The following is a 56064-nucleotide window of genomic DNA, read 5'->3' on the forward strand; positions in this document are numbered from 1 at the left end:
CGCGGCGACCGGCTACCGGCGGGCGCTCGAAGGGCTGGTCGGACACCTCGACGTACTGGACGCACGCGGCAGGCCGGTCGTGCACGGCGGCCGCACGCCGAAGCATGCGTCCGGTCTCCACTTCACCGGGTTCACCAACCCGATCAGCGGCATGTTCCGCGAAATGGCCCTGGACGCGGAGAAGATCGCCAAGCGGCTGGCGAAGCGGGCCTGCTGACCCCGGGGACCGCGACCCGGGACTTCGCGTCCCGGAGGCCCGCGTGCCCGGCGCTCCCCCGCCTCGTCGTCACGGACGCCGCCGAGGGCGTCCTCTCCGGCCCGGAAAAGAAATTCTGGGGGCCGGTCACATCCGCGCGACACGTTCCGTCATTGCTGTGAAGGACGAAAACGAGCGGGTGTCACCACAGGCCCCGAAGATCCGGAGGAGCAGCATCATGGAAGCAAGGATGAAGAACCCGGCCGCCCTCATCCCCGAGGCCCTGCCCGCCATCCAGGAACTCCTGAAGGCCACCCGGAACCGTGGCGTCCCGGACTCGACGCTGGAACTCGTCCACCTGCGGGGGAGCCAGATCAACGGATGCAGCTACTGCGTCGACTACGGGGTCCGCAGCGCCCGGAAGGCGGGCGTGGCCGACGAGAAGCTGTTCGCCGTGGCGGCCTGGCGCGAGGCGCCGTACTTCTCCGACGAGGAGCGCGCGGCGCTGGCGCTCGCCGAGGCGGCGACCCGTCTGAGCGACCGGGGCGACGCGGTGCCGGACGACATCTGGGACGCGGCGACCGACCACTTCGACGAGCAGGGGCTCGCCGCCCTGACTCTCATGATCGGCATCACCAACCTCTTCAACCGCATCAACGTCACCACCAGGCAGCCAGCGGGCGCGCCGACCTGGTAGGCGGCACACCGGGAAGGGCCTCCGCAGCCGCGGAGGCCCTTCCCGCTTTCTCCCGGCCCTACTTGGTGAAGTGGAAGGACTTCCAGGCGCCGTGCGTGGTCGAGTTCACGGTGTCGCCGGAGGAGCCGCGTACGAGATCGATCCGATCCTCGCCGTCCGGTAGCGCTCGGCGACCGACGTGGAGATCCTCACCCTGGCGCACGCGGTCGACTTCACGGACGTCGGCGCGTACCGGGCATCGGCCCGGCAGCCCCGTCCAGCCTTTGCCTGCACAGGCATTCCTGACGGGGCGTCAGTTCAGTAACCTGACAGAGTGTCAGCTCATGGCTGACCCGGCACAGGCACCCCGACGGACTTCTGGCAGGAGTGGGCGGAACGATGCTTGGATCGACGCACGGCACCCTCACCACACACTTCCGCGCCCGGGTGGTGGCCTGCGGAGAAGAGCCGCACGCCGCCGTCCACAGCATGGCGGTCGCCGCCGCGGAAGGCGATCTCGATGTCAGCGGCCGCCCGCTGCACGCCCCCGTGCCGGACCTGGACCGGTTCTTCCGGCCCGAGTCCGTGGCCGTCATCGGGGCGTCCGACACCGAGGGCAGGCCCAACACCGGCATCACCCGGCAGCTCGTCGCCTGGGCCGAGCGGGTCGGGGCGCGGCTGCATCCGGTCCACCCCACACGGGAGTCCGTCTTCGGCCGGACCTGTTCCCGTTCCGTCGCGGATCTGCCGGAGCAGGTCGATCTGGCGGTACTGCTGGTCGGCGACCCGCTTCCGGTGATCGAGGAACTCGGGCAGGCCAAGGTGAAGTTCGCGGTCGCCTTCGCCTCCGGGTTCGCCGAGACCGGCGAGGAGGGCGCCGCCGCCCAGGCGCGGCTGGCGGCCGCTGTGGAGCGGTCGGGGCTGCGGCTGCTCGGGCCGAACACCAACCTCAACGCCTTCGAGGCGTTCCGGGACGACCTCGACGGGCCGGCGATCGCCCTGATCACCCAGTCCGGTCACCAGGGCCGTCCCGTCTACACCCTCCAGGAGCTGGGCGTACGGCTGTCGCACTGGGCGCCCACGGGCAACGAGGCGGATCTGGAGACCGCCGACTTCATCTCGTACTTCGCCGAGCGCCCCGAGGTCGGGGCCATCGCCGCCTATGTCGAGGGGCTCAAGGACGGCCGCTCCTTTCTGCTCGCCGCCGACCGGGCGGCGCGGGCCGGGGTGCCGGTCGTGGCGGTCAAGGTGGGGCGTACGGAGACGGGGGCCAGGATGGCCGCGTCACACACCGGCAAGCTGACCGGCGCCGACCAGGTGGTGGATGCGGCGATGCGGCAGTTCGGCGTGATCCGGGTGGACGGACTCGACGAGCTCCAGGACACCGCGGCCCTGCTGGCCCGGGCGCGGAAGCCGCAGGCCGACGGGGTCGTCGTGTATTCGATCTCGGGCGGCACGGGCGCGCACTTCTCGGACCTGGCGACCGGGGCGGGGCTGAAGCTCCCCACCCTGTCCGAGGAGAAGCAGCGCGAACTGCACGCATGGATTCCCGGCTATCTGAACGTGGCGAACCCCGTCGACAACGGCGGGCACCCGGTCGGCGACTGGCGCGGCCGGAAGATCATCGACGCGATCCTCGCCGACCCGGACGTGGGGGTGCTGATCTGTCCGATCACCGGCCCGTTCCCCCCGATGAGCGACCGGCTCGCGCAGGACCTGGTGGACGCGGCGGAGACCACGGACAAGCTGGTGTGTGTGGTGTGGGGCTCGCCGGTCGGCACGGAGGACGCGTACCGCACGACGCTGCTCGGCTCGTCGCGCGTCGCCACCTTCCGCACCTTCGGCAACTGCATCACCGCCGTGAAGGCCTATCTGGACCACCACCGGTTCGCCGGCTCGTACCGCTCGCCCTTCGACGAGGCGCCGCGCACGCCGTCGCCCTCGTTCCGCAAGGCGCAGGCCCTGATGCGCCCGGGCCACCAGCTGAGCGAGCACGCGGCGAAGCAGCTGCTGCGGGCGTACGGCATCCGTGTCCCGCGCGAGCAGCTGGTCACCAGCGCGGCCGCGTCCGTCCGCGCCGCGGGTCTGGTCGGCTACCCGGTCGTGATGAAGGCGTCGGGCGCACGGCTCGCCCACAAGACGGAGCTCGGCCTGGTCAAGGTCGGGCTCACCTCCGCGAGCCAGGTCCGCGACGCGTACCGCGAACTGACCGACATCGCCCGCTACGAAGGTGTCGAGCTGGACGGCGTCCTGGTCTGCCAGATGATCGAGCGGGGCGTCGAAATGATGGTCGGCGTCACGCACGACGCCCTGTTCGGACCGACGGTCACGGTCGGACTCGGCGGCGTGCTCGTGGAGGTGCTGCACGATGCGGCGGTGCGGGTACCACCGTTCGGCGAGGACCAGGCGCGGGCGATGCTCGGCGAACTGCGCGGCCGGGCCCTGCTGGAAGGCGTACGCGGCGGACCGCCGGTGGACGTCGACGCGCTCGTCGAGGTGGTGCTCCGTGTCCAGCGGATGGCGCTGGAACTGGGCGACGACCTCTCCGAGCTGGACATCAACCCGCTGATGGTGCTGGGGCGCGGGCAGGGCGCGGTGGCGCTCGACGCACTCGCCGTCTGCCGCTGACCGCACCCGCCACCGAGTAGGAGGAGCTGCCTCATGCCGTCCCCCGAAGACACCACCGAGCACACCGGCTCGGTCGAACCGGTTGATCCATGGGTACTCCACGCCACTGACAACGGCGTCTCATGGATCACGCTGAACCGCCCCGAGGCGATGAACGCCGTCACCTGGGACCAGCGGGAACGCATCATCGCTCTCCTCGCCGACGCGTCCGCGGACCCGTCGGTCCGGGCCGTCGTTCTCACCGCCACCGGCCGCGGCTTCTGCGCGGGCGCCGACCTGCGTGGCGCCCCGTCGACGGGCGACCGGATCCCCGGCGACGTGGCCCGCACCATCCGGCTCGGCGCGCAGCGCCTGATCGCCGCGGTCCTGGATTGCGAGAAGCCGGTGATCGCGGCTGTCAACGGCACCGCGGCCGGCATCGGCGCGCACCTCGCGTTCGCCTGCGACCTGGTCCTGGCCGCCGACTCGGCGACGTTCATCGAGGTCTTCGCACGCCGCGGTCTCGTCCCGGACGGCGGCGGGGCCTACCTGCTGCCCCGCCTGATCGGCCCGCAGCGCGCCAAGGAGCTGATGTTCTTCGGAGACGCGCTCCCCGCAGCGGAGGCGGAACGCCTGGGCCTCGTCAACCGGGTGGTCGCGGCAGAGGAGTTGGCGGCGACGGCCCGGGAGTGGTCCCAGCGCCTGGCGGACGGCCCGACCCGCGCCCTCGCCCTCACCAAACAGCTGGTCAACGCGTCCCTGGACGCCGGCCGCGCAACGGCGTTCGCCGCCGAGGCGATGGCCCAGGAGATCAACATGACGACGCAGGACGCCAGCGAGGGCGTGGCGAGCTTCGTGGAACGCCGTAAGCCGAAGTACCGGGGTATGTGACCGTCCAGGCACAGCCCTTCTCATCTGACGAACAGTCAATTTCAATGGGAGACATGATGGGACACGCAGGCATGGCCGCCACCGCCGTCCGGTACCTCAGGTCCGTCGGCGCCGCCACGAGCGCCGGCCCGGCGCCGGTCGATCCGCTGCCGCGCCCCGATCTGCGGGCCGTCGCCGACGACGAGCGGCTGCCGGTCGATCCGGGCGAATTCCGCCGCGTGCTGGGCCACTTCGCCAGCGGCGTCACCGTCATCACCGCCCACGATCCGGCCGACGCGGACGGCCCTGCGGGGTTCGCCTGCCAGTCGTTCGCCTCGCTCTCCCTCGACCCGCCGCTGGTCACCTTCATGGTCGCCCGTACGTCGACGACCTGGCCCCGCATCGCCCGCGCCGGGGCCTTCTGCGTCAACATCCTGGGCGCGGACCAGGGTGCGCTGTGCCGGAGCTTCGCGGTCAGCGGTGCCGACAAGTTCGCGGGAGTGCCGTACGAGGCGGCTCCCGCGACAGGGTCACCGCTGCTGGACTCCGTACCGGCCTGGATCGACTGCCGCATCCAGGCCGTCCACCCGGGCGGCGACCATCTGATCGTGGTCGGTCGGGTGGAGGCACTGGGGGCCTCGGACGGGGACGGTCCACTGCTGTTCCACCGGGGGGCGTTCGGGCGCTTCAGCGGGTGAGCATGTACCAGTGCGGTGCGTCGATGTCGCCGTACTCCTGGTGCCCCTCCCGGCAGGCTTTGCCCCGTCGCACACGCCGGCCCCGCCCGGTGAACCGCACACTCGCCCAGCGAGCGGCGGTTACCGGCACCACTTTTTCGCGCCCGGGTCGGCGACCGCCTCAGCCCGTGCCGGTCGGCACCACCGGTTCCGGGGTTTCCGCCTTCCGCCGGATCACCAGCGCCATCAGCGCCGCCGTCGCGCACAGCGCCCCCGACGCGTACCAGACCATGTCGTACGAGCCGAACACATCACGCGCCACACCGCCGAGGAACGCCACCAGTGCCGCGCCCACCTGGTGGGAGGCGAGGACCCAGCCGAAGACGATCGCGCTGTCCTCGCCGTACTGCTCACGGCAGAGCGCCAGCGTCGGCGGGACCGTGGCCACCCAGTCCAGGCCGTAGAACACGATGAAGAAGACCATCGGCGGGTGCACCGTCGGCGCCATCAGCATCGGCAGGAAGAGCAGCGAGATGCCGCGCAACGCGTAGTAGACGGCGAGGAGTCGGCGCGCGTCGAAGCGGTCGGTGAGCCAGCCGGAGAAGACCGTGCCGATGATGTCGAAGACCCCGATGACGGCGAGCAGCGAGGCGGCTGCCGTGATGGGCATGCCGTGGTCGTGGGCCGACGGCACGAAGTGCGTACGGATCAGACCGTTGGTCGAGGCGCCGCAGATCGCGAACGTGCCCGCGAGCAGCCAGAACGGTCCGGTGCGGGCGGCGTCGACCAGGACACGTACGGTACGGGCCGCCGCACCCCGGGCGGGCGCCGGCTTCTCGACGTACCCGCCGCCGTAGGGGGCCAGGCCCACATCGGCCGGGTGGTCACGCATCAGGAGCCAGACGAACGGGACGACGACGAGCGCGGCCAGCGCGACGGTGACCGAGGCCGGGCGCCAGCCGTGCTCCTCGACGATCCATGCGCACAGCGGCAGGAAGATCAGCTGGCCGGAGGCGCCGGCCGCGGTGAGGATGCCGGTGACCAGGCCGCGTCTGGCGACGAACCAGCGGTTGGTGACCGTGGCCGAGAAGGCCAACGCCATCGAGCCGGTGCCGAGGCCGACGAGCAGCCCCCAATAGATCATCAGCTGCCAGGAGGCCGTCATCCAGACACTGGCGAACGCCCCCGCCGCGACCGTGGTCAGGGCCACGACGACGACCCGGCGGATACCGAACCGGTCCATCAGCGCGGCGGCGAACGGCGCGGTCAGCCCGTACAGCGCCATGTCGATCGAGACGGCCAGCCCGATCTCCCCGCGCGACCAGCCGAACTCCGTGTGCAGCGGGTCGATGAGGAGGCCGGGCAGGGAGTTGAACGCGGCGCCGCCGATGATCGTCACGAACGTGACGACGGCGACGATCCAGGCGCGGTGGATGCGCAGGCGGGAGGGCCCGCGGGACGGTGTGCGGTCGGCCGGGCGGTCCTCGTTCCGGGCGGCCGCGCTCTCGGTTGTCTGGGTCACGTCACCGAGCATCCGGCCTCGGGGCGCGCTCTCACGAGTGGCCGGAGGGACATGGTTCGCAGGAATCGGGCCATGGGCGGAAGCGTACGATCACCCGTCGGCCGGGGCGTACGCGCATCCGGCCGGATGAGACGGACGAACCGATCGAACCGGGGGATCTCATGCAATGGGTCGCGCGCCAGCAGTTCCATCACCGTTCCGCACTGATGCAGGCGTGGGGCGCCGGGCTGCTTCTCGTGGCCGTCGGGCTGTGGATCTGGCTGGCGTTCCTGCTGGTGGATCAGGCGGACGCGTACTGCTACCGCGTCACGATGCAGTGCACGGTGGTGTCGGAGCTGCCCAAGCAGCTCACCGTCCTGGCGATCGCCGGGCCGCTGTCCGTCCTCGGTTCCGCATTGCTCGTCGGTGGCAGTGTGCGCAGGCAGACCAGTGCGCATGTCTTCCAGGTCATCGAGATGCAGAAGTCCGAGGAGCGGGAGCGGCAGAAGCGCTGACGGTCGGGACGCGGACGCCCGGCTCACCCGATCCGCTCCAGGCGGCGGATCGGGCGGGCCGCCAGCAGCACACCCACCACCAGTGCGTTGATCACCGCTCCGGCCAGCAGCACCTCGGGGGCGCCCACCGCGTCCGCGACCGGTCCCGCCAGTGCCCGGCCCGCGGCCAGCATCAGCAGGGAGCCCGCCACGTCGTACGCGTGCAGCCGGTTCAGGGCCTCCGGCGGGACGTGTGTCTGGACCGTCGTCGACCACATCACCAGCCAGAACGCGAACACCCCGCCCGCCACGAACTGCCCGACCCCCAAAGCGGACACCGGAAGCCCGAGCCCCAGCACCACCAGGTTCACGCACACCCCGGTCAGCGCGATCGCACCCGCCGCGAGCGGACGGCGCGGTCTCAGCCGCAGGGCCAGCAGTCCGCCGACCACGCTGCCCGCGCCATTCACCGCCATCATCACGCCGTACGTCCCCGAGCCGTGCGCCTCGGTGACCTCGACCGCGGTCAGCGGGAGCATCGGGCCGATCACGGTGAATCCGTACACGGTCCAGATCGCGATCACCCCCCACAGCCAGCTGCGGGCCTTGAACTCCCGCCACCCGTCGACCAGTTCGGCGACGAACGTGCCGCGCTGCGTCGCGTCGGACGGCATCGGGGCGAGCCGCAGCAGGAAGAGGCAGACGCCGGAGACCGCGAACGTCGCCGCGTTCGCCGCATACACCGCTCCGGCGCTCGCCAGTCCGACCAGCAGTCCCGCGAAGGCCGGGCCCGCCATCGTCATCAGCGCCTCGGAGACCCGGAGCACCGCGTTGCCGCGCTGCACGTCCAGCGACACCCGGGGCACGGTCGATGCGACGCCGGGCTGGAAGAGCGCGGCACCGACGCCGGCCACCGCGCTCAGCGCGTACACCACCCACAGCGGCGGGTTGCCGGTCGCGAAGGAGACGGCGAGCACCGACGCCCCGACCAGCCGCAGCGCATCAGCGATGATCATCATTCGACGCGGGGTGAAACGATCCGCCAGCACGCCGCCGAAGAGCACGAAGAGCGCCAGCGGGCCCATCCAGGCGGCCAGCGCGAAGCCGACGGATGCGTGTGGGCGACCGGCTCCCAGCAGACCCGCGGTGAGCGCCACCGGGATCATGCCGTCGCCGAAGAGTGCGGCGGTCCGGGCGATGAAGAAGAGCCGGAAGTTACGGTTCCAGAGCTCGCTTCCCGGTCGTTCGCCGTCCCGGCGCGCATCCAGGGGCGGCAGTGCGGCCGACGAATCCAAGGGGGACAACTGCGAGGGTGCGTTCGCGCGGGCCGTGCCGGGAATGCACTCGTGGTCTGCTGACTTTTCCTTCACGTCGGTGACATGTATCAGTTTATGGTCTATACCACTAGAGGTGAAGGGAGCCCTGTTGTGAAGCACAGAGTCGTCGTCCTCGCCCTCGACGGGCTGCTCCCGTTCGAACTCGGCATCCCCCAAAGGATCTTCGGCCTGGCATTCAGTTCCGAGCCCCACGACAAGGGCCGGAAACTCTACGAAGTCGTCACCTGTTCCGTCCGCCCACCGGGACCGGTCTCCACCGACGCGGACTTCACGATCACGGTCGAGCACGGACCCGAAGCACTGGCCACCGCCGACACGGTCGTCATCCCCGCCTCGTACGAACTCGGCCCCGTCTACGAAGAGGGCAGGCTGTCGGGCGAGCTCGCCGCGGCGTTCGCGTACATCAGGCCGGGCACCCGGCTCGTGTCGATCTGCACCGGCAGTTACGTCCTCGCCGCCGCCGGGTTCCTCGACGGGCGCCCCGCCACCACGCACTGGTCCTCCGCCGACCACTTCCAGCGGCTGTTCCCGCAGGTCCAGGTCGACCCGGACGTCCTGTTCATCGACGACGGGGACGTCCTCACATCCGCCGGGGTCGCCGCCGGTATCGACCTGTGTCTGCACATCGTGCGCCGCGACCACGGCACGGCCGTCGCCAACGACGTCGCCCGCCGCGCGGTCGTGCCACCGCATCGCGACGGCGGGCAGGCGCAGTACATCCGGCGCCCCGTCCCCGAGGCACAGTCCGCGACCACGACAGGTGCGCGGGCCTGGGCGCTCGGCCGGCTGGACCGGCCGATCCTGCTGCGCGACATGGCGCAGCAGGAGTCGATGAGCGTACGGACGTTCACACGCCGGTTCCGTGAGGAGGTCGGGATCAGCCCCGGGCAGTGGCTGACCCAGCAGCGGGTGGAGCGGGCGCGGGGGCTGCTGGAGTCCACGGACCTGTCGATCGACCAGGTGGCGCGCGCGGCGGGGTTCGGCACGGCGACATCACTGCGGCAGCACATCCAGGCGGCGCTGGGGGTGTCGCCGACGGTGTACCGGCGGACGTTCCGGGCGACGGTCGGGGGCCGGTGAACCTTTCCGACACACGCCCTAGAAGATCAGCACCCCGCGCGCCACCCTTCCGTGGTGCGCGTCGTCCGCCGCCCTCGCGAAGTCCTCCACCGGGTACGTCTCCGTGACCAGTTCGTCGAGCATGAGGCGGCCGGTCCGGTACAGCTCCGCGTAGAGCGCGATGTCGCGCTGCGGGCGCGAGGAACCGTACCGGCAGCCGAGGATCGACTTGTCCAGGTACATCGACGAGACCAGGAACGACGCCTCCGCCGTCGCCGCCGGGACGCCCAGCAGGATCGCCTGGCCGCGCCGGTCCAGCAGGTCGATCGCCTGGCGGATCAGTTCCGTACGGCCCACGCACTCGAAGGCGTGGTCGGCGCCGGTGGGCAGGATCTCGCGTACGCCCTCCGTCGACGTCAGGAAGTGTGTCGCGCCGAACTGCCGCGCCACCGCCTCCTTCGCCGGGTTGGTGTCCACAGCGACGATCGTCAGCGCGCCCGCGATCCGGGCGCCCTGGATCACATTGAGCCCGATGCCACCGGTGCCGATCACGACGACCGTGTCGCCGCGGTCGACCTTCGCCCGGTTGAGTACGGCTCCGACGCCCGTCAGCACGCCGCAGCCCATCAGGGCCGCGGAGGCCGGCGGGATGTCCGCCGGTATCCTCACCGCCTGCACGGCCTTGACCAGAGTCCGTTCGGCGAACGCGGAGTTGGACGCGAACTGGTACAGCGGCGTGCCGCCCCGGGAGAACGGCTGCCCCGGCATCCCGATCGCCTTGCGGCACATCGTCGGCCGGCCCCGGTCGCACTGGGCGCACGCGCCACAGCTGGCCAGGGTGGAGAGCGCGACGTGGTCGCCGGGCACGACATGGACGACACCCGCGCCGACCGCCTCCACCACCCCTGCGCCCTCGTGTCCGAGGACCACCGGAAGCGGGAACGGAATGGTTCCGTCGACGACCGACAGATCGCTGTGGCACAGGCCCGCGGCGGCCACCGCGACCAGCACCTCGCCCGGGCCCGGGTCGCGTATCTCCAGGTCGTCGACGACCTCGGTCTGCTTGCCGTCGAAGACGACGCCTCTCATCTCGGCTCCCTCGGTAGGCCGAGCACCCGCTCGGCGATGATGTTCCGCTGGATCTCGTCCGAGCCGCCGTAGATGGTGTCGGACCGGGTGAACAGGAACAGGCGCTGCGCTTCGTCGAGTTCGTACGGGGTGGTGGGCGACCAGTCGTCCGGACCCACGGCTCCGGCGGCGCCCCTGATCTCCACGGCGAGTTCACCGAGACGTCGGTGCCGGCCGCCCTCGGTGGCGCAGGGCCGTGTGAGGTGCGCCTGCAGCCAGGACCGGACCTCCTGGCGGACGGCGTCGTCCGTTGTCTCGAACGCGAAGTCCACGCCCACTCCTCGGGGTCGGGCGGAAATTCAGCCGCTCCCCCGATTGAGGAGCGGGGTCCGGGGCGGAGCCCCGGTGGGAGGTCACGCGTTGGGCCTCGCCTTCGCCGCCGCGGCGGCCGCCATCGCCTCCAGCTGCGCCAGCATCGGCATCGGGTCCACCCCCACCGTCCCCGGCAGGAAGTCGGCGATTCTCTCCGGGGTCCACGCCCCCTCCGCGTACCCGGCCCGCAACTCCCTCGGCTGGGCCCAGACAGCGATCTTGGGGCCCGCGATCGTGTACACCTGGCCGGTGATCCTCTCCTCGCGGGCCCGCTCACTGAGCAGGTAGACGACGAGTGCGGCAACGTCCTCCGGCTCTCCGATCTCCTTGAGTTCCATCGGGACGTTCGCGGACATCCGGGTCCGGGCCACCGGGGCGACCGCGTTCGCCGTGACGCCGTACTTGTGCAGGCCGAGCGCCGCGCTGCGGACCAGGGAGATGATGCCGCCCTTCGCGGCGCTGTAGTTCGCCTGGGCGACGCTGCCCTGGTGGTTGCCGCTGGTGAAGCCGATCAGTGTGCCGCCCCCCTCCTGCTTCCGCATCACCGCCGAGGCCGCGCGGAAGACGGTGAAGGTGCCCTTGAGGTGGGTGGCGACAACCGGGTCCCACTCCTCCTCGGACATGTTGAACAGCATCCGTTCGCGGAGGATCCCGGCCACGCACACGACCCCGTCGATCCGCCCGAACCGCGCCAGCGCCGTGTCCACGACGCGCCGGCCGCCCTCCATCGTGGAGATGTCGTCGGCGACCGCGACCGCCTCGCCACCCGCCGTCTCGATCTCCTTGACGACGGTCTCGGCTATCGCACTGGTCGGCTCGCCGCCCCCGACGGAGACGCCGTAGTCGTTGACGACGACCCTGGCCCCCTCCGCCGCCGCGGCCATCGCGACGGCCCGTCCGATGCCACGGCCGGCACCGGTCACGGCCACCACCTTGCCTGCCAAGAAGTTCCCCATGCCCGGCCCCTTCCCGCGGTTTCTGACGGACCGTTAGATTTTATGGGCAGTCGGCTCCGTCAGCACAAGACCCGGCGCCCCACCGATTCGAGGAGGCCCTCATGTCCCTGCCCGCCGAGTTCCACGAGATCGCGAAGCGCGTGAACAACTGGGGGCGCTGGGGCGCGGACGACGAGATCGGGACGCTCAACCTGATCACCGACGCGGTGGTGCGGGACGCGGCGGCCACCGTCCGCACGGGGCAGCGGATCCCTCTCGCGCTCCCGCTCCAGCAGGACGGTGTGCAGAGCGGACTGATTCCGGGACGGGTCAACCCCCTGCACGCCATGGTCCAGATCAACCAGGAGCTCTTCGGCCCGGGTACGGTCGCGACCAGCGACGACGTCGTGACACTCGGCCTGCAGGCGGCCACCCACTGGGACGCGCTCACGCACGCCTCGCACTCGGGGAAGATCTACAACGGCCGTCCCGCCACCACGGTCACCGCGCACGCCGGCGCCCAGTTCAGCGGGATGGACAAGCCCTTGCACCTCGTCTCGCGCGGCGTCCTGCTGGATGTGGCACGCGCCCACGGTGTCGACCGGCTGCCCGGCGACCACGCCGTCACCCCGGAAGACCTCGACGCGGCGGAGGAGTTCGCCGGGATCCGGGTCCGGGCCGGGGACATCGTGCTCGTACGCACCGGGCAGGTCCAGGTGTATCTGGCCGGCGACAAGCACGCGTACGCCTATCCGTCACCCGGCCTGTCGATCCGGACGCCCGAGTGGTTCCATGCCCGCGATGTCGCCGCGGTCGCCAACGACACGCTGACCTTCGAGATCTTCCCCGCGGAGATCGAGGACCTGTGGCTGGGAGTGCACGCGCTCGACCTGGTCGAGATGGGCATGCTGCAGGGCCAGAACTGGAACCTGGAGACGTTGTCCACAGCCTGTGCGGAGGAGAAGCGCTACGGCTTCCTGCTCTCCGCGATGCCGGAACCGTTCGTCGGCGCCACCGGCACGCCGGTCGCCCCGGTCGTCCTTCTCTGACCGGCCACCGCCAGGAACGTTCCAGGACGTTCCGGCTGCTAAGGGCTGTCCCGTAATCCCTGGTGGATCAGCGCGCGGCGTCAGATGCGGTGCATCGCAAGGCGGAGGGACGTCCTCATACTGGGTGTATTCGGGCGTTCCGACAACACAGCGAGGTGCCGTAGCTGTCGTCGTGCGCCCGCCAGGGATTGCGGGACAGCCCTTAGGCGCGATGCGTGACGGCGCGCGACGGTTCGTACGGTCCCGTGCTCTGGGAGCCGATGCCCGGACCGTGCGTGCCCGCCTGCATCTGCACGATCGGCGCGCCCCGGTCCACCTCGCACCAGATCCGCTTTCCGGCGCCCTCCGGCTGCCAGCCCCAGCGGTCGGCGAGGCCGTCGACCAGCTCCAGGCCGCGACCGCCGGTGTCCTCACCCTGCGCGTGTCGCTGCTGCGGCGGGCGGCAGCTGGTGTCGGCCACCTCGACCCGTACGGTCCCGGCCGTCCCGGCCGCTCCCGTCGCGCCGAACAGCATGCGCAGCACGGCCGGACAGCCGGTGTGGACGACCGCGTTGGTGACCAGCTCCGAGATCAGCAGGATGAGCGTCTCGGCCAGCGGCTCGTCGTCCCTTATCCCGGACCCGAGCAGTCTCGACCGCGCCCACCTACGGGCCCGCCCGACCTCCGCGGGATCCGGACCGACCTCCAGCTGAACCTGAAGCACCTGCACCGCTCACACCATCCGAACCGGCGGACACATCGCCTCGCGCCTCCTCAGGGTCACGGAACGTGATTCCCTTACGAGGCAGCATGGTTGACATACAGTCACCGCAACAAGCGCTTCGGGCATATTCCAGCGCGAAGGAGTACGCGTGGTGCATACTGTGCGACGCGCGTCGCGGGGAGTCGAACAGCAGTGCACCGAAGCCGTGGGGAACGCTCCCCGGGCAGGCCCTGCGCTTCTGCGTGGAACGCGAGCAGGGCACCGCGTCCGGACCGGAGTCGCCTTACGGGCAACACCCGGATCGCCCGGTTCCAGAACCACTCGCATCCCACGGAGCGTACCCGAGCAGACGGCAACTGCGGCCCGTGACGAATCACGCAAAGGACACAAGCCGGTATCGGCGCTTACCGACTGCACTGAGTAACTCCGCAGCGTGAGCCTCAGGGGTCTCCCGCGTCACATGCGTGCACTCTGCACAGATCTGCCGCAAGGGCCTCCTCGGCCTCTGCCGCCCTCAGCCACTCCCCGGCCCGCAGCCACGCCCGCTTGAGATGCAGATGAACGTCCGCCTCCCAGGTGAAGCCCATGCCGCCGTGCACCTGGAGGCAGTCCCGTGCGTTGCGGACGGCCGCCTCGTCGGCGAGCAGCTTGGCGCCCGCGATCTCGGCCGGGTCCGCGGTCACCGCTGCCGCGTACACCGCCGTGCGGGCCACCTCGGCGCGCACCAGCATCTGGGCACACAGGTGCTTGACCGCCTGGAAGGCGCCGATCGGCGATCCGAACTGCTCGCGCTCACGGGCGTGTTGCACGGCCATCTCGGTGGTCCGGGCGGCGCTGCCGAGCTGCTCGGCAGCGGCCAGCAGTGCGCCTTCGAGCCGCAGCGGCGTCGCACCGGGCAGCGGGGCCCCGTCCTCGACACCCGCCGCCACACGGTGCAGGGGCGTGAGCGGGTCGAGTGACCGTACGGGACGCGCCGCCCGTACGAGCTCCCGCAAGGCGTCCCCCTCCAGGACCCGCGCCACCCCTCCCGGCCGGACAGGGCCCAGGACGATCAGCGCGTCCGCCGCTTCCAAATGGGCCACCGGCCGCCCCTCGTCCAGCACCGCGACCACCGCCCCGCCGTCCGCCGCCCCCTTCACCGCCCCCAGCGCGCCCGCGGCGAGATGCGTGGCCGTCAGCGGTCCGGGCAGCAACACCCGCCCCGCCTCCTCGAACAGGAGCACGGACTCGGGCAGCCCGAGCCCCACACCGCCGTCCGCCTCGGGCAGCCGCAGCGCGAAGAACCCGGCCGCGCCCAGCTCCCCCCACATTCCCCGGTCGACGGCCACGCCCGCGTCGAGCGCGGCCCGCATCCGGTCCCTGCCGAAGCGGCCGGTCAGCAGCTCCCGTATCCCTGCCCGCAGGGCCCGCTGGTCGTCCGAAAGCTGGAAGTCCACAGTCCGCTCAGCGCCCCTTCGGCAGGCCGAGGATCCGCTCGGCGACGATGTTCTGCTGGATCTGCGAGGTGCCCGCGGCGATCGTGTACGAGAGCGAGGTCAGCCGGTCCAGGACCCACTCCCGGTCCAGATCGGCCCCGTCGGCGCCGAGCACCTCCGCGGCCGCGTCGTACAGCTCCTGGCGGGCCTGCGAGTACCGCAGCTTGAAGACCGAGCCGCCGGTGCCGGGGACGCCGCCGCTGCGCTGGGCCTCGCCGACGTTCCACTGGGTGAGCCGCCACAGCGCCCGGAATTCCGCGTTCAGCCTGCCGAGCGTCCTGCGCAGCACCGGATCGTCCCAGCGGCCGCTGCGCCGCGCCTCGGCGGCCAGGGCGCTCAGGGTGCGGCGGCAGGCGACGACCTCGCCGACGAACGCCGTACCGCGTTCGAAGGAGAGGGTGACCATGGTGACCCGCCAGCCGTCGTTCTCGGCGCCGACCCGGTGGGAGACCGGCACCCGCACCTCGTCGAGGAACATCTCGGCGAACTCGGTGGATCCGGCGAGCGTGCGCAGCGGGCGGACGGTGACGCCGGGTGCGTCCATCCGCATCGCGAGCCAACTGATCCCACGGTGCTTCGGCGCCGCCGGATCCGTCCGCACGAGCAGCTCGCACCAGTCGGCGACCTCCGCGTGCGAGGTCCAGATCTTCTGACCGGTGACGACGTAGTGGTCGCCGTCCCGGACCGCCCGGGTCCGCAGCGAGGCCAGGTCGGAACCCGCATCCGGCTCGCTGAACCCCTGGCACCAGATCTCGTCGCCGCGCAGCACCGGCGGCAGCCAGCGGGCGCGCTGCCCGGCCGTGCCCTCGGCCGCGATCGTGGGACCCGCGTGCAGCAGCCCGACGAAGTTCGCGCCGACGTACGGCGCTCCGGCCCGCTCCGTCTCCTCCAGGAAGATCAGGTGCTGGGTGGGGGTGGCACCCCGCCCGCCCGCGTCGACGGGCCAGTGCAGCCCCGCGTACCCGGCGTCGTACAGCATCCGCTGCCAGGCGGTGTCGTAGGCCCGCCGTCCCGGCCAGTCGTCGGGACCGGGCTTCGCGGGCAGCCCGGGCAGCACAGCGGCGAGCCACTCCCGCAGCCGCGCCCGGAACTCCCGCTCCTCGTCCGTGTCCGCGAGATCCACTACCGGCCCCGGCCCCGGTCGAGATCCAGGTCCAGCATCCTGATCGCGTTTCCGCGCATCAGTTTGTAGACGGTCTCGTCGTCCAGTCCCTTCACGTGGTCGAGCGCGACCTCCTTCGTGTGCGGGAAGGTCGAGTCGACGTGCGGATAGTCGGTCTCGAAGGTGGCGTTGTCCCGCCCGACCACGTCGAGCGACGCGACCCCGTGCTTGTCGCGGAAGAAGCAGCAGAACATCTGCCGGTAGTAGTACGTCGACGGCGGCTCGGGGATCAGATCGCGCACCCCGCCCCAGGCCCGGTGCTCCTCCCACACGTCGTCGGCGCGCTCCAGGGCGTACGGGATCCAGCCCATCTGGCCCTCGCTGTACGCCAGCTTCAGCTGCGGGAACTTCACCAGCACTCCGCTGAACAGGAAGTCCATCATCGAGGCCATCGCGTTGTTGAAGGAGAGCGAGGCCTGGACGGCGGGCGGGGCGTCCGGCGACGCGGCGGGCATCTGCGAGCTGGACCCGATGTGCATGTTGACGACCGTGCCGGTCTCCTGGCAGACGGCGAAGAACGGATCCCAGTAGCCGGTGTGGATCGACGGCAGGCCGAGATGGGTGGGGATCTCGGAGAACGTCACGGCCCGCACCCCGCGGGCGGCGTTCCGCCTGATCTCGGCGACCGCCAGGTCGATGTCCCAGAGCGGGATGATGCAGAGCGGGATCAGCCGGCCGCCGCTGTCGCCGCACCACTCCTGCACCATCCAGTCGTTGTAGGCGCGGACACAGGCGAGCGCGACCTCCTTGTCCTTGGCCTCGGCGAAGGTCTGGCCGCAGAAGCGCGGGAAGGTGGGGAAACAGAGCGACGCCTCGACATGGTTGAGGTCCATGTCCCTGAGGCGTTCGACGGGGTCCCAGCAGCCGCGCCGCATCTCGGCCCGGGTGATGCCCTCCAGCGTCATGTCGTCGCGGTCGAAGCCGACGGCGGCGATGTTCCGCTTGTACGGGAACTTCAGGTCCTCGTAGATCCACCAGTCGGTCGGCGGCCCGTCCGGATCCATGGTGATGACGTACTTGCCACCCGTGTACGCCAGCTCGCCGATCCCGGCGGTGAGCGGCTGCGGGCCGCGGTCGCGGTACTTGGCGGGCAGCCAGGTCGAGAAGAGGTGCGGCGGCTCGATCACATGGTCGTCGACGCTGACGATCCGAGGCAGTTCCGTCATGGTGTCCCCTTCGGCGCACAAGGCACGTATCTGATGCCCCGTCAGATTTGCTTCGGTCCCAGGCTAGCCCCGCACCCCTGGACCGACAAGGCGCAGCGCTCTACGCTCTGCGCATCATCTGACTACCCGTCAGCTAAGAGGGAGCGGGGAACGCAGTGAACGAGACCGCACACGCCCTGGGCGCATCGGCCACCTTCTGGGAACTCATCGAGCGCCGCGCCGCGCTGACCCCGGACCGCCCCGTCCTCATCCAGGACGACCGCACCCTCACCTTCGGCGAGCTGCGCGACCGCTGCGAGCGGGTCGCGGCCGGCCTGTACGGACTGGGGGTGCGCCCCGGCAGCGTCGTCGCCTGGCAGCTGCCGACCCGCCTGGAGACGGCGCTGCTCTCCTTCGCCCTCACCCGGCTCGGGGCCGTGCAGTCGCCCGTCATCCCGTTCTACCGGGACCGCGAGGTGGGGTTCGCGCTGCGCGAGTCGAAGGCCGCCTTCTTCGCCGTGCCCGGCACCTGGCGGGGCTTCGACCACACCGCGATGGCGCACCGGATCGCCGCGGACCTCGAGCAACCGCCCCAAGTCCTCGAGGCGTACGAGGAGCTGCCGGACGGCGACCCCGCCGTGCTCCCGCCCCCGCCCGCGGACGGCACGGCGGTGCGCTGGATCTACTGGACGTCGGGGACCACCTCCGACCCGAAGGGAGTCCTGCACACCGACCGCAGCCTGATCGCGGGCGGCTCGTGCCTGGCCCACGCACTGCATCTGTCGGCCGACGACATCGGCTCGATGGCGTTCCCGTTCGCCCACATCGCCGGGCCCGACTACACCGTGATGCTGCTGCTGTACGGATTCCCCGCGGTCCTGTTCGAGCAGTTCGCGATGCCCGGGGCGCTGGACGGCTACCGGCGCCACGGGGTGACGGTCGCGGGCGGCTCGACCGCGTTCTACTCCATGTTCCTGACCGAACAGCGCAAGGACCCGACGCGCAAGGTGGTCCCCACGTTGCGGCTGCTGGCGGGCGGCGGGGCGCCGAAACCGCCGGAGATCTACCACGCGGTCGTACGGGAGATGGGCATCCAGCTCACCCACGGCTACGGCATGACCGAGGTCCCCATGATCACAATGGGCGCCCCCGACGACACGGTGGAGCACCTCGCCGAGACGGAGGGGCGTCCGCCCGAGGGCATGGAGATACGGATCACCGACGAGGACGGCAAGCCGCTGCCGTACGGGACGGACGGCGAGGTGCGGCTCCGCGGGGAAGCCGTCTGCCAGGGCTATCTGAACGCGGCCCGGGACGCCTTCGACGCGGACGGCTTCCTCGTCACCGGCGACGTCGGCCATCTCCTGGAGAGCGGCCATCTGGTCCTCACCGGGCGGCTCAAGGACATCATCATCCGTAAGGGCGAGAACATCTCCGCCAAGGAGATCGAGGACCTGCTCCACCGCCACCCCGGGGTGGCCGACGCGGCCGTGATCGGACTGCCGGACGAGGAGCGCGGGGAACGCGTCTGCGCGGTCGTCGAGCAGCCGGCCGGGGCGGAGGCGCTGACGCTGGCGGAGCTGGCCGGGTATCTGCGCACGGAAGGGCTCGCGGTGCACAAGCTGCCGGAGCAGCTGGAGGTGGTGGACGCGCTGCCACGCAACGAGACGTTGCGGAAGGTGCTCAAGTACAGGCTGCGGGAGCAGTTCTCCTGACGGAAAACGGGTCGCCGCCGTCTCTCACCGCGTGCCAGGGTCCGGGCGCATGAACTGCATTTTCTGCACCCTGATACGGGAGGACTCGGCGCGGTGGGTCTTCCGCGGTCCGGTGGTCTCCGCGTTCGCCCCGCTGGACGCCCTCGCTCCGGGGCATACGCTCGTCATCCCGACCGCTCACCACGCGGACCTCTTCGACATCCCGGCGGACGTGCTCGCCGACACGATGACGCAGGTGCAGCGGGTGGCCGAGGTGATGCGGTCGGCGCTCGGCGCCGGGGGCGTGAACATCCTGAGCGCGAGTGGGCCGGGCTCGCAGCAGTCCGTCCCGCATCTGCACGTCCACGTCGTGCCCCGTTGGCCCGGCGACGGGTTCTCGACCTGGCCCGCCGGGCGGTCCGGGCAACGTGTCGACGGCGATCCCATCGGCCGCCTCGCCGAGGCGGTCGCGGACCTGTGAGGGGGGTGCGGTCCTCGGCGAGGAGGCCGCACCCGGTCGGCGGCGCGCTTACGGCCTGATCCAGCCTCTCTCGTGCGCCAGGTCGTTACGCGTCCGGCTCGATCACCGTGAAATAGACGGCGAACGCGGCGACCGCGTCGTCCTCGGCGATCCTGCCGTCGTGGTCCGTGTCCAGGCTCCGCGCGGCCAGTCCTGCCGACTCCTCGCTCGCGCCCAGGACCTTCAGCGCCCGCTCCACGGCGGGCACCGAGGCCGCGCCGTCGTCGTCGTTGTCCGCCACGGCGATCGCCGCGCGCAGGAACGGGCGGGCGATCTCCGCGAAGCGCTCGGGGCTGTCGCGCAGCCGTTTCACGGCCCCGCCCACGAACTCCTCACGGGTGACGCGCTGGTCCCCGTCGACATCGGCGATGCCCGCCATGCCCTGCCAGAACGCCTCGGCCCCGGTGTAGAGCGCCTGCCCCTTGTCGCAGCGGGCCGTCGTACCGAATTCGGCGAGCAGACGGGCCGCGGCGGCGTTGAAATCCGCGCGATCGATGTATCCGTTGCCGTCCTGGTCGAAGGCGGCGAAGCGGAAGGCGATCTTGCGCTCATACTCTGCGCTGTCCATGCGGGGAGCGTACGACGCCTTCGGGCATCACGTGTCACTTACGCGCGCCACCGGTGTTACAACCTGGTCTTAACGCCGGGTGGCCGGCTGGTTTCATGCCGAAAGCGGCTGGGCTCCGTCGTCGACGGCCGCGTCCCAGTCGGGGTAGACATCGAACAGACGGCGCACGCCGAGGGCGGCGAGCACGCGGTTGACGTGGGAGCCCTCCTCCGCGCCGCGGGCCGGCAGGATCAGCCGCAGTCGACCGCCGCAGGAGCGCATCAGACGACGGGCCGCGATCAGCACGCTGACGCCGCTCGAATCGCAGAACTGCACCTCGGAGAGGTCGAGCACCACGTCGTGACGTCCGACGGCGACCACGTCATGGACGGACTGGCGGACCGCGGGCGACGTCACCAGGTCCAGTTCGCCACGTATGTGCAGGACGGTCCATACGCCCTGTTCGGCCTCGGCCACTTTCAGAGTCACTCGACTGGGCCTCTCGTTCCGGGGAATCCGACGATCCGGAAGTATCCGTTCCTCCTCGCGGCTGCCCCCGCAGCGCACCCATGAAACACCAACCCACAGAAGTAGACACAAGAAGTAGACACAGAAGAGTTTCGGGCAGAAATGATCACTTCAGGTCCGATTCCAGCATCTCGGGACGTCGCATTCCTTACCATCCAGGGCGTTCTCCGGGGCGTACTTGCCGCAAAGACGCCTGCAGGGCGAGTGCCGCCGACTACATTCGCTGTTGACGAGGGGGACAGGGTTGGGGGTCCTATGGCGAAAGACGCACCGCCCCGCTGGGACCGCAGGATGCAGCAACGGCTGGCACGCGGCGAGGCGGCGGCCCTCGGCGAGCTCTACGACCGTTTCGCCTCACTCGTCCACAGTCAGGCCCATCGGATGCTCGACGACGAGTCGGCCGCCGACCTGGTGACCCGCGAGGTCTTCGGGTACGTGTGGGAGAACCCCGACGCGTACGACCCCAAGCAGGGTTCGATGCGGTCCTGGGTGGTCCAGCTCACCCACCGCCAGTCCGTGCGGCGCCTGCGTGCCGCTGAACCGTCCCCGTCCGCGCGGGGCGAGGACGGCAGCGAGGAGGGCAGCGAGGAGGGCGAGCAGGACGGGGGTGAGGACACCGCGGCCCGGCAGGAGCTGGAGGAGCGGGTGCAGCGCGCCACGGCCGCAGCCCGCGCCGACTACATCGTCGCCTCCATGCCCGCACCGTTGCGGGCCGCACTGGAGCTCGCGTACATCCAGCGCAGGGGCTACCGGCAGACCGCGACCGACCTCGGGGTGACCGAGGACGAGGCCCGCCGCCGGCTGCGGCTCGGGCTGCAGCTGCTCTCCACCGCCAACACCCGCCCGCTGGAGGGGTCCGTGCCGCCCGGATACGGACGGACCCTGTGACCGGCGACGACGCGAACGGGCGCGGCGACGAGGTGCGGGGCCCGCAGCGCGTACCGGGACCGCGGGCGGCGGCGGACGACTTCGACCTCGGCGCCGTACCGACGGCGCCCGGGCCCACGGCGCCCGGGCCCACGGCGCCCGCCCCGGCGTTTCCCCACCGTGTGCTCAAGGCCCTCCTCGGCGCCTGGGCGCTGGCCGCCTGTTCCGCCGAAGAGGCCGAGGCGGTCGAGGCGCACCTCACCGAGTGCGCCGTCTGCGCGGACGAAGCGCTACGGCTGCGCGACGCGGTCGGTCTGCTGCACACCGACCGCAGCCTGGACCTCGACCCGCTGCTGCGCTCCCGGGTGCTCGAAAGCTGTCTGAGCCGTCGCCCGGCCAGGATCCCGGTACCGGGCTGGGCCGTTCCGTACGACGCGGAGACCGCCCGCCTCGACGCGCTCCTCCGTGACATCGGCAGGTCGGAATGGCATGCGCCGGTGCGGCTGAGATGGTTCGAGGGCGAGCGACAGGTCAACCGCAAGACGACGGTCGCCGGGGTGATCGGCCATCTCATGACCGTCGACGGGCTGGTCAGCACCGCCCTCGGCCTGGACGATCCGGCCGCCGGCGGACGCCGCGGGAGCGATACCGCCCCCGGCTCCGAGCTTCCCCTCTCCCCCACCCCGCGCACCGAGACGTACTGGTCGGCGGCCCGGCGACCGCCCACCCGGGCCGTCCGCGAGCCCTGGCGCGACCAGAGCCACGCCCTCATCCGCACGGTGTCGTTCGCCGGCCGCGGGGTCGCCGAGCTGTCCGTCTCGTACGGGGACTTCGCCCTCCCGCTGCAGGACGCCCTGCTGGACCGGGCCTTCGAGTGCTGGGTGCACGGCGGTGACATCGCGGACGCGGTGGACTATCCGTACGAGGCCCCGTCCGCCACCCATCTCCACCGGATGATCGATCTGGCGGCCCGGCTCCTGCCGGCCGCCCTCGCCGGACGCCGCCGGGCCGGGCTCGCGGCGCCCGCCCGCCATCTGGTGACGGCCGGCTCGCCGGGCCGTTCGCTCCATCTGGAGATCGAGGGCTCGGGCGGCGGCAACTGGTACATCGCCCTGGACTCCCCGGCCGCGCTCGGCTCGCCCGACCACGCGGTCGCGCAGGTGGCGATGGACGGGACGGAGTTCTGCCGGCTGGTCGCGGGCCATGTGTCGCCCCTCGACGCGGCGGCCGGGCAGGAAGGCGACCGCGAGGCGATCCGCGACGTGCTGTTCGCGGCGGCTTCGCTCAGCCGGCTCTAGGGTGTGTCGGAAGTCCCGCCTGCCCCGCGACGCCTGGCACGCACCCTGGTGCCCCTTCCGGCAAGCTTTGCCCCGCCACAGCCCCAGGGGACGTCGGTCCTTCGCGCTACGCGAAGATCACCGTGCGGCGCCCGTTGAGCAGGATGCGTCGCTCGGCGTGCCACTTCACCGCGCGTGCCAGCGCCTGGCACTCCACATCGCGCCCGATCGCGACCAGCTCGTCCGGCGTGACGCCGTGGCCGACGCGCTCGACCTCCTGCTCGATGATCGGTCCCTCGTCGAGGTCGGCGGTCACGTAGTGCGCCGTCGCACCGATCAGCTTCACACCCCGGGCATGCGCCTGGTGATACGGCTTCGCGCCCTTGAAGCTCGGCAGGAAGGAGTGGTGGATGTTGATGATCCGCCCGCTGAGCTGCTTGCACAGATCGTCGGAGAGGACCTGCATGTAGCGGGCGAGGACGACCAGCTCGACGTTCTCCTCGCGGACCAGCTGCAGCAGCTGTGCCTCCGCCTCCGCCTTGGTCTCCTTGGTCACCGGGATGTGCCGGAAGGGCACGTCGTACGAGGCGGTGAGCTCGGCGAAGTCCGTGTGGTTGGAGACGACGGCCGCGATGTCGATCGGCAGCGCGCCGATGCTGGAGCGGAACAGCAGGTCGTTGAGGCAGTGGCCGAACTTGCTGACCATCAGCACGACCCGCATCCGGTCCGAGGAGCGGTGGATCTGCCAGTCCATCCGGAACGAGTCCCCGATGGCGGCGAAACTGGCCCGCAGCTTCTCCACGGTCACCGGGGCCACCGCCGAGAAGTGGACCCGCATGAAGAAGAGACCCGTGTCGTGGTCACCGAACTGCTGACTGTCCTCGATATTGCAGCCGGTCATGAAGAGATAACTCGACACGGCGTGCACGATGCCCTGTTTGTCCGGGCACGAGAGGGTGAGGACATACTGCTCGGGGGTGGTCTCAGCAGGCTGCGGCGCGGTCATGTCCGTAGCGTGCCACACCGTCCCCGTTTCAGGCGGTCCTGGTCATGATGCGGAGCACGTCCAGGGAGCGCGGCGGGGTGTCGGGGTCCTCGCCGTCGTTCGCGGCGAGCAGCACGTGCGCCTCACGGGCGGCCCGCACGGCTTCCTGCCAGCCGTGGTGCTCCAGATAGGCGGAGACGGGGGCGTCGGCGCCGACCTGGTGCATGATGCGCAGCACCCGCAGCACGGCGACGTCGACGAGGGCCGCCTCGCCGGAGTCACGGAAGACCGTCCCGACGTATTTCTCGGCGGACCAGTTGTCCAGCCAGGTGTCCTCGACCAGGCGGTACACGGCGTCGGTGACATCGCCGTACCCCTCCCGGCCGGCCAGCCAGCACTCGTGGTGGAAGACGGGGTCGGAGAGCATGTGCAGCGCCGAGCGCACGTTGCTGCGCCAGCGCCACCAAGGAACGTCATTGAGCGGCATGCCGCCCATGGTGGAGGAGCGACGGCCGCGACGGGAAGTGTTCTCCGAACCTTGCTGCACGGTTGTCGATCGTACGTTCCCTGCTTCCGGGCTCGCACCGGCCCCTGTAATTCACCTGGATGTCACCGAGCGTTGAACGGGGCACACATCGGCGTTACCCCGGGCGCGGAAATGTTCATGCCCATGACCGGATGGCGACGCCTCACCTCCTCCCGCCCCTACACGTTCCTCACATGTACGGCGGCGGCCGGGGCATTGCTGATCACCGGCTGCGGTGCGCTCCCTGGGGCCTCGGGGGACTCCAGGGAGCCCGTCACCGTCGTGACCTGGGCCCCCGACGGCTCCAACGGTCCGGATGCGGAGAACATGGCGGGCATGACGGCCATGGCCCGCGCCTACGCCCGCTGGGTGAACAACAACGGCGGGCTCGACGGGCACAAGCTGCGCGTCGTCACCTGCAACGAGGACGACACGTCGAACGGCGCGGGGGACTGCGCCCGGCGGGCGGTCGCGGAGAAGGCGGTCGCGGTCGTCGGCTCGTACAGTCCGGAGGGCCACTCCTTCATGGGGCCTCTGGAGGCCGCCGGGATCCCGTACATCGGCGGCTACGGGGCCTCCACCGAGGAGTTCACCAGCTACAACTCGTACCCCGTCAACGGCGGCCAGTCGGCGCTTCTGGCGGGCAACGCCAAGCAGCTCGCCCGCAGTTGTGAGCGGGTCTCCCTGGTGCGCCCCGACACGCTGGGCGGCGACAGCCAGGCGTGGCTCTTCAGCACCGGCCTGAAGGAGGAGAAGCGGTCCGCGCCCACCGACGTCCGGGCGGCGGAGGCGGCCACGTCCTACGACCAGGCGGCCGAGCAGGCGCTGGAAGGGGCGGGGCGGTCCGACGGGTGCGTGACGACGGTGCTCGGGGACCGCACCGAGACGTTCTTCGACTCCTTCCGCCGTCTCGAACCGTCGGACGGTCCCGTGCGGATCTCGTCGGTCCTCGGCAGCGTCAGCCAGCCGCTGATCAACAGCACCGGCGGGCGGAACAGCCCCTTCGAGGGGGCGTACGTCACCGGCTGGTACCCCGAGTCGGGGGATGCCCGCTGGGACGAGATGCGCGCGGTGATCCGGAAGCACGCGTTCGGCGACAACCGGATCGACCCGGACGACACGGGTGTCCAGACGACATGGATCGCGTACACGGCGCTGAAGGAGATCGTGACGGCGATCGACGCCCCGGACATCACCGGCAGCAAGATCAAGACTGCTCTCAACAGAGGCGCCGAGGTCGACACCGGTGGCCTCACCCCGGTGCTGCGGTGGCGGTACGAGGACATGCTGGGCTCGTCGTCGTATCCGCGGATCGTGAACCGGAAGGTGACGTTCCAAGTGGTGCGGAAGGGACGGCTGGTGGCCGAGAGGAAGGGGTTCGTGGACGTCACGGACACCCTGTCGGAGGCCAGCGCGAAGGGCTGAGCACCCGCAGGCCTCTCCGGCGGTCGAGGAGCGGGGTGCGGGCCCACGGGGGGTGCGGGGGTGCTGTCCAGTACTGGGCAGCACCCCCGCAGCGCCGTCAGAGGTCCGTCGGCGTCCGCCGCGTCAACCCGTACTTCGCCGCGATCGAGTTCCACAGCCCCGACGCCTGCGCCTTCGCCTTGCTCGCCTCACCGCTCGCCCGATCGGCCTGGGCCTTCTCGGACGTCGCGCGGGCCTGCCCGTGCTTGCAGACCTTCTTGCCGTTCTTGGCCTGCGCGGCCCACGCCGCGTAGTGGTCGTCGGCGGAGGCCGACGCCTGCCACGCCTTCGTGAGCGCCGAGGTCAGCTGCGCGTTGTTCGGCAGCTTGTCGACGGTCAGCCCCTGCAGCCGCGTCACCAGGTCGCGGCGCTGCTTGGCCGCACCCTGCAGATCGGTGACCGCCTGGTCCAGGTTGCTGCAGGACCTGGTCTTCTCCACGGCCCCGATGACCGCCGCCCGGCTGTTGTTGCTGTCCGCGAGCAGCTTGTCGAGCGCCTCGGCCTGTGGCTTCGCCGGGTCGGCCGCCGCCTGCGTGGAGGGCTTCGCGGCGGGCGAGCTCGCCGCGGCCACCGGCTGCTTGTCGTCCGCGCCCTTGTCGTCGCCACTCATCAGCGCACCTGCGCCGAGCCCGACGACGGCGCAGCCGACGACGACGGCGGCGATCAGCGGGACGTGCGACGGCTTCTTGCGCTGCGCTGCCCGGCCCTGCGGCGGCTCGTCGTACTGCGGCTGGTAGGCCGACGCAGGCGGCTGGTGCGGCTGGCCGGCGCCCTGGTACGACGCCTGTCCCGGGTCGAACCGGGGCATCTGCTGCGTGGAGGCCGTCGGCTCCTCGGTGCGGAACAGGTTGTCGAACTCGGCGGGGGGCTGCCGCTCACCGGGCGCACCCGGCCTGATGCCGTACGGGGCACCACCGGGCACCGGCGGAATGTACTGGGTCGCGTCGGCGTCGGAGGCCGACGCGGGCGGCTGCGCGTGGGCGATGAACTGGGTCGCCTCCGCGGCACTCTCGGGCGGCACCGGTGCGATGAACTGCGTGGCATCCGCGTCGCCGCCCATGCCCGCACCCGCGCCCGTTCCGGTTCCCGGTACGGCCTCCGGGGGCAGCGGCTGAGCGTACGGCTGGGACTGGGGCTGAGCGTACGACTGGGGCTGGTCGTACGGCTGGGGCTGCGCATACGGCTGCGGCTGGTCGTACGGCTGAGGCTGCTCGGCCGGCAGGGGCCGGCCCTGCTGCCCGTACGCCTGCCCCTGGTCGTACTGCGCGTACTGGCCCTGCGGCGACGCGTCCTGCTGCGGCGCCTGCGGCCCCCAGGGCTGACCCCATGGCTGCCCGCCCGCCGGAGCGGGCTGGTCGGCCGCTCCGCCCGGTATCCAGGGCTCGCCGCCACCTGCGGGCAGCACGACACCTTCGTGCGCGGGCCGTACAGCAGGGAGCTGCTGCTCGTCACCCTGTCCGCTCTGCGTCACCGGGACTCCTACGTGTAAACCTACGGAATCGTCGGCTCACGCTATCGGGTGGCAGCCGCCCTCCGCCAAGCGCCCGATATCACTCACCACCCCTTCACAGGGGCGGTAACACGCCGGGCCCTGACGACGCAGTTAACGGGCGCCCCGAAAAATCCCCGATCAGACGCCGGTCAGGCTGCCTGGAGCTCCAGCCGCGCCCCGAACTCCCGGACCGCCGGCTCGTCGCTGTACGGGACCAGCCGCTGCTGCAGATCGTCCAGGTACTCCGCGCCCCGGCTCGACCGCACCGTCCCCAGCAGCTCCATCGCCCGCGTCCCCGTATGACACGCCTGCTCCACCTCGCGCAGCTGCACCTGCGCCGTGGCGAGCAGCACCAGACCGATGCCCCGGCGCCGGGCCCGGGACTCCGGGAGGCCGGCCAGGGACTCCGTCGCACGGCGCGCGGCCGCCTCCGCCTGGCCGAGATCGCGGTGGCAGTGGGCCAGCTCGTCGGCGAGATAGGCGGAGTCGAAGTGGGCGATCCATGGCGGGTCGTCACCGGTGTCCGGTTCGGCGTGCTCCAGCGCCGTCAGGGCCCGGCCCGCCACCGCCTGGCAGGTCCGGGCATCGCCGAGCAGCGCGTGCCCGCGCGCCTCCGCCGCGTAGAACATCGCCTCCGCCCGCGGCGTGACCCGCCCGCGCGCTCCCTCCTGCGCGGCCCGTGCCAGCTGCGCGATCTCCCGCGGGTTGCCGAGCTGTGCGGCGAGATGGCTCATCGAGGCGGCCAGCACATAGCCGCCGTACGCCCGGTCGCCCGCCGCCTGCGCCAGTCGCAGAGCCTGGATGTAGTACCGCTGGGCGAGCCCCGGCTGCCCCGTGTCGACCGCCATGTACCCGGCGAGCTCGGTGAGCCGCGCGACCGCCGCGAACAGCTGCCGCCCGACCATTTCGCGGTACGCCCCCGAGAGCAGCCCGGAGACCACGCTGTTGAGGTAGTGCACCAGGACCGGCCGCACATGTCCGCTGCCGAACCGGTGGTCGAGGTCGACCAGCGCCGCCGTCATCGCCACCACCGCCTCCACGTCCGACATCCCGACCCGCGCCCCCGCCGCGCGCGCCACCTGCGGGTCGGCACCGGTGATCAGCCAGTCCCTGCTGGGCTCGACCAGCGCCGAGGACGCGACCGCCGAACCGGACAGGACGTCACGGCGTCCGACATCGCTGCGCCACAGCTCACAGACCTGCTCGATCGCGCCGATCACGGTCGGTGCGAACTGCAGGCCGACTCCGGACGCCAGATTCTTGCCGTTGGCCATCCCGATCTCGTCGATCGTGACCGTACGGCCGAGCTTGCGCCCGAGCGCCTCGGAGATGATTCCCGGTGCCCTGCCGCGCGGTTGCTGTCCACGCAGCCAGCGGGCCACGGAAGTCTTGTCGTAACGGAGGTCGAGGCCGCGCTCCGCGCCGACCATGTTGACTCGGCGGGCGAGGCCCGCGTTGGAGCATCCGGCTTCCTGGATGAGCGCCTGGAGCCGTTCGTTCGGCTGGCGTACGACGAGAGGCCTGGCTGCCATGTTTCCCCCTGAGACCGCAGTGATCGGTGAATGGATCACTGCCCGGCATATGCCCAAGAAATGCGCACATGGATCGTGTTGGTGTTTTCCTTGGCGTTCACGGTGTTCACGGCATTCATGGCGCTTATCGTGTCGTTGTTCAGGTTCGGCGCGTATTCGGCATGGGGGAACTGTTCCGGATTCCCCCCATGTGGCTACCCGCCCCTCGACGCACCGCCTCATGCGCGCCCCTGTCCATGCATCCATGCGCCCCATGTGCAGGGCCGATGCACCGTGACCACGTTCGCCACGCCCGTAACCCCAGGTGGTGGCGGAAGTTGTGATGTTCGTGGAAGAGCCCATCGGAGTCACGGAAACCGCACAGGTCCCCCAACAACGAGGTGAGCAACTGCTCGACGCCGCCGTGCGCTATACGGAGGAGCGGCACTGGGACGTGTTCCCCGGCACCTGGCTCCAGGTGGTGGAAGGCGCGGAACGGTGCTCCTGCGGAGAAGCCCGCTGCGCCGCCCCCGGCGCCCACCCCACCCGGCCCGACTGGGCGAGCCGGTCGACCGGCAGCGGCGCCGCGGCCCGCCGGATGTGGTCCCAGCAGCCCGGGGCTTCGGTGCTGCTGCCCACCGGTCACACCTTCGACGCGATCGACGTACCGGAGTCCGCCGGCTTCCTGGCGCTGGCCCGGATGGAGCGGATGAGCCTGCCGCTCGGCCCCGTCACCTGCACCCCCGACCGTCGGATGCTCTTCTTCGTACTGCCCGGCGCGGCGGCCAAGGCGGACGATCTCGTACGGAGGCTGGGCTGGAGCGCCACCGCGATCGGTCTGCTCGGCCACGGTGAGGGCCACTACGTGGTGGGCCCGCCGACCAGGATCGGCGGGCGCGGTGCGGTGCAGTGGGTGCGCCGGCCCACCCCCGCCAACCGCTGGCTGCCCGACGCCGAAGAGGTCATCAGCCCCCTCGCCTACGCCTGCGGACGGGAAGCAGCCGACGCGCGGGCACACCTTTCGTAGTCTGGGCCCCTCACACGGGGACACCGAAAGCAGGAGCACCATGTCGGACCGGAACACGGCGGGATCGCACGGGGCGGTGGAGGCGGGCGGGGCGCGAACGACGCCGCCCGCCGTTCGCGTACAGGGCTTGTGGAAGCGGTTCGGGGCGCAGGTCGCGGTCGCCGGCATCGATCTGGAGCTGCCCGCAGGCAAGTTCATCGGTCTGGTCGGACCCAACGGCGCGGGCAAGACGACCACGCTGTCGATGGTGACCGGGCTGCTCCGTCCCGACCACGGCACGGTCGAGGTCGGCGGGCACGACGTCTGGCGGGACCCGGTCGAGGTGAAGGCCAGGATCGGCGTCCTGCCGGAGGGGCTGCGGCTCTTCGAACGCCTCTCGGGCCGCGAACTCCTCGCGTACACCGGACGGTTGCGCGGGCTGCCGGGCGCCGAGGTCGACAAGAGGGCCGACCAGCTGCTGGACGTGCTCGACCTGGCGGGCTCCCGGAACAAGCTGGTCGTCGACTACTCGACCGGCATGCGGAAGAAGATCGGGCTCGCCGCGGCGCTGCTGCACAACCCCGACGTGCTGTTTCTGGACGAGCCGTTCGAGGGCGTCGACCCCGTCTCGGCGCAGACCATCCGCGGGGTCCTGGAGCGGTACACCCGCTCGGGGGCGACCGTCGTCTTCTCCAGCCATGTGATGGAGCTCGTCGAGTCGCTGTGCGACTGGGTGGCCGTCATGGCGGGCGGCACGATCCGGGCGCACGGCACCCTCGCCGAGGTGCGCGGCAAGGCGCCGTCGCTGCAGGACGCGTTCCTCGAACTCGTCGGCGCGGGCGGCCGGGACACCGGCGACTCCCTCGACTGGCTGGGCGGCGCCCGATGAGCGTGCTCGACACACCCGTCACCTCCGCCGCCCGCCCCGCTGCCGGCGGCGAACGGCTCGTCCGCGTCTTCGTACGGCTCAAGCTGACGCTGCTGCGCAACGGGCTGCGGCAGTCCTCCGGCAGACGGGTCGCGTACATCTCGTCCGTCGTCCTCACCCTGCTCTTCGCGGCGGGCCAGCTCATCGCGCTGGCCGCACTGCGCGGCCACGCCCACGCGGGTTCCCTGACGGTCCTGCTGACCGGGGTGCTGGCGCTCGGCTGGGCGGTGATGCCGCTCTTCTTCCCCAGCGGCGACGAAACCCTCGACCCGAGCCGGCTCGTGATGCTGCCGCTGCGGCCGCGCCCACTGGTCGGGGCGCTGCTGGTGGCGTCGCTCGTCGGCGTCGGACCGCTGTTCACGCTCTGCCTGGCGGCCGGGTCGGTGTTCGCGGTGGCGCACGGGGCGGCGGCCGTGGTGTGCGCGGTGGTCGCCGTGCCGCTGACACTGGTGGTGTGCGTCGCCCTGGCGCGGGCCGTCGCCACGGCCAACACCCGGCTGCTGAGCTCCCGCAAGGGCCGTGATCTGGCGGTTCTCAGCGGACTCGTGGTCGCGGTCGGCATCCAGGTCGTCAACTTCGGTGCGCAGCGGCTCGGCCGGTCCGGTGGCCTCGCCACGCTCGACCCGGCGGCGGACGTGGTGCGCTGGCTGCCGCCCGCCTCGGCGATCGGTGCGGTGGACTCGGCGGCGCAGGGGTCGTACGGGCGGGCCGTGGCACAACTGCTGCTCTCCGTCGCGGCGCTGGGTGCACTGGTGTGGCTGTGGCAGCGGAGTCTGGTGAAGCTGATGACCGCCCCTGACGGTTCCACGCTGGCCGCCGCCGGAACGGCCCGGGAGAAGTCCGGCAGGGGCGGCTCCCGGCTCTCCGCACTGCTGCCCGAGGGGCGCACGGGGACGGTGATACGGCGCAGTCTGCGGTACGTGGCACGGGACCCGAAGACGAAGGCCGCCTGGGTGACGGCGCTCGCCATCGGGCTGATCGTGCCGCTGCTCAACGCGGTGCAGGGCACCGGCTCGGTCTACTTCGCCTGCTTCGCCGCTGGGATGCTCGGCATCCAGATGTACAACCAGTTCGGGCAGGACACCTCGGCGTTCTGGATGGTGGCGCTGACGATCTCCTCCACCCGGGACGCCTACCTCGAACTGCGGGGTCGGGCGGCGGCGTTGCTGGTGATCACTCTCCCGTACACGGTGCTGGTGACCGTGGTGACGGCGGCGGTGCTCGGCGACTGGGAGAAGCTGCCGGGCGCCATAGGGCTGTCGCTCGCCCTGCTGGGCGCGATGCTGGCGACGGGGGCACTGGCGTCGGCCAACTTCCCGTACTCGATCCCTCAGGACAGCGGGTTCAAGAACGTGGCACCGGGGCAGGCCGGGCTCGCCTGGATCTCGATCTTCGGCGGCATGGTCTCGGCGGCGCTGCTGTGCGCGCCGGTGATCGTGGCGACGATCTGGCTGCATCTGATCGACGCGGAGGACTGGTTGTGGGTGCTGCTGCCGGTCGGCAGCGCGTACGGGGCGCTGGTCGCCTGGGCGGGGCTGCGGCTGGCCGCACCGCGCACGGCGAACCGGCTGCCCGAGATCCTGGCGGCGGTCAGCAAGGGGTGACGCGGGCCGGGCGGGGCCGCTCCGTCACGGGGAGACGGGCTCGCGGTCGTTCCGAGGGTCCTCGGCGAACTGCTCCAGGAACGGTTCGACCGCGGCGCGCCAGCCCTCCGGCTGGTCGTAGTGGACGAGATGGCCGGCGTCCGCCACCTCCGCGTACTGTCCGCGCGGCAGTACGCGGACCATCTCCTGGGCCTCCGCCCGGCCCAGCTCGCCGTCCAGACCGCGGAGCACCAGCGTCGGGCACAGGACCTGTGCCAGCTCCTCCCAGTGCGCGTCGTACACCCATGTCGCACGGGACTGGAGCATCTGGCGGCGGGAGAAGACGGGGCGCCAGCCGTCGGCGCGCTCGGCCATCACCTCGGCGAAGAACTCGCCGCGGGCGGGGTTCGGCCGCTCCACCCAGGGGTCGTCCTCGCCGAACCACTTCCGCACGTCGGAGAGCGTCGCGAACGGCACCGGCCAGGACTTGAACCAGTCCTCCCACTCCCGCTGCGAGGCCGCGCCGAGCGCGGAGGCCCGCATGTCGCAGATGATCAGGGCGCGAACCAGATCGGGGCGCTTCGCGGCGAGCTGCCAGGCGGTGAGGGCACCCATCGAATGGCCGACGACGGTGACGGGGGCGAGACCGAGCTGTTCGATCGCCGCCTCGGCATCGGCGACGTACGCCTCACGCGTGTACGGGCCTTCGACGGGTTTCTCGCTGCGGCCGTGCCCCCGCTGGTCGAGGCCGACCGCCCGGTGCCGCTCGGCGAGCCAGCGGGTGGTGGAGGCCCAGTGGGAGGCCCGGCCCATCAGTCCATGAAGCAGTAAGACCGCGGGGGCGCGCACGCCCTCTGTGCGCTCCTTGGGCGGGTCTGCGAACTCCCAGGCCGCGAGGCGTACGCCGTCGGATCCGGTTACATCGATGCGCCGCACCATAGGTCCTGGCACCCCCTTCTGGTCCTCGACAACTGCTCGATCGCCGTGTGGTCGCGTCACGCCAGACTATCGAACCTGTATTCGAAAATCGGTGTTCGGCTCGCAACACCCCTCGTTCGAGTGACCCCTTCCAAGGATTGACGTCGCCCGCGGTGGGGAGATCTTCTCCGGGAGGCGGACCACTCGGGGATGAGGGTCCGTGGGGACCGACCTTGAGAGCTCGGGGCTCCAGGTCGGAACAGGGGAGGAGAGGCCCCGGCGCCGCGCGGCGCCGGGGCCCTCCCGTGTCCGGGGGGCGTGCGGGACCGGGGCCGAGACATGCGGGGCCGCGGTCGTGTGGGCAGCCCGGACGGGCGGGGCGGTCAGGGTGTTCGTGTTCGTGGCAGCCGCCCTCTGCTGCATATGCCAGTACGACGGGCGCATCCGATGCTCCCTCCCCGACCGCATGGCCGGGCGGCCGACACTCTCAGGTATGGCTCAGCCACAGCCTGGCACGCGATGCGCCCGGCCGCTGCCATTCGGGACGGAAAAACGGAAACCGGACGTTACGCTTCGGCTTCCTTCGTACGGGTCGGCGTGCGGTCCACGTGCGGCCCTCCCGCGCCGCCTCCGGTCAGCGCTTGGCCACGAACACGTGCGAGGCGACCTCGGAGTCCAGCTCCGCCGCCTCACCGCTGCTGCCGACCAGCACCCCGCCCGGCGACTGCGTCACGCTGACCACGGAACCGGGCTGCACGCCCGCCCGCCGCAACGTATACATCAGCTGGGCGTCCGTCTGGATCGGCTCACCGATCCGGCGCACCACCACGGTCTTGCCGTCGGAGCCCGGGTCGAGCTCGGACAGGCTCACCATGCCGTCGTTCAGGAACGGGTCGGCCTCGGCCTTCTCGCCCAGCTCCTCCAGGCCCGGGATCGGATTTCCGTACGGGGACTCCGTCGGGTGCCGCAGCAGCTCCAGCACCCGCCGCTCCACCGCCTCGCTCATCACGTGCTCCCAGCGGCAGGCCTCGGCGTGCACCTGCTCCCACTCCAGGCCGATCACGTCGACGAGCAGGCACTCGGCGAGGCGGTGCTTGCGCATCACCCGGGTCGCCAGCCGGCGGCCCTCCTCCGTCAGCTCCAGATGCCGGTCGCCCGCGACCTGCACCAGACCGTCGCGCTCCATCCGCGCCACCGTCTGGCTGACCGTCGGACCGCTCTGGTCCAGCCGTTCCGCGATCCGGGCGCGCATGGGAACGACGCCTTCCTCTTCGAGTTCGAGGATGGTGCGGAGATACATCTCCGTTGTGTCGATCAGTCCGGACATTCGTGCCCCTCGATGCTGTGACATGAAAAACGTCGTGCGCTGGCCCTCAAGCAATTCTGACGCATACCGCTGACAACCGTGCCGTGCCGACCGAACCCCCGACCGTCCGTGTACGTCCCGGACGGTATTGACAGGTCACTGGTCCAGACCGCAACGTGATCCGCGGCACGGACACCCCCACCCCTGCGGAAAGGGCCTCCTCGATGAGCGACAGCATGCTGGCCGGTCAGTTCTTCGATGCAGCGATCGGCCTGCTGGAGCGGGTACGCGACGAGGAGGCCGGCCCGATCGCGGCAGCCGGGGCCGCGATCGCCGACACCGTCGAAGCGGGTGGCCGGCTCTTCGCGTTCGGCGCCGGCCACTCGTCCCTCGCCGCCCAGGACGTCGTCTACCGGGCCGGTGGACTGGCCCTGATGAACCTGCTCGCCGTGCCCGGCACGCTCGGCGTCGACGTCATGCCGGCGACGCTCGGCTCCGCGCTGGAACGGGTCGAGGGACTGGCCGGCGCCGTGCTCGACTCCAGCCCGGCGAGCGCCGGCGACCTGCTGGTGATCATCTCGCTCTCCGGGCGCAACGCGTTGCCCGTCGAAATGGCGGTCAACGCGCGGGCACTCGGCCTGAAGGTCATCGGTGTCACGTCGGTCGCCTACGCGGACGAGACCCGGTCGCGGCACGTCTCGGGCGGGTTCCTGCGGGACCACTGCGACATCGTCATCGACAGCAAGATCGCGATCGGCGACGCGGAGCTGACGACGAAGGGCGTCGAGGCGCCGTTCGCGCCCGCGTCGACGGTGGTCACCAGTGCGGTGATGCAGGCCATGATGGCGACGGCCGCGGAGCGATTGGTCGAGCGGGGGATCGAGCCGCCGCTGCTGCGGTCGGGGAACGTCGACGGCGGACATGAGTGGAACGGGCGCGTGATGGCGGAGTACGCGGATCGGATCTTCTACCGGCACTGAGGAGGGGCTGCGGCTTCCCCGGGTGATGGCTTCCGTCCTCCTCGCACACCGGACGGGCCGGATCGGCCGGCGCTGGTGCCTTGACCGGCAATGTTTGCCCCATGAGGGGCGCCGTCCGGTGCGTGCGATCGCAAGGCGGCCGGAAGTCCTTGGATGGGGTCTCCCCTGCTCGAACGGAGTTGAGAGCTTGGGGAAGGAGCTACCAGGGCTTTTGGCCAACGCGGAAGGGGGTCCCCCCTGGCCCTTAAGGCCTTGGGGGAGCGCGTGCCGGGCGGTGCGACGGGGCAAAGCTTGCCGGGAGGGGCACTAGGTGGTTGCGGCCAGTGCCCGGGACAGGTCCACCGCTGTTGCCACCCGGGCCGCCACGCTCTCCGCGTACGTCGCGTCCTGGCGTTCGAAAGGGCTGCGGTTCGCCGCCCGGAGGAACGTCACCACGCCCAGCGTCCGACCCCGGCTCCGCAGCACCGCGCACAGGGCATGGACCGAGTCGCCCGGCCACTGACGGTCCGCCGCCCAGGCCCCTCCCCCCGGAGCCGCACCGGCGCTCACGCGGACCGAGCCCGTGCGGTCCACCGCCTGGAGCGCCGGGTGGCCCGGGGCGTAGCGGAGCGGGATGCCGCCCGCCGCCACGGGCTGACACGGGCCGGGGGCGTCGGTCGGCGTCGCCGCCGCCCGGACCAGCCGCGCCCCCGCCATCAGGTCGATCAGCGCATGGTCGGCGAAGCCCGCAAGTGCGTAGTCCAGGTAGGACGTCGCCGCCTCCATCGGGTCCTCGCACTCGGCCGCCGACCGGCACGCCCGGTGCAGCTGGTTCGACCGGAACCGCACCCGGTCAGCCTCCTGCGCCGCCAGCCGCTCCGCCGTCACGTCCTGGAACAGCCAGCCGACGCCCAGCGGAACCGGCTCCTCCGCGAGCGGCGACGCCAGCTGCAGGAACCCGCTGTGCCAGCAGCGCCGCCGGTCCCCCTCCGCCGTCCGCAGCGTCACCCACAGGTCGGCGGGCGCGGGCGGCGGCCCCTCGGCGAGGACGTGCTGCAGCGCGCCCTCCAGGTCCTCGACACCCTGCACGAGGAGCTCTCCGAGCGGGCGCCCCAGCATCGTCGTACGGCCGCCGCCGAGCGCCCGCGCCGCATAGGCGTTGACGACCGTCGGCCGCAGGTCCACGTCGACGAGGACCACGCCCCAGGAGGCGTCCTCGAACAACGCCTCGCTGAGGGCGATCGACCGCTCCAGGTCGATCTGCGCGTGCACCTCGCCGAATGCGCAGTAGACCCCGGCCGGCTTCCCGTCCGCGCCCCGCACCCCGGCCGCCTGGGTCCGTACGAGCACCCGGCCGCCGTCCTTGCGCAGCAGCGCGAACTCGTGGACCTGGCGGCCCGGCGCGTCCATGGCCGCCATCAACCGCCCGTGCACCTCACCCGCGTCCGCATGGCGCACCGCCCATCCCGCGAACCCCGGCCGCCCCACCGCTTCCTCGGCGGTCCAGCCGAGAATCCGCTCGGCCTCCCGGTTCCAGTGGGTGATCGCACCGCCCGCGTCGAACGCGCAGAGCGCCGCGTCCATACCGTCGAGCAGCGCCGCGAGCAGCTCCGACCCGGGGATGGGTTCGGGCCCGAGCGCGTCGGTGATCCCACTGCTCCTGGAAGCGCTCATCCCGGACCCCCTGCCGGACGTGTCCGCCGTTGCCACACGTCAGATCATTGAACTCGAACGTGACTCAGCGCACATCGAGTTCCGGGAAATCGGTACTCCGAAAGATCTCGATAAATGGGTTGTGCGGTCCCGGAGAGGTTCCTAGTGTGTGTTGTACACGTTGAAAGGAGGTGATCCGAAAAGTGCAGTCTTATCGGATTCGTGAGGTGGCTGCGGGCTGACAGCCCGTCGTCGCACATCGTGCACCTCGGCAGGCTGTCTGCCGAAACCCAAGCAGTCACCGACCCGCGGGCTCGCCGGTAGATCCGGCCGGCTCCTCCGCAAGGAGGGACCAGAGCCCGCGGGTTTCTGCGTGTTCGGGGCCGGTCAGGGGCAGAGGCGTTCCACTCGCCAGCCCTCACCCTCGCGTACGTACCGCAGCCGGTCGTGGAGACGGTTCTCGTGGCCCTGCCAGAACTCGATCGTCTCCGGTACGACCCGGAAGCCGCCCCACTCGGGGGGTGCGGGGATGTGCTCGCCCTCCGGGTAGCGGGCCGCCAGTTCCTCGTACCGGTCGATGAGTTCCTGGCGGGAGCCGATGACCGTCGACTGCTCGCTCGCCCAGGCGCCCAGCTGGGAGCCGTGGGGGCGGGTACGGAAGTAGGCGACCGTCTCCTCGCGGGCGACACGCGCCGCAGTGCCGGTGACGATGACCTGGCGGGCCAGCGGGTGCCAGGGGAAGAGCAGGGAGACGTACGGGTTGGCGGTCAGCTCGCGGCCCTTGCGGGAGGCGTAGTTGGTGAAGAAGACGAAACCGCGGTCGTCGTACTTCTTCAGCAGCACCGTCCGGGAGGAGGGGCGGCCGTCGGGGGTGGCTGTGGAGACCACCATGGCGTTCGGCTCGTAGACCATTCCACCTGCGGCGATCTGCCGGAACCAGTGGGCGAACTGCTGAATCGGGTTGGCATCGAGCGTGTCCTCGGTGAAGCCCTCGGAGCGGTACTGCTCGCGCATCGCGGCCGGATCGGTGGTGGAATCGGAAGGGGAATCTGCGGTGGGCACGGGGTCATCCTGCCGCAGGGGCCGAGTCTGCCCGGTAAGGAGGGGTGCCAATCGCGCTCGGATGAAGTGGGTGGCTGTGCCGGATGTCACGCTTCCCCGCATCGTGGGAACCCGCCAATATCTTGGGGCAGGCCACTGTGGCCTCCGTACAGCCGTCGATCGAGGGGAGCCCATGATGTCCGACTTCGTACCCGGACTCGAAGGAGTCATCGCGTTCGAGACGGAGATCGCCGAGCCCGACAAGGAAGGCGGCTCGCTCCGCTACCGCGGGGTCGACATCGAGGATCTCGTCGGTCATGTGTCGTTCGGAAACGTGTGGGGTCTGCTGGTCGACGGGGCGTTCAAACCCGGGCTGCCGCCCGCCGAGCCGTTCCCGATCCCGGTCCACTCGGGTGACATCCGTGTCGATGTGCAGTCCGCGCTGGCCATGCTGGCGCCGGTCTGGGGGCTGAAGCCGCTCCTCGACATCGACGAGGAAACCGCCCGCAACGATCTGGCGCGGGCCGCCGTGATGGCACTGTCGTACGTCGCCCAGTCGGCGCGCGGGCAGGGGCTGCCGATGGTCCCGCAGAGCGAGATCGACAAGGCGCAGTCCGTCGTCGAGCGGTTCATGATCCGCTGGCGCGGCGAGCCGGACCCGAAGCACGTCAAAGCCGTCGACGCGTACTGGACGTCGGCCGCCGAGCACGGCATGAACGCGTCCACGTTCACCGCCCGGGTCATCGCGTCGACCGGCGCCGACGTGGCGGCCGCGCTGTCCGGTGCGGTGGGCGCGATGTCGGGTCCGCTGCACGGCGGCGCCCCGTCCCGGGTCCTCGGCATGATCGAGGAGATCGAGCGGACCGGTGACGCCACCGCGTACGTGAAGAAGGCCCTGGACAAGGGTGAGCGGCTGATGGGCTTCGGGCACCGGGTCTACCGGGCCGAGGACCCGCGGGCGCGCGTGCTGCGGCGGACCGCGAAGGAGCTGGGTGCGCCGCGGTTCGAGGTGGCGGAGGCGCTGGAGAGGGCCGCGCTGGAGGAGTTGCACGCGCGGCGGCCGGACCGGGTGCTGGCGACGAATGTGGAGTTCTGGGCGGCGATCATGCTGGACTTCGCGGAGGTCCCGGCGCACATGTTCACGTCGATGTTCACGTGTGCGCGTACGGCGGGCTGGTCGGCGCACATCCTGGAGCAGAAGCGCACGGGGCGGCTGGTGCGACCGTCGGCGAGGTATGTCGGCCCGGGACCGCGTGACCCCCGGGAGATCGAGGGGTTCGAGCAGATCACGGATCTGGGGAACTGACGGTCCCGGTACCGCGCAAGCCCGGCGGCATCCGAACACTAATGCCGTGACCGGCAATGTTTGCCCCATGAGGAGCGTCGTCCGGTGCGTGCGATCGCAAGGCGGCCGGAAGTCCTTGGATGGGGTCTCCCCTGCTCGAACGGAGTTGAGAGCTTGGGGAAGGAGCTACCAGGGCTTTTGGCCAACGCGGCGAGCGTGCGTGCCGGGCGGCGCGACGGGGCAAAGCTTGCCGGGAGGGGCACTAGAGCTTGCCGCGGAGAGTGACGGTGCGGTGTCCGCCGAGGCGGCGCCGCACCTCCTGTTCGAAGCCGTGGGTCAGCTCCGCCCAGTTCCAGAAGGTGAGGCCGAGCTGCCCACAGGCGTAGTAGTCGTCCTCCCAGCTCCAGCGGTCGATGCCGGAGGGCCGACGGCAGGAGGGGCACTCCACGATGCCTTCGCCGCCGTTCGCCCAGGCGCCGAGCCGGCCCGCGAGCGGGGCCCAGGCACTGTCGACGGGGCACCAGGTGTCGTCGACGAGGCGGATCTCGGTGGCGCAGAGCGGGCAGGTGGCGGCTCCCGCGTCGCCCTGGCCGCTGTCGAAGACGGTGCGTCCGGTCGCGACGTGGACGCCGTTGCTCCACAGGTCGACCGGTTCCGGGTCGTCGACGGCCTTGGCGTAGTTCGGACCAGGTGCGTTGCCGTAGCCGTCTCCGTCGAGGACGCAGTCGGTGCGCTCGGCGCTGACGATTCCTTCGGCGATCAGCCAGTCGAGGAGCCCGGCGCCGAGTGGTGCGGCGTCCTGCTCGGTGGCGTCGAGGTCGACGATCGTCTGGAAGTGGTCACCCACAGGTCCCCCAAGGTCAGTCGAGTGCGTCGTCCACCAGCGCCGCCCACTGTGCCACGACCCTCTGACGCCGGGCGGTGTCATCGGTCAGCACGTTGGCCAGCCCGAGGCCGCGGGCCATGTCGAGGAGCCCCTGGACGGTTTCGCGTGCGCCGGGCTTCGTCTCGTCGGCGGCGAGGAGTTCGACGGCGATGCGGTGGGTCTCGCGGCCGACACGGGCTTCGAGTTCGGTGACGCGGGGGCGGAGCTGCGATTCGTTGGACGCGGCGACCCAGAGCTGGAGGGCGGCGCGGAAGAGCGGGCCGGTGTAGAGATCGACGAGGGCTGCGACGACAGCCGTACGGCCCTGGACGGGCAGTGCGCGCAGGGCGGCGGAGCGTTCCTCGGCGACGTATTCGACAGCGGCGGTGAACAGGTCCTCGCGGGTGGGGAAGTGGTGCTGGGCGGCACCTCGGGAGACCCCGGCGTGTTCGGCGACGACGGAGACCGTGGAGCCCGCCCAGCCGTGTTCGGCGAGGCAGGCGACCGCGGCTTCGAGCAGCCGTTGGCGGGTGGCGCGGCTGCGGTCCTGCTTGGGGGTCCTGTCGGTGGGGGGCGTCACAACACCCATGCGGGGTCCCGTCGTTCGAGGAAGGCTGTCATCCCCTCCCGTGCCTCGGCGGAGGCGAAGAGTGCTGCCGAGCGGGCGATGAGGTCTTCGGCGTACTGGTCGAAACTCTCCCGCACAGTAGCTGTGACCAGCTCCTTCGATGCTGCCAGCCCCTGCGGTGAGGCCCGGCGCAGTCCGTCCAGTACGGGTACGAGTGCTTTGTCGACGTCCTCGGCGGCGATGGTGACGAGGGAGATGCGGGCCGCTTCGGTCGCGTCGAACCGTTCTCCGGTGAGGTAGTAGCGGGCGGCGGCCCTGGGGTCGATGCGGGGCAGCAGGGGCATCGAGATCACGGCGGGGGCGAGGCCGAGCCGGGACTCCGTGAGGGCGAAGGTGGAGGCGGGTCCGGCGACAGAGATGTCGCAGGCCGCGAGGAGGCCGAGTCCGCCGGCCCGGACATGTCCGTCGACGCGGGCCACGACCGGTTTGGGCAGGGTCACGATCTGTCGCATCAGGGCGACGAACGCCTCGGGCTCCGGGGGTGCGCCCAGGTCGGCGCCGGCGCAGAACGTGGTGCCGGTGTGGGTGAGGACGACGGCGCGTACGGTCTCGTCCCCGCCGTAGGCGGCGAGCGCTTCGTGGAGTTCGGCGACGAGCCGTGCGGAGAGCGCGTTGCGGTTCGTCGGTGAGTCCAGCCGTACGGTGGCGATCCCGCGCTCGCGGCCGGTGCGGACCGGTTTCATGCCTCTTCCGCCCTCTCGCCGACCTTCTCGTTGGCCTTCTCCCGGTCGCGCAGTTCGCGCCGGAGGATCTTTCCGGAGGTGGCCCTCGGTACGGCGTCGATGAATTCCACCCGCCGGACCTTCTTGTACGGGGCGACGCGCTCGGCGACGTACGCCATGACGTCGTCCGCGGTGAGGTCGGCGGCGGTGACTCCCGACTGCCGGACCAGATACGCCTTGGGGACTTCGTTGCCGTCCGTGTCGTACACCCCGATGACGGCGGCGTCCGCGATCGACGGATGGCCGAGCAGCAGGGCTTCGAGTTCGGCGGGGGCGACCTGGTAGCCCTTGTACTTGATGAGTTCCTTGACCCGGTCGACGACGGACAGCCAGCCGTCGGCGTCGACGCGGCCGATGTCGCCGGTGTGCACCCACCCGTCGGCGTCGATCATGTCGGCGGTGGCGTCGGGCCGGCCGAGGTAGCCCTTCATCACCTGCGGGCCGCGGATGAGCACCTCGCCGTCGGTGTCGATCCCGGCGTCGCGGTCCGGGTCGTCGAGGGAGGCGATGCGCATCTCGGTGCTGGGCAGGAGTTTCCCGACGGCGCCGGCCGGAGGGTTCTCGGCGGCGAGCGGGACGACATGGGTGCCGGGTGAGAGTTCCGTCATGCCGTACGCCTGCCGTACCGGCGGCAGTCCCAGGCGCCGGGAGCAGGCGGCGGCGAGTTCGGCGTCGAGCGGGGCGGCGGCGCTGACGACGTACTCCAGCGACGACAGGTCGTACTGGGCGACGGCCGGGTGCTTGGCGAGGGCCAGCACGATCGGCGGGGCCACGTACAGCCCGCTGATCCGGTGCTTCTCGATCGCGGTGAGGAACTGGACGAGGTCGAAGCGCGGCAGGACGACGACGGTGGCGCCGAGCCGCAGCGGGGCGTTCATCAGAGCGGTGAGCCCGTAGATGTGGAAGAACGGCAGGACGGCCAGGATCCGGTGGCCGGGGTTCATCGGGATGAACGGTCGCAGCTGTTCCAGGTTGGTGGCCATGGAGCGGTGGGTGAGCATCACGCCCTTGGGCGTGCCGGTGGTGCCGGAGGAGTACGGCAGTGCGGCGATGTCCTCCGCCGGGTCGATGGCGATCTGCGGTTCGGGGGCGGTGGAGCCCAGCATGTCGAGGACGGAGGTGTGTCCGTCGGCCCGGTCGCAGAGGAATATCTCCTCGATGCCGCCGACGAGTTCGGCGGCGCGGCGGGCGGTTCCGAGAAGGGCGGAGACGGTGACGATCCACCGGGCGGAGGAGTCGCGGAGTTGTTTGGCGAACTCCTCCGCCGTGGCGAGCGGGTGCACGGTGGTGACGGTCGCGCCTGCCCGGGTGGCTCCGAAGAACACGGCTGGGTAGGCAAGGGTGTTGGGGCTGTGCAGGGCGACGACGTCGCCCTTGCGGACCCCGGCGGCGGCGAGCGCCGCCGCGATCCGCCGGTGGAAGGTGTCGAGCTGCCGGTAGGTGAGGGTGGTGGTGCCGTCGGTGCCGTCGATCAGGGCGACCGTGTCGCCGTGGGTGCCGGCGGCCTGCCCGAGGACCGCGTCATGGATGGGCAGGTCGAGCGGCTGGACGTCTGCGTACTCGCTGCGGAACACGTTCACCATGGCGGGTCCCTTCGATACGGCGGGTGGAGGGACAGGGTCCCTCCTGTCAGTAGGACTTGGGGAGACCCAGGGACTGGTGGGAAACGTAGTTCAGGATCATTTCCCGGCTGACGGGTGCGATCCGGGCGACGCGGGCGGCGGTGATCAGGGACGCGAGCCCGTACTCGCGGGTGAGGCCGTTGCCGCCGAGGGTGTGCACGGCCTGGTCGACGGCCTTCACGCAGGCTTCGGCGGCGGCGTATTTCGCCATGTTCGCGGCTTCGCCCGCGCCGATGTCGTCGCCCTCGTCGTACAGTCTGGCGGCCTTCTGCATCATCAGGCGGGCCAGTTCGAGTTCGATGTGTGCCTGGGCGAGGGGATGGGCGATGGCCTGGTGGGAGCCGATGGGCTCCTTCCACACCTGACGGGTCCGCGCGTACTCGACGGCGCGGCCGAGCGCGTAACGCCCCATGCCGAGAGCGAACGCGGCGGTCATGATGCGTTCGGGGTTCAGTCCGGCGAAGAGCTGGAGCAGACCCGCGTCCTCTCCCCCGCTCCCGGCTTCGCCCGAGCGGGAGGTACCCCCTCCGACGAGGGCGTCGGCGGGCAGCCGCACGTCGTCGAGGACGAGCTCGAACTGCTTCTCCGGCGCTTGGAGTTCCATGTCGATCTGCGAGCGCCGGAAGCCGGGGGCGTCGCGCGGGACGATGAAGAGACAGGGCTTGAGCTTCCCCGTCCTGGCGTCCTCGGTGCGGCCGACGACGAGGGTGGCGTCGGCGATGTCGACGCCGGAGACGAAGACCTTCCGCCCGGTGAGCAGCCAGTCCTCGCCGTCGCGGCGGGCGGTGGTGGTGATGCGGTGGGAGTTGGACCCGGCATCGGGTTCGGTGATGCCGAAGGCCATGATGAGGGAGCCGTCCGCGAGGCCGGGGAGCCACTGCTGCTTCTGGGTGTCGGTGCCGAAGCGGGCGATGACGGTGCCGCAGATCGCCGGGGAGACGACCATCATCAGCAGCGGACAGCCCGCAGCTCCCAATTCCTCCAGGACGATGGAGAGTTCGGCCATGCCACTGCCACCACCGCCGTACTCCTCCGGGAGGTTCACCCCGAGGTAGCCGAGCTTGGCCGCTTCGGTCCACAGTTCGCGGGGGTGGGCTCCGTCGCGCACCACGGAGGTCATGTAGTCGCGCCCGTACCGCTTTCCGAGTGCGGCGACGGCGGCGCGCAGGGCTTGCTGCTCTTCGGTTTCGAGGACGGTACTCATGGGGTCGGTTCCTCCTGAACGACGGCGAGCAGGGCGCCGACCTCCACCTGGAGGCCGGGTGCGGCATGCAGTGCGGTGAGGGTGCCGGAGGCGGGGGCGAGAATGCGGTGTTCCATCTTCATCGCCTCCAGCCAGATCAGCGGCTGCCCCGCCTCGACCGCCGCGCCCGCCACGAGTCCGTCCGCGAGCCGGACGACGGTGCCCGGCATGGGGGCGAGCAGGGAGCCGGGGTCGGTGCGGCCGGTGGGTTCGGTGAAGCGGGGCAGGGCGGTGAAGGTGTACGAGCGGGTGGCGCCGTCCACGTACACCCGGTCGTGGTGGGTGGCGAGGCGGAAACGGTGGGTGACGCCGTCGTCCGTCTCGAGGGTGACGTGCTCGGGGGTGACGGTGAGGATCCGGGCGCCGGGGGCTTCGATCGCGCCGCTGCGGGTGGTGCGGTAGGCGATCTCGTGTTCGGTGCCGTCGGGTTCGCTGCGGTAGCGCCTGGTCTGGGGCTGGGAGGGGACATTGCGCCAGGCGCCGAATCGGGACCCCGTGGCCGGGGTGGATGCCGCCGCGCGGTGGCGAGTGGCGTCGGCGGCGGTTGCGGCGAGGGCGGCGAGGTTCCGGTCCGCGGAGCCGTCGGGGGTGGCGGTGAGGGCGTCCAGGTGGCGTTCGTAGAAGCCGGTGTCGAGGCGGGCGCCGGTGAAGTCGGGGTGGCGCAGGGACCGTACGAGCAGGTCGCGGTTGGTGGCCGGCCCGTGGATGCGGGCGCGCTCCAGGGCGCGGGCGAGGAGCCGGACGGCCTGGGTGCGTGTGGGGGCGTGGGCGATGACCTTGGCGAGCATCGGGTCGTAGTGCACGCCGATGGTGTCGCCGCCGGTGTACCCGGTGTCCAGGCGCAGTCCGGGTTCGTCCGGTACGTCGAGGGTGTGCAGCGGCCCGGTCCTGGGCTGCCAGTCGTGGGCGGGGTCCTCGGCGTAGAGCCGGGCCTCGACGGCGTGCCCGTGCGGGGCGGGGGGTGTGGCGGCCGGGAGGGGTTCGCCTTCGGCGACGGACAGCTGCAGGGCGACGAGGTCGAGTCCGAAGACGGCTTCGGTGACGGGGTGTTCGACCTGGAGGCGGGTGTTCATCTCCAGGAAGCAGGGGCGCCCGTCGGCGGTGACGAGGAACTCGACGGTGCCCGCGCCGCGGTAGCCGACGGCTCGGGCGGCGGCGGTCGCCGCGTCGTGCAGCCGGGTGCGCAGCGCCTCGTCGAGGCCGGGTGCGGGTGCTTCCTCGATGACCTTCTGGTGACGCCGCTGGAGCGAGCAGTCGCGGGTGCCGAGCGCCCATACGGTGCCGTGCTCGTCGGCCATGATCTGGACCTCGACGTGCCGGCCGCGCTCGACGTACGGCTCGGCGAAGACTTCCCCGTCCCCGAAGGCGTTCGCCGCCTCGGCCGTGGCGGCCGCCATCTCGCCGGGCAGCGCGCCCAGTTCCCGTACGACCCGCATCCCGCGCCCGCCGCCACCGGCCGCGGCCTTCAGCAGCAGCGGCAGATCGTCCGCGGTCGCCTTCGCCGGGTCGACGGGGGAGAGCAGCGGCACGTCGGCGGCGGCCATCAGCTCCTTGGCGCGGGTCTTGGACGCCATCATCTCGATGGCCTTGACCGGCGGACCGACCCAGAGGAGGCCGGCGTCCTGCACGGCCCGGGCGAACCCGGCGTTCTCGGAGAGGAACCCGTAGCCGGGGTGCACGGCGTCGGCGCCCGCGGCGAGCGCGGCACGTACGACGAGATCACCGCGCAGATATGTGTCGGCGGGGGCGGCCCCCGGCAGCCGTACGGCCGCGTCCGCCTCCCTGACATGCAGCGCGTCGGCATCCGCGTCGGAGTGCACGGCGACGGTGGCGATGCCCAGGGCGCGGCAGGTCCGGAAGATCCGGCAGGCGATCTCGCCCCGGTTCGCGACGAGCAGAGTGGAGATCATCTGGGCCTCACATCCGGAAGATGCCGAAGCCGCCGCGGGCGCCTTCGACCGGGGCGGTGTGGATCGCGGACAGGCAGATCCCGAGGACGGTCCTGGTGTCGCGCGGGTCGATGACCCCGTCGTCGTACAGCCGCCCGGAGAGGAACATCGGCAGCGACTCGGTCTCGATCTGCTGCTCGACCATGGCGCGGAGTGCGGCGTCGGCCTCGTCGTCGTACGGCCGCCCCTTGGCGGCGGCGGAGGCGCGGGCGACGATGGACAGCACGCCCGCGAGTTGCTGCGGTCCCATGACGGCGGATTTGCTGCCCGGCCAGGCGAAGAGGAAGCGGGGGTCGTAGGCGCGCCCGCACATGCCGTAGTGCCCGGCCCCGTACGAGGCGCCCATCAGGACGGACAGGTGGGGGACCCTGGAGTTCGACACCGCGTTGATCATCATCGCGCCGTGCTTGATGATGCCGCCCTGTTCGTACTCCTTGCCGACCATGTAGCCGGTGGTGTTGTGCAGGAAAAGGAGGGGGATGTCGCGCTGGTTGGCGAGCTGGATGAACTGGGCGGCCTTCTGCGACTCCTCGCTGAACAGCACGCCCTGGGCGTTGGCGAGGATGCCGACGGGGTAGCCGTGCAGCCGGGCCCAGCCGGTGACGAGGCTCGTCCCGTACAGCGGTTTGAACGTGTCGAAGTCCGAGCCGTCGACGAGCCGGGCGATGACCTCGCGCGGATCGAACGGGACCTTGAGATCGTCGGGCACGATGCCGAGGAGCTCCTCCTCGTCGTACTTCGGCGGTTCGGCGGGGCCCGGATCGGCGTGTGCCTTGCGCCAGTTGAGCCGGGCGACGATCCGCCGCGCCTGGCGGAGCGCGTCGTGCTCGTCGACGGCGAAATGGTCGGCGAGCCCGGAGGTGCGGGCGTGCATGTCGGCGCCGCCGAGGGACTCGTCGTCGCTCTCCTCGCCGGTCGCCATCTTCACGAGCGGCGGTCCACCGAGGAAGACCTTGGACTGCTCCTTGATCATGACGGTGTGGTCGGACATGCCGGGGACGTAGGCGCCGCCGGCGGTCGAGTTCCCGAAGACGACCGCCACGGTCGGGATTCCGGCGGCGGAGAGCCGGGTGAGGTCGCGGAACAGCGCACCGCCGGGAATGAAGATCTCCTTCTGGGACGGCAGGTCCGCCCCGCCCGACTCGACGAGACTGATGCACGGAAGACGGTTGGCGAAGGCGATCTCGTTGGCGCGGAGTGCCTTCTTCAGCGTCCAGGGGTTGGAGGCGCCACCGCGTACGGTCGGGTCGTTGGCGGTGATCAGGCACTCCACGCCCTCGACGACGCCGATGCCGGTGACGAGCGAGGCGCCCACCGCGTACTCGCTGCCCCAGGCGGCGAGCGGCGACAGTTCCAGGAACGGGGTGTCGGGGTCGACGAGCAGCTCGATCCGTTCCCGGGCGAGGAGCTTGCCGCGCCCCCGGTGCCGCTCGATGTACTTCTCGCCGCCGCCCGCGAGGGCCTTGGAGTGCTCGGTGTCGAGCTCGGCGAGCTTGGCGAGCATGGCAGCCCGGTGGGCGGCGTATTCGGGGCTCGCGGTGTCGAGCCCGCTGGCCAGGACGGTCATGCGTGCGCCTCCGGTGCGTCGGTGGATTCGAGCAGGTTCACGGGGACGGGGAGGTGCCTGGACCGCAGCCACTCCCCCACCGCCTTGGCCTGCGGATCGAAACGGGCCTGCGCTGCGACGCCATCGCCGAGGAGGCCGTGGACGACGAAGTTCAGGGCGCGGAGGTTCGGCAGGACGTGCCGTACGACGGTCAACTCGGCCGTTTCCGGGAGCAGTTCCTGGAAACGTTCGACGGTGAGCTCATGCGCGAGCCAGCGCCAGGCGTCGTCGGCACGGACCCAGACGCCGACGTTGGCGTCCCCGCCCTTGTCGCCGCTGCGGGCGCCCGCGATGCGGCCGAGGGGGGCGAGCCGGGTGATCCCTGTGGGCAGCGGCTCGGGAAGAGCGGGCTCCTCCACACCCTCAAGTTCCCTCACATGTACCGGTGTTGCCATGTTCTCCCGCCGCCCGTCCGGCAGTACGGCGACGTTGTCGACCTCTCCCGCCGGTACGTACCTCGCCTCGAACACCCCGTAGGGCGCGCCCTTGCCTGGCGGGGCGGTGACATGGAAGCCCGGGTAGCTGCCGAGGGCCAGCTCGATCGCGGCCCCGGAGACGACGCGTCCGACCGCCTCCGGGTCCTGGTCGCGGACGACGAGCCGGAGCAGGGCGCCGGCGGTCTCCTCGGTGTCGGCGTCGGCCCTGTCGGTACGGGCCAGCTCCCACCGCACCTCGTCGGGCTCCTTCCCGGTCCGGGCGAGCGCCTCCGCGAACTGGTCCTGCACCAGCCGGGCCTTGGCCTCGATGTCGAGTCCGGTGAGCACGAAGACGACCTCGTTGCGCCAGCCGCCGATTCGGTTGAGCCCGACCTTGAGCGTGGGCGGCGGGGCCTCGCCGCGCACTCCGGAGATCCGTACGCGGTCCGGTCCCTCCTGCGTCAGCCGTACGGTGTCGAGCCGGGCGGTCACGTCCGGTCCGGCGTACCGGGCGCCTCCGGTCTCGTACAGCAGCTGGGCGGTGACGGTCCCGACGTCGACGACGCCGCCCGTACCGTCGTGCTTGGTGATGACGGACGTCCCGTCGGCGTGGATCTCGGCGAGCGGGAAGCCGGGCCGACGGACGTCGTGGTCGCGGAAGAAGGAGTAGTTCCCGCCGGTCGCCTGGGTTCCGCACTCCAGCACATGCCCGGCGACGAGGGCACCGGCGAGCGCGTCGTGGTCGCCGGGTTCCCAGCCGAAGTGGGCCGCGGCGGGTCCCGTGACGAGGGCGGCGTCGGTGACCCGGCCGGTGACGACGACATCGGCCCCGGCGCGCAGGCAGGCGGCGATGCCCGCGCCCCCGAGGTACGCGTTGGCGGTGAGGAACCCGTCGGGGACGGGCAGGCTGTCGCCCTCGACATGCGCGACGCGCACCGGCACTCCCACCTTCTCCGCCAACTCCCGGACCGCTTCGGCCAGTCCGGCCGGGTTGAGCCCTCCGGCGTTGGCGACGATCTTCACCCCGCGCTCCTGCGCGAGCCCGAGACCCTCTTCGAGCTGGCGCAGGAAGGTGGTGGCGTACCCGCGGTTCGGGTCCCCCAGCCTGCTCCGTCCGAGGATGAGCATGGTCAGCTCGGCGAGATAGTCGCCGGTGAGGACATCGAGGGGGCCACCGGTGAGCATCTCGCGCACGGCGTCGAAGCGGTCGCCGTAGAACCCGGAGGCGTTCCCGATCCGCAGCGGCGCGGCGGTCACCGTGCACCGCCCTTGGGCGCACGGCCGGGACCGGGCGGCCCGGCGAAGGCCTGTGCGATGTCGAGCCACTGGTCGGCGTCGGCCCCGACGGCGCGCACGGCCAGGTCGAGACGGTGGGCGCGCTGGGTGACGAGCAGACAGAAGTCGTACAGCGGCCCGGTGACACGCTGCGCGGCACCCTCGGGCCCATAGGCGATCAACTCTCCGCCGGGCGCCACCAGTTCGACCCGGAACTCCTCGCCGGGCGGCTCGATACCTCGCGCGAGGAACGCGTAGTCACGGGCCCGCACCCCGATCCGGGCGACGTGCCGCAGCCGGGCGGTCGGGCCGCGTACGACGCCGAGGGCGTCGGCGATGTCCTGCCCGTGGGCCCAGGTCTCCATGAGTCGCGCGGTCGCCATGGACGCGACGCTCATGGGCGGCCCGTACCACGGGATGCGGGTACCGGGCGGGGCGTCGCGCAGGGCGCGCCCGAGCCGCTCACGCCCGTCGCGCCAGCGCGCGAGCAGCGCGGCCGGCTCCACGGCGACAAGCTCCTCGGCAGCCTGATCGACAAAGCTGTCGGGGGCTGCCTGGGCCTTGGCCACCTCCACCGCGAAGGCGTCCGGATCGGTGACGGCGAGCCGGGCGACCTCGTCGGTCCAGGTCAGATGGGCGATCTGATGGGCGACGCTCCAGCCTGCGGCGGGGGTCGGCCCGGCCCATTGATCGCCGCTCAACTCCGCGACGAGCGTGTCCAGTTCATCACTCTCGTTGCGCAGATCGTCGAGCACGGCTGCGGCGTCGGACACGGTGCGCTCCCCTCGGGGCGTGGCGGTGTGCCCAGGAGCATGTCAGCGGACCAGGAAACAAGCAAGCATGCTTGCATTAATTGCTGCGTCCGCCTCCAGCGGCGGTCCGGGACCCGGCTGCTAGCCTCCGCCGATGGCTGACGAACCTCGCACCACGGGCGTGCGTTTCGACGACAACAGGCTTGTCCTGGAGCGGTATCGGGACGAGAGCGGCATCTACTACACCTTCCCGGGCGATGGCCGGGCCGCCGCCGGACCATCCGTCGCCCTGTCCCTGACCGAGGCACTGCACGCCCGGATCCGTCCGGTCGGCACGGCGGAGAAGGTCCTCCGCGCCTGGTCGCAAGGATCGCTCCCGCAGGGCGCGGTCGCCCTGGACGACCCGACCACAGCCACGCCGAGCCGGGTCCGCGGCGGAGCGATCGTCATCCGTGACCGGCGGATGCTGCTGATCCGCACGCCGGAGCGCCACTACGAGATCCCGGGCGGCGGGGTCGAGACCGGTGAGACACCGGAGGTGGCGGCGGTACGCGAACTGCGGGAGGAGACCGGCCTGCGCGGGACGGTCGTGCGCGAGGTGGCCCGGATCTGGCGGAACGGCAACCGCGGCCACTACTTCACGATGGAGGCCGAGGGCGAGGTGGGCGCACCCGAGACGCTGGACAACTACGGCGGCGTCCCGGCGTGGGTTCCCGTATCCGAGCTGCCCACCACGCCGCTGTGGCCCCGTCGCCTGTCCTGGCGGATCGCCCACTGGCACACCGTCGGCTGGCCGGCGCCTCCGGCGGAACTCGCCGACTCCGTGGGGGACCTGCATGCGGCCTGCGCGTGGTGAGGGCGAGGACCGGAGACCTGGATCCGGGGCGTCACGGCTGCGTACGAGGATCAAGGAATGGGTGAAGTGGAGATCCGCCGCCGCGGTGACGGCGACATGGCGGCGTGCCTGGCTGCCCTGGCCACCGTGCACGAGGCGGACCGGTACCCGGCACAGTGGCCGGCCGACCCGGCGGGCTGGCTGAACCCTCGCGGCTTGATCGATGCCTGGGTGGCCGTGGACGGTACGACCGTGCTGGGGCATGTGGCGCTCACGCGTACCGAGGCGTCCCTGGCCAGGTACATCGGCCTGCCCGCGGAGCAACTGGTCTCGGTCGCACGGCTGTTCTCGCACGCCCGCGCCCGTCGCCGTGGCGTGGCTGGCGCCCTGCTCGACTCGGTGAGAGAAGCAGCGGAAGCCTCCGGTGTGCGTCCCGCGCTCGAGGTCGAGGACGGCGGTGCGGCCGCCATCGCCCTCTATGAGCGCCACGGGTGGACGTACGTGAGCAGTCGCAACGGCGACTGGACCACGGCCGACGGGCGTCCGGCGCGGATGCATGCGTATGTGGCGCCGGTCGGCCCGACGCCGCAGCCGGACACGGAGAGGCCCTAGTCGTTCGCCTTCCTGCGGCGGGCGCCGCCGACCTGGCTGCGGACCGCGCCCATGCTCGCCCCGATGACCAGGGCGATGGCGAGCGCGTCGGTGGCCGTCAGCGCCTGGTCGAGGATCAGGAATCCGGCCGTCGCCGCGATGGCCGGTTCCAGACTCATCAGTACCGCGAATGTCGGCGCGGGCAGCCGGCGCAGCGCCATCAGTTCCAGCGTGTACGGCAGCACCGAGCTCATCAGGGCCACCGCCGCGCCCATCGCGAGCGTCGACGGGACCGCGAGCTTCGCGCCCGACTCCAGGATGCCCAGCGGGAGCGACAGGACCGCGGCGACCGTCATCGCCAGGGCCAGGCCGTCGGCCTGAGGGAAGCGGCGGCCGGTGCGGGCACTGAAGACGATGTACGCCGCCCACATCGCCCCGGCACCGAGCGCGAACGCCGCGCCGACCGGGTCCAGACGGTCGAAGCCGCCACCACCCAGCAGGAACACCCCGCCCAGCGCGAGCCCCGCCCAGACAAGATTGATCAGCCGACGGGAGGCGGCGACCGAGAGCGCGAGGGGGCCGAGCACCTCCAGGGTGACGGCCGCGCCCAGCGGGATGCGGTCGAGCGCTTGGTAGAAGAGCATGTTCATGGCGCCCATCGCGACGCCGAACGCGACCACTGTCCCCCAGTCGGACCGTGAGTGGCCGCGCCACTTCGGGCGGCAGACGATCAGCAGGACGACCGCGGCGACGGCCAGCCGGAGCGTGACCACGCCGAGCGCGCCCGCCCGCGGCATCAGGAGCGCCGCGACCGCCGAGCCGAACTGGACGGAGAGTCCGCCCGCGACCACCAGCGCCACCGGAGCGAGCGCCGCCCTGCGGCCGCCCGGTCGTGCGGGACCCGTCCCGTCGAGGGCGGACACCGCCTCCGGTACGGCGACGGCTGCTGCGGCCGGCTCCACGGCACTGCGCTGGTCATTCACGGGTGGCCTTCATCCTCGAAGAGTTCAATGTGTTGCACTTCGCAATTGAAGATACTGCACTCCTGCGGTGCGGCTCGTTTCTTCACCGTAGAGACGTCCGCGCGGCGCGTGAAATGCCGATTGCGCTCTCGTTATGCTCCACACGCATGAGCACAGGACAGGGCCCCGTCCGCACCGTCGAGCTGCGTCATCTACGGGCCTTCCTCGCCGTCGCGGAAGCGGGCAACGTCACACGCGCCGCAGCCGCGCTCCGGCTCACCCAGCCCGCCGTCTCCCGCACCCTCGCCGCCCTGGAGCAGCACCTCGGCGTCCGGCTCGTCGACCGCTCCACCCATCACCTCTCCCTCACCCCCGAGGGCGTCGTCTTCCGTGACAAGGCCGCCGCGGCGGTCGCCGCCTTCGACGAGGCCGTCGACCCCGGTGGGCTGCGCCACTGGCCGCTGCGGCTCGGACACGCCTGGTCGGCGCTGGGCCCCTACACCACACCGCTGCTCCGCAGCTGGCAGCAGCGGCACCCGGAGACGCCCCTCGAACTGCTGCGGATCGACGACCGCACCGCCGGGCTCACCCGCGGCGAGGTCGACGCGGCGCTGCTGCGCGGACCCGTCGACGCGCCGGGACTCGTCACCGAGGTGCTGTTGAGCGAGGACCGGGTGGCGGCGGTGACCGCGGACGGGCCGCTCGCCGCGCACGCCACGCTCCGTCTCGCCGATCTCGCGGGCGGGCCGATCGTCCTGAACACCGTCTCCGGCACCACCACCGTCGACCTGTGGCCACGTGGTGCCCGGCCCGCCGCCACCGTCACCGTCGCCAACACCGACGACTGGCTGACCGCCATCGCGGCCGGGCGCGGATCCGGGGTGTCGGCCGCCTCCACCGCCGACATGCATCCGCACGCGGGGGTCGCCTACCGCCCGCTCGTCGACGCCCCGGCCGTCCCGCTGCTCCTCGCCCGGCGCGACGCCCCGGGCCACCCGGCGCTGCCCGAACTCGCCTCGCTGGCCCACGAGATCATCGGGCGGAACATCGCCCCGTGAAGGAATGCCCGGGTGGTGCCGTGCGGTTGGGGTGCTCCGAACGCCGTGCGAGGGCCGGTCATCACCTGAGGGAAGCAACCATGACGTACGACGAGATCACCGTGCACGGAACCGTCGCACCCGGCTTCGAAGGCGTACGGGACGCCTACGCCGCCGTGCTCGCCGAGGACAGCACCGAGCCCGGGTCCCAGCTCGCGGTGCGGGTGCACGGCCGGACGGTCGTCGATCTCTGGGCCGGGGACGGGATCGACGCCGATTCGATGCCCGCCGTGTACTCGTCGACCAAGGGCGCCGCCCATCTGGTCGTCGCCCTGCTGGTCCAGGAGGGTGTCCTGGACCTGGACCGCACCGTCGCCTCGTACTGGCCCGAGTTCGCCGCGGGAGGCACGGACGCGCTGACGCTGCGGGAGCTGCTCGCGCACCGTTCCGGGCTGATCGGTGTGGACGGCGGCTTCCCGGAGGACGTGCTGGCCGACGACCGGCAGGTCGCCGCGCGGCTGGCCGCGCAGGCACCGTACTGGGAGCCCGGCACGGCATACGGGTACCACGGCCTGATCGGCGCACTCACCGGCGAAGTGGTCCGCCGGGTCACCGGGCGGTCGATCCAGGAACTCTTCGAGGAGCGGATCCGGGTCCCGTACGGACTTGACCTCCATCTGGGGCAGCCCGAGGCGCTCGAACCGCGCTATGTGCCGATCCGGCCGATGCAGCCCACCGACGAGCAGGCGGCCGCGCCGGCGGCGGCACCCGAGGATCCGCGGAGCCTCGCGTCGATCGCGTTCAACCGCCCGACCGACCTGGTCGCCTGGATCAACCGGCCGTCCGTGCGGGCGCTCGGACCGGCCTCGGCCGGTGGTGTGGGGTCGGCGCGCGGGCTGGCCGGGATGTACGCGGCCGCCATCTCCGAGGTGGACGGCCGCGCACCGCTGCTGAAGCCGCAGACGCTGGCCGAGTTCGCCCGGCTGCACTGGGCCGGCACCGACCTGGTGACCGGGGAGGAGGACCACTTCGGGCTGGGCTTCGAGCGGCCGTCGGTCCGGTATCCGTCGCTGAGCGAGTCGGCTTTCGGGCACTGCGGGGCGGCGGGCTCGCAGGCGTTCGCCGATCCGGCCAGTGGGCTGGCGTACGGCTACACACGCCGTCGGTACGCCTTCCCGGGCGGGGCGGCTCCGGAGAACGAGCGGCTGGTGGCGGCGGTGGCGCGGGCGGTCGAGGCGGGCTGAGGCGGGTGCCTCCGGCGGGTGGCGAGGGTGGTGGAGCGTCCGGGTGGGGCGGGGATGCCTGTTCCCCCCTTCCGAACCCGGGGCGCCGTCCCCGGCCCTGCTGCTCGATCGCCGCAGGGGCTTGATCGAGAGGAGCTCAGGCGCCGCAGGGGGTGGAGCGGACGCTCGGGTCAGTTGCCGCAGCGGTGGGCAGCGGGCCCGTCCAGTCCCTCCGCCAGCAGCTCCGCCAGGTGCCTCGCCCGCACACCCGCCAGCTGTGCCAGCTGGGTCCGGCACGAGAAACCGTCCGCCAGGATGTCCGTGCCGGGTTCCGCACCTCGTACCGACGGCAGCAGTTGCTCCTCCGCGCACGCCACCGACACGTCCCAGTGGCCCCGCTCGAAACCGAAGTTCCCCGCAAGACCGCAGCACCCTCCACTCAACTCCCCTTCCAAACCAGCTCGTTCGCGCAGCCGGCGTTCGGCCGCATCACCGAGGACCGCGTGCTGGTGGCAGTGGGTCTGGCCGGCGACCCGGCGGTTCAGGCGCGGCGGCTGCCAGTCGGGGGCGTACTCCTCCAGGTACTGAGCCAACGTCCGCACCGAACCAGCGAGTTCGGCGGCGCGGGGATCGTCGGGGAGGAGTTCCGGCAGATCCGTACGGAGGGTGGCGGCGCAGCTCGGTTCGAGGACGACGAGCGGGTCGCCGAGGGAGAACCCCATTCGGTCGAGGGTGCGGCGCATGACCCTGCGGGCCTTGTCCAGTTGGCCCGTCGATACGTAGGTGAGTCCGCAGCACACGCGCCGTTCCGGGTACAGGGCTGTCCGACCCGCAGCCTCCAGGACCCGGACGGCCGCCTTCCCGACCTCCGGGGAGAGGTGGTTGGTGAAGGTGTCCGGCCAGACGGTCACCACCTGATCGG

Annotated in this window: 52 protein-coding genes and 1 pseudogene (2 of these 53 running past the window's edge); 22 read left to right on the forward strand and 31 right to left on the reverse strand. The window is 71.4% G+C overall.

The window, feature by feature from the left end; all coding sequences use genetic code 11:
• Both ACFU8W_RS25600 and ACFU8W_RS25605 read left to right on the forward strand, forming a co-directional pair.
• Positions 1-217, forward strand: the 3' end of a protein-coding gene (locus ACFU8W_RS25600; protein ID WP_384041433.1) for a flavin-containing monooxygenase. Its footprint begins 977 nt before the window's first position; the window shows 217 of its 1194 coding nt (coding positions 978-1194); the start codon falls outside the window, past its left edge; the stop codon is at positions 215-217.
• A 217-nt stretch (positions 218-434) separates the two neighbouring features.
• Positions 435-893, forward strand: coding sequence for a carboxymuconolactone decarboxylase family protein (locus tag ACFU8W_RS25605; protein ID WP_384041436.1), 459 nt, complete (start codon positions 435-437; stop codon positions 891-893).
• Between the two features lie 58 nt (positions 894-951).
• Here ACFU8W_RS25605 and ACFU8W_RS25610 read toward each other — a convergent pair whose 3' ends face one another.
• Positions 952-1095 carry a hypothetical protein gene (locus tag ACFU8W_RS25610; RefSeq protein ID WP_384041439.1) on the reverse strand — a complete coding sequence of 48 codons (144 nt, stop codon included), beginning with the start codon at positions 1093-1095 and terminating at the stop codon, positions 952-954.
• Positions 1096-1271: 176 nt separating this feature from the next.
• Between ACFU8W_RS25610 and ACFU8W_RS25615 the strand changes: the two genes are divergently transcribed.
• The 3 genes from ACFU8W_RS25615 (at position 1272) to ACFU8W_RS25625 (ending at position 5047) form a co-directional block, all read left to right on the forward strand.
• Positions 1272-3500 carry an acetate--CoA ligase family protein gene (locus tag ACFU8W_RS25615; protein ID WP_384041442.1) on the forward strand — a complete coding sequence of 743 codons (2229 nt, stop codon included), beginning with the start codon at positions 1272-1274 and terminating at the stop codon, positions 3498-3500.
• Positions 3501-3533: 33 nt separating this feature from the next.
• Positions 3534-4370 carry an enoyl-CoA hydratase/isomerase family protein gene (locus ACFU8W_RS25620; protein WP_384041445.1) on the forward strand — a complete coding sequence of 279 codons (837 nt, stop codon included), beginning with the start codon at positions 3534-3536 and terminating at the stop codon, positions 4368-4370.
• A 71-nt stretch (positions 4371-4441) separates the two neighbouring features.
• Positions 4442-5047, forward strand: coding sequence for a flavin reductase family protein (locus tag ACFU8W_RS25625; RefSeq protein ID WP_384041581.1), 606 nt, complete (start codon positions 4442-4444; stop codon positions 5045-5047).
• A 160-nt stretch (positions 5048-5207) separates the two neighbouring features.
• On the opposite strand, the gene ACFU8W_RS25630 is transcribed toward ACFU8W_RS25625, so the two are convergent.
• Positions 5208-6548 (reverse strand): MFS transporter, encoded by a 1341-nt coding sequence (locus ACFU8W_RS25630; RefSeq protein ID WP_384041448.1) that lies wholly within the window; start codon positions 6546-6548, stop codon positions 5208-5210.
• 161 nt (positions 6549-6709) lie between these two features.
• On the opposite strand from ACFU8W_RS25630, the gene ACFU8W_RS25635 reads away from it, so the two are divergent.
• Entirely contained in the window at positions 6710-7042 is a 333-nt protein-coding gene (locus ACFU8W_RS25635; RefSeq protein ID WP_384041452.1) for a hypothetical protein, read from the forward strand.
• Between the two features lie 23 nt (positions 7043-7065).
• On the opposite strand, the gene ACFU8W_RS25640 is transcribed toward ACFU8W_RS25635, so the two are convergent.
• Positions 7066-8391: an MFS transporter gene (locus ACFU8W_RS25640; RefSeq protein WP_384041455.1), complete on the reverse strand. Its 1326-nt coding sequence runs from the start codon at positions 8389-8391 to the stop codon at positions 7066-7068.
• A 57-nt stretch (positions 8392-8448) separates the two neighbouring features.
• Between ACFU8W_RS25640 and ACFU8W_RS25645 the strand changes: the two genes are divergently transcribed.
• On the forward strand, positions 8449-9438 hold the full coding sequence (locus ACFU8W_RS25645) for a GlxA family transcriptional regulator (RefSeq protein ID WP_384041458.1): 990 nt from the start codon (positions 8449-8451) through the stop codon (positions 9436-9438).
• A gap of 18 nt (positions 9439-9456) precedes the next feature.
• Here ACFU8W_RS25645 and ACFU8W_RS25650 read toward each other — a convergent pair whose 3' ends face one another.
• The 3 genes and pseudogenes from ACFU8W_RS25650 to ACFU8W_RS25660 form a co-directional block, all read right to left on the reverse strand.
• Complete coding sequence (locus ACFU8W_RS25650; protein ID WP_384041461.1) at positions 9457-10506, reverse strand: Zn-dependent alcohol dehydrogenase; 1050 nt, start codon at positions 10504-10506, stop codon at positions 9457-9459.
• Positions 10503-10724 (reverse strand): annotated as a pseudogene (locus tag ACFU8W_RS25655) (acyl-CoA dehydrogenase family protein); the annotation flags it as partial. The gene ACFU8W_RS25650 and the pseudogene ACFU8W_RS25655, both read right to left, overlap by 4 nt.
• A 174-nt stretch (positions 10725-10898) precedes the next feature.
• A complete protein-coding gene (locus ACFU8W_RS25660; protein ID WP_384041464.1) occupies positions 10899-11813 on the reverse strand; it encodes an SDR family oxidoreductase in 915 nt (304 codons plus the stop codon).
• A 101-nt stretch (positions 11814-11914) separates the two neighbouring features.
• On the opposite strand from ACFU8W_RS25660, the gene ACFU8W_RS25665 reads away from it, so the two are divergent.
• Positions 11915-12841 (forward strand): cyclase family protein, encoded by a 927-nt coding sequence (locus tag ACFU8W_RS25665; RefSeq protein WP_384041467.1) that lies wholly within the window; start codon positions 11915-11917, stop codon positions 12839-12841.
• 202 nt (positions 12842-13043) lie between these two features.
• Here ACFU8W_RS25665 and ACFU8W_RS25670 read toward each other — a convergent pair whose 3' ends face one another.
• The 4 genes from ACFU8W_RS25670 to ACFU8W_RS25685 form a co-directional block, all read right to left on the reverse strand.
• On the reverse strand, positions 13044-13550 hold the full coding sequence (locus ACFU8W_RS25670) for an ATP-binding protein (RefSeq protein WP_384041470.1): 507 nt from the start codon (positions 13548-13550) through the stop codon (positions 13044-13046).
• Positions 13551-13984: 434 nt separating this feature from the next.
• Positions 13985-14980, reverse strand: a complete 996-nt coding sequence (locus ACFU8W_RS25675; RefSeq protein ID WP_384041473.1) for an acyl-CoA dehydrogenase family protein — start codon at positions 14978-14980, stop codon at positions 13985-13987.
• A gap of 7 nt (positions 14981-14987) precedes the next feature.
• Positions 14988-16142, reverse strand: coding sequence for an acyl-CoA dehydrogenase (locus tag ACFU8W_RS25680; RefSeq protein WP_384041477.1), 1155 nt, complete (start codon positions 16140-16142; stop codon positions 14988-14990).
• The gene (locus ACFU8W_RS25685) at positions 16142-17347 is read right to left on the reverse strand and encodes an amidohydrolase family protein (protein ID WP_384041480.1); all 1206 of its coding nucleotides are present in this window, start codon (positions 17345-17347) and stop codon (positions 16142-16144) included. Before ACFU8W_RS25685 ends, ACFU8W_RS25680 begins: the two co-directional genes overlap by 1 nt.
• Before the next feature lie 155 nt (positions 17348-17502).
• On the opposite strand from ACFU8W_RS25685, the gene ACFU8W_RS25690 reads away from it, so the two are divergent.
• Entirely contained in the window at positions 17503-19041 is a 1539-nt protein-coding gene (locus ACFU8W_RS25690) for a class I adenylate-forming enzyme family protein (protein ID WP_384041483.1), read from the forward strand.
• Positions 19042-19090: 49 nt separating this feature from the next.
• A complete protein-coding gene (locus tag ACFU8W_RS25695; RefSeq protein WP_384041486.1) occupies positions 19091-19501 on the forward strand; it encodes an HIT family protein in 411 nt (136 codons plus the stop codon).
• An 85-nt stretch (positions 19502-19586) separates the two neighbouring features.
• Here the strand turns inward: ACFU8W_RS25695 and ACFU8W_RS25700 are convergent, their stop codons facing one another.
• The gene (locus ACFU8W_RS25700) at positions 19587-20108 is read right to left on the reverse strand and encodes an EF-hand domain-containing protein (protein WP_327244950.1); all 522 of its coding nucleotides are present in this window, start codon (positions 20106-20108) and stop codon (positions 19587-19589) included.
• 93 nt (positions 20109-20201) lie between these two features.
• A complete protein-coding gene (locus ACFU8W_RS25705) occupies positions 20202-20576 on the reverse strand; it encodes an STAS domain-containing protein (protein ID WP_345514829.1) in 375 nt (124 codons plus the stop codon).
• A gap of 294 nt (positions 20577-20870) precedes the next feature.
• Here ACFU8W_RS25705 and ACFU8W_RS25710 point away from each other — a divergent pair, with 294 nt between their 5' ends.
• Together ACFU8W_RS25710 and ACFU8W_RS25715 are read left to right on the forward strand one after the other, a co-directional pair.
• Entirely contained in the window at positions 20871-21503 is a 633-nt protein-coding gene (locus ACFU8W_RS25710; RefSeq protein ID WP_384041491.1) for an RNA polymerase sigma factor, read from the forward strand.
• Positions 21500-22780 (forward strand): maleylpyruvate isomerase N-terminal domain-containing protein, encoded by a 1281-nt coding sequence (locus tag ACFU8W_RS25715; protein ID WP_384041494.1) that lies wholly within the window; start codon positions 21500-21502, stop codon positions 22778-22780. Before ACFU8W_RS25710 ends, ACFU8W_RS25715 begins: the two co-directional genes overlap by 4 nt.
• A 106-nt stretch (positions 22781-22886) precedes the next feature.
• Here ACFU8W_RS25715 and purU read toward each other — a convergent pair whose 3' ends face one another.
• Both purU and ACFU8W_RS25725 read right to left on the reverse strand, forming a co-directional pair.
• A complete protein-coding gene (purU, locus tag ACFU8W_RS25720; RefSeq protein WP_384041497.1) occupies positions 22887-23765 on the reverse strand; it encodes a formyltetrahydrofolate deformylase in 879 nt (292 codons plus the stop codon).
• A 28-nt stretch (positions 23766-23793) separates the two neighbouring features.
• Entirely contained in the window at positions 23794-24240 is a 447-nt protein-coding gene (locus ACFU8W_RS25725) for a hypothetical protein (protein WP_345515339.1), read from the reverse strand.
• 174 nt (positions 24241-24414) lie between these two features.
• On the opposite strand from ACFU8W_RS25725, the gene ACFU8W_RS25730 reads away from it, so the two are divergent.
• Positions 24415-25695 (forward strand): ABC transporter substrate-binding protein, encoded by a 1281-nt coding sequence (locus tag ACFU8W_RS25730; protein WP_384041500.1) that lies wholly within the window; start codon positions 24415-24417, stop codon positions 25693-25695.
• A gap of 97 nt (positions 25696-25792) precedes the next feature.
• Here ACFU8W_RS25730 and ACFU8W_RS25735 read toward each other — a convergent pair whose 3' ends face one another.
• Complete coding sequence (locus ACFU8W_RS25735; protein WP_384041503.1) at positions 25793-27205, reverse strand: hypothetical protein; 1413 nt, start codon at positions 27203-27205, stop codon at positions 25793-25795.
• Between the two features lie 170 nt (positions 27206-27375).
• Complete coding sequence (locus ACFU8W_RS25740; protein WP_384041506.1) at positions 27376-28758, reverse strand: transcriptional regulator; 1383 nt, start codon at positions 28756-28758, stop codon at positions 27376-27378.
• A 319-nt stretch (positions 28759-29077) separates the two neighbouring features.
• On the opposite strand from ACFU8W_RS25740, the gene ACFU8W_RS25745 reads away from it, so the two are divergent.
• The 3 genes from ACFU8W_RS25745 to ACFU8W_RS25755 are packed head-to-tail and all read left to right on the forward strand — an operon-like array spanning position 29078 to position 32275.
• On the forward strand, positions 29078-29764 hold the full coding sequence (locus ACFU8W_RS25745; protein WP_384041584.1) for a bifunctional DNA primase/polymerase: 687 nt from the start codon (positions 29078-29080) through the stop codon (positions 29762-29764).
• Between the two features lie 40 nt (positions 29765-29804).
• The gene (locus ACFU8W_RS25750) at positions 29805-30632 is read left to right on the forward strand and encodes an ABC transporter ATP-binding protein (RefSeq protein WP_384041509.1); all 828 of its coding nucleotides are present in this window, start codon (positions 29805-29807) and stop codon (positions 30630-30632) included.
• The gene (locus ACFU8W_RS25755) at positions 30629-32275 is read left to right on the forward strand and encodes a transporter (RefSeq protein WP_384041512.1); all 1647 of its coding nucleotides are present in this window, start codon (positions 30629-30631) and stop codon (positions 32273-32275) included. Before ACFU8W_RS25750 ends, ACFU8W_RS25755 begins: the two co-directional genes overlap by 4 nt.
• 24 nt (positions 32276-32299) lie before the next feature.
• Here the strand turns inward: ACFU8W_RS25755 and ACFU8W_RS25760 are convergent, their stop codons facing one another.
• Positions 32300-33193: an alpha/beta fold hydrolase gene (locus ACFU8W_RS25760; RefSeq protein WP_384041515.1), complete on the reverse strand. Its 894-nt coding sequence runs from the start codon at positions 33191-33193 to the stop codon at positions 32300-32302.
• Between the two features lie 613 nt (positions 33194-33806).
• Entirely contained in the window at positions 33807-34499 is a 693-nt protein-coding gene (locus ACFU8W_RS25765; RefSeq protein ID WP_345514820.1) for a metal-dependent transcriptional regulator, read from the reverse strand.
• Positions 34500-34702: 203 nt separating this feature from the next.
• Between ACFU8W_RS25765 and ACFU8W_RS25770 the strand changes: the two genes are divergently transcribed.
• Positions 34703-35458 carry an SIS domain-containing protein gene (locus tag ACFU8W_RS25770; protein ID WP_384041519.1) on the forward strand — a complete coding sequence of 252 codons (756 nt, stop codon included), beginning with the start codon at positions 34703-34705 and terminating at the stop codon, positions 35456-35458.
• A gap of 306 nt (positions 35459-35764) precedes the next feature.
• On the opposite strand, the gene ACFU8W_RS25775 is transcribed toward ACFU8W_RS25770, so the two are convergent.
• Complete coding sequence (locus ACFU8W_RS25775; protein ID WP_384041523.1) at positions 35765-37111, reverse strand: PAS domain-containing protein; 1347 nt, start codon at positions 37109-37111, stop codon at positions 35765-35767.
• Between the two features lie 366 nt (positions 37112-37477).
• Positions 37478-38104: a pyridoxamine 5'-phosphate oxidase gene (gene pdxH, locus ACFU8W_RS25780; protein ID WP_384041587.1), complete on the reverse strand. Its 627-nt coding sequence runs from the start codon at positions 38102-38104 to the stop codon at positions 37478-37480.
• Positions 38105-38327: 223 nt separating this feature from the next.
• Between pdxH and ACFU8W_RS25785 the strand changes: the two genes are divergently transcribed.
• Entirely contained in the window at positions 38328-39437 is a 1110-nt protein-coding gene (locus ACFU8W_RS25785; RefSeq protein ID WP_384041590.1) for a citrate synthase 2, read from the forward strand.
• A 241-nt stretch (positions 39438-39678) separates the two neighbouring features.
• Here the strand turns inward: ACFU8W_RS25785 and ACFU8W_RS25790 are convergent, their stop codons facing one another.
• Genes ACFU8W_RS25790 through ACFU8W_RS25830 form a run of 9 tightly spaced genes read right to left on the reverse strand, consistent with a single transcriptional unit; the run spans position 39679 to position 50515 of the window.
• The gene (locus tag ACFU8W_RS25790; RefSeq protein ID WP_384041526.1) at positions 39679-40263 is read right to left on the reverse strand and encodes a hypothetical protein; all 585 of its coding nucleotides are present in this window, start codon (positions 40261-40263) and stop codon (positions 39679-39681) included.
• A gap of 13 nt (positions 40264-40276) precedes the next feature.
• Positions 40277-40870 (reverse strand): TetR/AcrR family transcriptional regulator, encoded by a 594-nt coding sequence (locus ACFU8W_RS25795; protein WP_384041529.1) that lies wholly within the window; start codon positions 40868-40870, stop codon positions 40277-40279.
• The gene (locus ACFU8W_RS25800; protein WP_384041532.1) at positions 40858-41592 is read right to left on the reverse strand and encodes an enoyl-CoA hydratase family protein; all 735 of its coding nucleotides are present in this window, start codon (positions 41590-41592) and stop codon (positions 40858-40860) included. The genes ACFU8W_RS25795 and ACFU8W_RS25800 overlap by 13 nt, the downstream gene beginning before the upstream one ends.
• A complete protein-coding gene (locus ACFU8W_RS25805) occupies positions 41589-43214 on the reverse strand; it encodes a 4-coumarate--CoA ligase family protein (RefSeq protein WP_384041535.1) in 1626 nt (541 codons plus the stop codon). The genes ACFU8W_RS25800 and ACFU8W_RS25805 overlap by 4 nt, the downstream gene beginning before the upstream one ends.
• A 46-nt stretch (positions 43215-43260) precedes the next feature.
• On the reverse strand, positions 43261-44457 hold the full coding sequence (locus ACFU8W_RS25810) for an acyl-CoA dehydrogenase family protein (protein WP_384041538.1): 1197 nt from the start codon (positions 44455-44457) through the stop codon (positions 43261-43263).
• Positions 44454-46406, reverse strand: a complete 1953-nt coding sequence (locus ACFU8W_RS25815) for a biotin carboxylase N-terminal domain-containing protein (RefSeq protein ID WP_384041540.1) — start codon at positions 46404-46406, stop codon at positions 44454-44456. The genes ACFU8W_RS25810 and ACFU8W_RS25815 overlap by 4 nt, the downstream gene beginning before the upstream one ends.
• 7 nt (positions 46407-46413) lie before the next feature.
• On the reverse strand, positions 46414-48012 hold the full coding sequence (locus ACFU8W_RS25820) for an acyl-CoA carboxylase subunit beta (protein ID WP_384041543.1): 1599 nt from the start codon (positions 48010-48012) through the stop codon (positions 46414-46416).
• Complete coding sequence (locus ACFU8W_RS25825) at positions 48009-49724, reverse strand: acyclic terpene utilization AtuA family protein (protein WP_384041546.1); 1716 nt, start codon at positions 49722-49724, stop codon at positions 48009-48011. Before ACFU8W_RS25825 ends, ACFU8W_RS25820 begins: the two co-directional genes overlap by 4 nt.
• The gene (locus ACFU8W_RS25830) at positions 49721-50515 is read right to left on the reverse strand and encodes a TIGR03084 family metal-binding protein (RefSeq protein ID WP_384041549.1); all 795 of its coding nucleotides are present in this window, start codon (positions 50513-50515) and stop codon (positions 49721-49723) included. Before ACFU8W_RS25830 ends, ACFU8W_RS25825 begins: the two co-directional genes overlap by 4 nt.
• A 133-nt stretch (positions 50516-50648) precedes the next feature.
• Between ACFU8W_RS25830 and ACFU8W_RS25835 the strand changes: the two genes are divergently transcribed.
• The gene (locus ACFU8W_RS25835; protein ID WP_384041552.1) at positions 50649-51350 is read left to right on the forward strand and encodes an NUDIX hydrolase; all 702 of its coding nucleotides are present in this window, start codon (positions 50649-50651) and stop codon (positions 51348-51350) included.
• A gap of 57 nt (positions 51351-51407) precedes the next feature.
• Complete coding sequence (locus ACFU8W_RS25840; RefSeq protein WP_384041555.1) at positions 51408-51941, forward strand: GNAT family N-acetyltransferase; 534 nt, start codon at positions 51408-51410, stop codon at positions 51939-51941.
• On the opposite strand, the gene ACFU8W_RS25845 is transcribed toward ACFU8W_RS25840, so the two are convergent.
• On the reverse strand, positions 51938-52903 hold the full coding sequence (locus tag ACFU8W_RS25845) for an EamA family transporter (protein ID WP_345512182.1): 966 nt from the start codon (positions 52901-52903) through the stop codon (positions 51938-51940). The two genes, ACFU8W_RS25840 and ACFU8W_RS25845, sit on opposite strands and share 4 nt — an antisense overlap.
• Before the next feature lie 146 nt (positions 52904-53049).
• Here ACFU8W_RS25845 and ACFU8W_RS25850 point away from each other — a divergent pair, with 146 nt between their 5' ends.
• Entirely contained in the window at positions 53050-53940 is an 891-nt protein-coding gene (locus ACFU8W_RS25850; protein WP_384041557.1) for a LysR family transcriptional regulator, read from the forward strand.
• Positions 53941-54020: 80 nt separating this feature from the next.
• Positions 54021-55163, forward strand: a complete 1143-nt coding sequence (locus ACFU8W_RS25855) for a serine hydrolase domain-containing protein (protein ID WP_384041560.1) — start codon at positions 54021-54023, stop codon at positions 55161-55163.
• Positions 55164-55333: 170 nt separating this feature from the next.
• Here ACFU8W_RS25855 and ACFU8W_RS25860 read toward each other — a convergent pair whose 3' ends face one another.
• A protein-coding gene (locus ACFU8W_RS25860) for an FAD-binding and (Fe-S)-binding domain-containing protein (RefSeq protein WP_384041563.1) crosses the window boundary here: on the reverse strand, positions 55334-56064 show its 3' portion. Its footprint extends 2095 nt past the window's final position; only the last 731 of its 2826 coding nucleotides appear in the window; its start codon lies off the right edge, out of view; the stop codon is at positions 55334-55336.

The sequence above is a fragment of the Streptomyces sp. NPDC057565 genome, assembly GCF_042801455.1.
GTDB lineage: Bacteria > Actinomycetota > Actinomycetes > Streptomycetales > Streptomycetaceae > Streptomyces > Streptomyces yanii.

Bases quoted from the DNA above. Each gene is read 5' to 3' on its own strand.
- ACFU8W_RS25820 (WP_384041543.1), bottom strand. From the start codon at position 48,012: ATGACCGTCCTGGCCAGCGGGCTCGACACCGCGAGCCCCGAATACGCC.
- ACFU8W_RS25800 (WP_384041532.1), bottom strand. From the start codon at position 41,592: ATGAAACCGGTCCGCACCGGCCGCGAGCGCGGGATCGCCACCGTACGG.
- ACFU8W_RS25765 (WP_345514820.1), bottom strand. From the start codon at position 34,499: ATGTCCGGACTGATCGACACAACGGAGATGTATCTCCGCACCATCCTC.
- ACFU8W_RS25685 (WP_384041480.1), bottom strand. From the start codon at position 17,347: ATGACGGAACTGCCTCGGATCGTCAGCGTCGACGACCATGTGATCGAG.
- ACFU8W_RS25850 (WP_384041557.1), top strand. From the start codon at position 53,050: ATGAGCACAGGACAGGGCCCCGTCCGCACCGTCGAGCTGCGTCATCTA.
- ACFU8W_RS25760 (WP_384041515.1), bottom strand. From the start codon at position 33,193: ATGGTGCGGCGCATCGATGTAACCGGATCCGACGGCGTACGCCTCGCG.
- ACFU8W_RS25725 (WP_345515339.1), bottom strand. From the start codon at position 24,240: ATGGGCGGCATGCCGCTCAATGACGTTCCTTGGTGGCGCTGGCGCAGC.
- ACFU8W_RS25710 (WP_384041491.1), top strand. From the start codon at position 20,871: ATGGCGAAAGACGCACCGCCCCGCTGGGACCGCAGGATGCAGCAACGG.
- ACFU8W_RS25620 (WP_384041445.1), top strand. From the start codon at position 3,534: ATGCCGTCCCCCGAAGACACCACCGAGCACACCGGCTCGGTCGAACCG.
- ACFU8W_RS25805 (WP_384041535.1), bottom strand. From the start codon at position 43,214: ATGGTGAACGTGTTCCGCAGCGAGTACGCAGACGTCCAGCCGCTCGAC.
- pdxH (WP_384041587.1), bottom strand. From the start codon at position 38,104: ATGCGCGAGCAGTACCGCTCCGAGGGCTTCACCGAGGACACGCTCGAT.
- ACFU8W_RS25695 (WP_384041486.1), top strand. From the start codon at position 19,091: ATGAACTGCATTTTCTGCACCCTGATACGGGAGGACTCGGCGCGGTGG.
- ACFU8W_RS25840 (WP_384041555.1), top strand. From the start codon at position 51,408: ATGGGTGAAGTGGAGATCCGCCGCCGCGGTGACGGCGACATGGCGGCG.
- ACFU8W_RS25625 (WP_384041581.1), top strand. From the start codon at position 4,442: ATGGCCGCCACCGCCGTCCGGTACCTCAGGTCCGTCGGCGCCGCCACG.
- ACFU8W_RS25815 (WP_384041540.1), bottom strand. From the start codon at position 46,406: ATGATCTCCACTCTGCTCGTCGCGAACCGGGGCGAGATCGCCTGCCGG.
- ACFU8W_RS25750 (WP_384041509.1), top strand. From the start codon at position 29,805: ATGTCGGACCGGAACACGGCGGGATCGCACGGGGCGGTGGAGGCGGGC.
- ACFU8W_RS25755 (WP_384041512.1), top strand. From the start codon at position 30,629: ATGAGCGTGCTCGACACACCCGTCACCTCCGCCGCCCGCCCCGCTGCC.
- ACFU8W_RS25795 (WP_384041529.1), bottom strand. From the start codon at position 40,870: ATGGGTGTTGTGACGCCCCCCACCGACAGGACCCCCAAGCAGGACCGC.
- ACFU8W_RS25855 (WP_384041560.1), top strand. From the start codon at position 54,021: ATGACGTACGACGAGATCACCGTGCACGGAACCGTCGCACCCGGCTTC.
- ACFU8W_RS25615 (WP_384041442.1), top strand. From the start codon at position 1,272: ATGCTTGGATCGACGCACGGCACCCTCACCACACACTTCCGCGCCCGG.
- ACFU8W_RS25635 (WP_384041452.1), top strand. From the start codon at position 6,710: ATGCAATGGGTCGCGCGCCAGCAGTTCCATCACCGTTCCGCACTGATG.
- ACFU8W_RS25740 (WP_384041506.1), bottom strand. From the start codon at position 28,758: ATGGCAGCCAGGCCTCTCGTCGTACGCCAGCCGAACGAACGGCTCCAG.
- ACFU8W_RS25660 (WP_384041464.1), bottom strand. From the start codon at position 11,813: ATGGGGAACTTCTTGGCAGGCAAGGTGGTGGCCGTGACCGGTGCCGGC.
- ACFU8W_RS25730 (WP_384041500.1), top strand. From the start codon at position 24,415: ATGACCGGATGGCGACGCCTCACCTCCTCCCGCCCCTACACGTTCCTC.
- ACFU8W_RS25785 (WP_384041590.1), top strand. From the start codon at position 38,328: ATGTCCGACTTCGTACCCGGACTCGAAGGAGTCATCGCGTTCGAGACG.
- ACFU8W_RS25650 (WP_384041461.1), bottom strand. From the start codon at position 10,506: ATGAGAGGCGTCGTCTTCGACGGCAAGCAGACCGAGGTCGTCGACGAC.
- ACFU8W_RS25770 (WP_384041519.1), top strand. From the start codon at position 34,703: ATGAGCGACAGCATGCTGGCCGGTCAGTTCTTCGATGCAGCGATCGGC.
- ACFU8W_RS25775 (WP_384041523.1), bottom strand. From the start codon at position 37,111: ATGAGCGCTTCCAGGAGCAGTGGGATCACCGACGCGCTCGGGCCCGAA.
- ACFU8W_RS25810 (WP_384041538.1), bottom strand. From the start codon at position 44,457: ATGAGTACCGTCCTCGAAACCGAAGAGCAGCAAGCCCTGCGCGCCGCC.
- ACFU8W_RS25700 (WP_327244950.1), bottom strand. From the start codon at position 20,108: ATGGACAGCGCAGAGTATGAGCGCAAGATCGCCTTCCGCTTCGCCGCC.
- ACFU8W_RS25605 (WP_384041436.1), top strand. From the start codon at position 435: ATGGAAGCAAGGATGAAGAACCCGGCCGCCCTCATCCCCGAGGCCCTG.
- ACFU8W_RS25835 (WP_384041552.1), top strand. From the start codon at position 50,649: ATGGCTGACGAACCTCGCACCACGGGCGTGCGTTTCGACGACAACAGG.
- ACFU8W_RS25665 (WP_384041467.1), top strand. From the start codon at position 11,915: ATGTCCCTGCCCGCCGAGTTCCACGAGATCGCGAAGCGCGTGAACAAC.
- purU (WP_384041497.1), bottom strand. From the start codon at position 23,765: ATGACCGCGCCGCAGCCTGCTGAGACCACCCCCGAGCAGTATGTCCTC.